This is a genomic window from Streptomyces sp. M41 (assembly GCF_043673425.1).
In the GTDB taxonomy this organism is placed as follows: Bacteria; Actinomycetota; Actinomycetes; order Streptomycetales; family Streptomycetaceae; genus Streptomyces.
The window spans coordinates 230687-285639 of the sequence record NZ_JBIMKE010000006.1 but is presented as its reverse complement, the minus strand read 5'-3'; the positions used below and the strand labels follow the sequence as shown (position 1 = coordinate 285639).

Annotated in this window: 53 protein-coding genes, 3 pseudogenes and 1 riboswitch (1 of these 57 cut by a window edge); of the genes and pseudogenes, 22 read left to right on the top strand and 34 right to left on the bottom strand. The window is 72.0% G+C overall.

All coding sequences use genetic code 11. The features are described from left to right. Positions 1-20 precede the first annotated feature (20 nt). The 3 genes and pseudogenes from ACHBTE_RS11420 to ACHBTE_RS11410 all read right to left on the bottom strand — a co-directional run bounded on the left by ACHBTE_RS11420 (position 21) and on the right by ACHBTE_RS11410 (position 4925). Complete coding sequence (locus ACHBTE_RS11420) at positions 21-1484, bottom strand: GNAT family N-acetyltransferase (RefSeq protein WP_394723552.1); 1464 nt, start codon at positions 1482-1484, stop codon at positions 21-23. Between the two features lie 174 nt (positions 1485-1658). After that, positions 1659-3233, bottom strand: a complete 1575-nt coding sequence (locus ACHBTE_RS11415; RefSeq protein ID WP_394723551.1) for an alkaline phosphatase D family protein — start codon at positions 3231-3233, stop codon at positions 1659-1661. A gap of 298 nt (positions 3234-3531) precedes the next feature. After that, a pseudogene (locus ACHBTE_RS11410) lies at positions 3532-4925 on the bottom strand (PLP-dependent aminotransferase family protein). 239 nt (positions 4926-5164) lie between these two features. Here ACHBTE_RS11410 and ACHBTE_RS11405 point away from each other — a divergent pair. Beyond that, a pseudogene (locus tag ACHBTE_RS11405) lies at positions 5165-6063 on the top strand (EamA family transporter); the annotation flags it as partial. Here the strand turns inward: ACHBTE_RS11405 and ACHBTE_RS11400 are convergent. Further along, positions 6046-6876 (bottom strand): alpha/beta fold hydrolase, encoded by an 831-nt coding sequence (locus tag ACHBTE_RS11400; protein WP_394723550.1) that lies wholly within the window; start codon positions 6874-6876, stop codon positions 6046-6048. The pseudogene ACHBTE_RS11405 and the gene ACHBTE_RS11400 sit on opposite strands and share 18 nt — an antisense overlap. Before the next feature lie 283 nt (positions 6877-7159). On the opposite strand from ACHBTE_RS11400, the gene ACHBTE_RS11395 reads away from it, so the two are divergent. Then, a complete protein-coding gene (locus ACHBTE_RS11395; RefSeq protein WP_394723549.1) occupies positions 7160-8044 on the top strand; it encodes an RNA polymerase sigma-70 factor in 885 nt (294 codons plus the stop codon). 169 nt (positions 8045-8213) lie between these two features. After that, entirely contained in the window at positions 8214-8975 is a 762-nt protein-coding gene (locus tag ACHBTE_RS11390; RefSeq protein WP_394723548.1) for a GntR family transcriptional regulator, read from the top strand. Positions 8976-9095: 120 nt separating this feature from the next. Here ACHBTE_RS11390 and ACHBTE_RS11385 read toward each other — a convergent pair whose 3' ends face one another. From ACHBTE_RS11385 to ACHBTE_RS11375, 3 genes are all read right to left on the bottom strand, one after another. Continuing rightward, complete coding sequence (locus tag ACHBTE_RS11385; protein ID WP_394723547.1) at positions 9096-10253, bottom strand: ROK family transcriptional regulator; 1158 nt, start codon at positions 10251-10253, stop codon at positions 9096-9098. 96 nt (positions 10254-10349) lie between these two features. After that, the gene (locus ACHBTE_RS11380) at positions 10350-11012 is read right to left on the bottom strand and encodes a response regulator (protein WP_394723546.1); all 663 of its coding nucleotides are present in this window, start codon (positions 11010-11012) and stop codon (positions 10350-10352) included. A 14-nt stretch (positions 11013-11026) separates the two neighbouring features. Then, on the bottom strand, positions 11027-12172 hold the full coding sequence (locus tag ACHBTE_RS11375; RefSeq protein WP_394723545.1) for a sensor histidine kinase: 1146 nt from the start codon (positions 12170-12172) through the stop codon (positions 11027-11029). A 108-nt stretch (positions 12173-12280) separates the two neighbouring features. On the opposite strand from ACHBTE_RS11375, the gene ACHBTE_RS11370 reads away from it, so the two are divergent. The 3 genes from ACHBTE_RS11370 to ACHBTE_RS11360 are packed head-to-tail and all read left to right on the top strand — an operon-like array spanning position 12281 to position 14384. Continuing rightward, complete coding sequence (locus ACHBTE_RS11370; protein ID WP_394723544.1) at positions 12281-13201, top strand: ATP-binding cassette domain-containing protein; 921 nt, start codon at positions 12281-12283, stop codon at positions 13199-13201. A gap of 2 nt (positions 13202-13203) precedes the next feature. Next, positions 13204-13929: an ABC transporter permease gene (locus ACHBTE_RS11365; RefSeq protein WP_394723543.1), complete on the top strand. Its 726-nt coding sequence runs from the start codon at positions 13204-13206 to the stop codon at positions 13927-13929. Between the two features lie 41 nt (positions 13930-13970). Next, positions 13971-14384 carry a hypothetical protein gene (locus ACHBTE_RS11360; RefSeq protein WP_394723542.1) on the top strand — a complete coding sequence of 138 codons (414 nt, stop codon included), beginning with the start codon at positions 13971-13973 and terminating at the stop codon, positions 14382-14384. 104 nt (positions 14385-14488) lie between these two features. On the opposite strand, the gene mug is transcribed toward ACHBTE_RS11360, so the two are convergent. Then, positions 14489-15034: a G/U mismatch-specific DNA glycosylase gene (gene mug / locus ACHBTE_RS11355; protein ID WP_394723541.1), complete on the bottom strand. Its 546-nt coding sequence runs from the start codon at positions 15032-15034 to the stop codon at positions 14489-14491. Positions 15035-15046: 12 nt separating this feature from the next. Further along, complete coding sequence (purB, locus tag ACHBTE_RS11350) at positions 15047-16489, bottom strand: adenylosuccinate lyase (protein WP_394723540.1); 1443 nt, start codon at positions 16487-16489, stop codon at positions 15047-15049. A gap of 328 nt (positions 16490-16817) precedes the next feature. Here purB and ACHBTE_RS11345 point away from each other — a divergent pair, with 328 nt between their 5' ends. Beyond that, entirely contained in the window at positions 16818-17603 is a 786-nt protein-coding gene (locus ACHBTE_RS11345; protein ID WP_394723539.1) for a hypothetical protein, read from the top strand. Positions 17604-17679: 76 nt separating this feature from the next. On the opposite strand, the gene ACHBTE_RS11340 is transcribed toward ACHBTE_RS11345, so the two are convergent. The 7 genes from ACHBTE_RS11340 to ACHBTE_RS11310 form a co-directional block, all read right to left on the bottom strand. Continuing rightward, positions 17680-18462: an SGNH/GDSL hydrolase family protein gene (locus ACHBTE_RS11340; RefSeq protein WP_394723538.1), complete on the bottom strand. Its 783-nt coding sequence runs from the start codon at positions 18460-18462 to the stop codon at positions 17680-17682. Positions 18463-18576: 114 nt separating this feature from the next. Then, complete coding sequence (locus ACHBTE_RS11335; protein ID WP_394723537.1) at positions 18577-19590, bottom strand: hemolysin family protein; 1014 nt, start codon at positions 19588-19590, stop codon at positions 18577-18579. Continuing rightward, on the bottom strand, positions 19587-20927 hold the full coding sequence (locus tag ACHBTE_RS11330; protein WP_394723536.1) for a hemolysin family protein: 1341 nt from the start codon (positions 20925-20927) through the stop codon (positions 19587-19589). Before ACHBTE_RS11330 ends, ACHBTE_RS11335 begins: the two co-directional genes overlap by 4 nt. Before the next feature lie 123 nt (positions 20928-21050). Beyond that, positions 21051-21476, bottom strand: coding sequence for a GNAT family N-acetyltransferase (locus tag ACHBTE_RS11325; protein ID WP_394723535.1), 426 nt, complete (start codon positions 21474-21476; stop codon positions 21051-21053). A gap of 137 nt (positions 21477-21613) precedes the next feature. Further along, on the bottom strand, positions 21614-22519 hold the full coding sequence (locus ACHBTE_RS11320) for an LLM class F420-dependent oxidoreductase (RefSeq protein ID WP_394723534.1): 906 nt from the start codon (positions 22517-22519) through the stop codon (positions 21614-21616). Between the two features lie 55 nt (positions 22520-22574). After that, complete coding sequence (locus tag ACHBTE_RS11315) at positions 22575-25160, bottom strand: ABC transporter permease (protein ID WP_394723533.1); 2586 nt, start codon at positions 25158-25160, stop codon at positions 22575-22577. Positions 25161-25164: 4 nt separating this feature from the next. Then, positions 25165-25983 carry an ABC transporter ATP-binding protein gene (locus ACHBTE_RS11310; protein WP_394723532.1) on the bottom strand — a complete coding sequence of 273 codons (819 nt, stop codon included), beginning with the start codon at positions 25981-25983 and terminating at the stop codon, positions 25165-25167. Positions 25984-26147: 164 nt separating this feature from the next. Here ACHBTE_RS11310 and ACHBTE_RS11305 point away from each other — a divergent pair. After that, positions 26148-26450: pseudogene (locus tag ACHBTE_RS11305) on the top strand (fic family toxin-antitoxin system, toxin component). A gap of 10 nt (positions 26451-26460) precedes the next feature. Here the strand turns inward: ACHBTE_RS11305 and ACHBTE_RS11300 are convergent. The 5 genes from ACHBTE_RS11300 to bioB all read right to left on the bottom strand — a co-directional run bounded on the left by ACHBTE_RS11300 (position 26461) and on the right by bioB (position 31170). Beyond that, the gene (locus ACHBTE_RS11300; protein WP_394723531.1) at positions 26461-27144 is read right to left on the bottom strand and encodes a class I SAM-dependent methyltransferase; all 684 of its coding nucleotides are present in this window, start codon (positions 27142-27144) and stop codon (positions 26461-26463) included. 136 nt (positions 27145-27280) lie between these two features. Continuing rightward, positions 27281-27877: a hypothetical protein gene (locus ACHBTE_RS11295; RefSeq protein ID WP_394723530.1), complete on the bottom strand. Its 597-nt coding sequence runs from the start codon at positions 27875-27877 to the stop codon at positions 27281-27283. A gap of 36 nt (positions 27878-27913) precedes the next feature. Continuing rightward, positions 27914-28630: a dethiobiotin synthase gene (bioD, locus tag ACHBTE_RS11290; RefSeq protein ID WP_394723529.1), complete on the bottom strand. Its 717-nt coding sequence runs from the start codon at positions 28628-28630 to the stop codon at positions 27914-27916. Between the two features lies 1 nt (position 28631). Next, positions 28632-29930 carry an adenosylmethionine--8-amino-7-oxononanoate transaminase gene (locus tag ACHBTE_RS11285; protein ID WP_394723528.1) on the bottom strand — a complete coding sequence of 433 codons (1299 nt, stop codon included), beginning with the start codon at positions 29928-29930 and terminating at the stop codon, positions 28632-28634. After that, positions 29923-31170 (bottom strand): biotin synthase BioB, encoded by a 1248-nt coding sequence (gene bioB, locus ACHBTE_RS11280; protein ID WP_394723527.1) that lies wholly within the window; start codon positions 31168-31170, stop codon positions 29923-29925. The genes ACHBTE_RS11285 and bioB overlap by 8 nt, the downstream gene beginning before the upstream one ends. Positions 31171-31317: 147 nt before the next feature. On the opposite strand from bioB, the gene ACHBTE_RS11275 reads away from it, so the two are divergent. Then, positions 31318-32445 (top strand): 8-amino-7-oxononanoate synthase, encoded by a 1128-nt coding sequence (locus ACHBTE_RS11275; RefSeq protein WP_394723526.1) that lies wholly within the window; start codon positions 31318-31320, stop codon positions 32443-32445. 51 nt (positions 32446-32496) lie between these two features. Here the strand turns inward: ACHBTE_RS11275 and ACHBTE_RS11270 are convergent, their stop codons facing one another. Then, entirely contained in the window at positions 32497-32724 is a 228-nt protein-coding gene (locus ACHBTE_RS11270) for a DUF397 domain-containing protein (protein WP_394723525.1), read from the bottom strand. Between the two features lie 9 nt (positions 32725-32733). Next, positions 32734-33612: a helix-turn-helix domain-containing protein gene (locus ACHBTE_RS11265; protein ID WP_394723524.1), complete on the bottom strand. Its 879-nt coding sequence runs from the start codon at positions 33610-33612 to the stop codon at positions 32734-32736. Positions 33613-33824: 212 nt separating this feature from the next. Between ACHBTE_RS11265 and ACHBTE_RS11260 the strand changes: the two genes are divergently transcribed. Further along, positions 33825-34283 carry an ATP-binding protein gene (locus ACHBTE_RS11260; RefSeq protein WP_394723523.1) on the top strand — a complete coding sequence of 153 codons (459 nt, stop codon included), beginning with the start codon at positions 33825-33827 and terminating at the stop codon, positions 34281-34283. A 4-nt stretch (positions 34284-34287) separates the two neighbouring features. On the opposite strand, the gene ACHBTE_RS11255 is transcribed toward ACHBTE_RS11260, so the two are convergent. Next, the gene (locus tag ACHBTE_RS11255) at positions 34288-35211 is read right to left on the bottom strand and encodes a LysR family transcriptional regulator (protein WP_394723522.1); all 924 of its coding nucleotides are present in this window, start codon (positions 35209-35211) and stop codon (positions 34288-34290) included. A 96-nt stretch (positions 35212-35307) separates the two neighbouring features. Between ACHBTE_RS11255 and ACHBTE_RS11250 the strand changes: the two genes are divergently transcribed. Beyond that, complete coding sequence (locus ACHBTE_RS11250; protein ID WP_394723521.1) at positions 35308-35922, top strand: LysE family translocator; 615 nt, start codon at positions 35308-35310, stop codon at positions 35920-35922. A 53-nt stretch (positions 35923-35975) separates the two neighbouring features. Here ACHBTE_RS11250 and ACHBTE_RS11245 read toward each other — a convergent pair whose 3' ends face one another. The 3 genes from ACHBTE_RS11245 to ACHBTE_RS11235 all read right to left on the bottom strand — a co-directional run bounded on the left by ACHBTE_RS11245 (position 35976) and on the right by ACHBTE_RS11235 (position 37954). Beyond that, the gene (locus ACHBTE_RS11245) at positions 35976-36449 is read right to left on the bottom strand and encodes a C40 family peptidase (protein ID WP_394723520.1); all 474 of its coding nucleotides are present in this window, start codon (positions 36447-36449) and stop codon (positions 35976-35978) included. Positions 36450-36452: 3 nt separating this feature from the next. Then, positions 36453-36663: riboswitch (cyclic di-AMP (ydaO/yuaA leader) on the bottom strand. Between the two features lie 338 nt (positions 36664-37001). Next, positions 37002-37310 carry a hypothetical protein gene (locus tag ACHBTE_RS11240; protein ID WP_394723519.1) on the bottom strand — a complete coding sequence of 103 codons (309 nt, stop codon included), beginning with the start codon at positions 37308-37310 and terminating at the stop codon, positions 37002-37004. A gap of 8 nt (positions 37311-37318) precedes the next feature. Then, positions 37319-37954, bottom strand: coding sequence for an ATP-dependent Clp protease proteolytic subunit (locus ACHBTE_RS11235; RefSeq protein WP_394723518.1), 636 nt, complete (start codon positions 37952-37954; stop codon positions 37319-37321). A gap of 68 nt (positions 37955-38022) precedes the next feature. Between ACHBTE_RS11235 and ACHBTE_RS11230 the strand changes: the two genes are divergently transcribed. Then, positions 38023-38310 carry a type II toxin-antitoxin system Phd/YefM family antitoxin gene (locus tag ACHBTE_RS11230; protein WP_394723517.1) on the top strand — a complete coding sequence of 96 codons (288 nt, stop codon included), beginning with the start codon at positions 38023-38025 and terminating at the stop codon, positions 38308-38310. Positions 38311-38401: 91 nt separating this feature from the next. Here ACHBTE_RS11230 and ACHBTE_RS11225 read toward each other — a convergent pair whose 3' ends face one another. Then, the gene (locus ACHBTE_RS11225; RefSeq protein WP_394723516.1) at positions 38402-39418 is read right to left on the bottom strand and encodes an ABC transporter permease; all 1017 of its coding nucleotides are present in this window, start codon (positions 39416-39418) and stop codon (positions 38402-38404) included. A gap of 126 nt (positions 39419-39544) precedes the next feature. On the opposite strand from ACHBTE_RS11225, the gene ACHBTE_RS11220 reads away from it, so the two are divergent. The 7 genes from ACHBTE_RS11220 (at position 39545) to ACHBTE_RS11190 (ending at position 44930) form a co-directional block, all read left to right on the top strand. Beyond that, a complete protein-coding gene (locus ACHBTE_RS11220; protein WP_394723515.1) occupies positions 39545-40192 on the top strand; it encodes a TetR/AcrR family transcriptional regulator in 648 nt (215 codons plus the stop codon). Positions 40193-40305: 113 nt separating this feature from the next. Then, entirely contained in the window at positions 40306-40608 is a 303-nt protein-coding gene (locus ACHBTE_RS11215; protein ID WP_394723514.1) for an urease subunit gamma, read from the top strand. A gap of 11 nt (positions 40609-40619) precedes the next feature. Continuing rightward, entirely contained in the window at positions 40620-40931 is a 312-nt protein-coding gene (locus tag ACHBTE_RS11210) for an urease subunit beta (RefSeq protein WP_394723513.1), read from the top strand. Next, complete coding sequence (locus tag ACHBTE_RS11205; protein WP_394723512.1) at positions 40924-42645, top strand: urease subunit alpha; 1722 nt, start codon at positions 40924-40926, stop codon at positions 42643-42645. Before ACHBTE_RS11210 ends, ACHBTE_RS11205 begins: the two co-directional genes overlap by 8 nt. A gap of 12 nt (positions 42646-42657) precedes the next feature. Beyond that, positions 42658-43332 (top strand): urease accessory protein UreF, encoded by a 675-nt coding sequence (locus tag ACHBTE_RS11200; protein WP_394723511.1) that lies wholly within the window; start codon positions 42658-42660, stop codon positions 43330-43332. 120 nt (positions 43333-43452) lie between these two features. Next, complete coding sequence (ureG, locus tag ACHBTE_RS11195) at positions 43453-44130, top strand: urease accessory protein UreG (RefSeq protein WP_394723510.1); 678 nt, start codon at positions 43453-43455, stop codon at positions 44128-44130. Continuing rightward, on the top strand, positions 44118-44930 hold the full coding sequence (locus ACHBTE_RS11190) for an urease accessory protein UreD (protein WP_394723509.1): 813 nt from the start codon (positions 44118-44120) through the stop codon (positions 44928-44930). The genes ureG and ACHBTE_RS11190 overlap by 13 nt, the downstream gene beginning before the upstream one ends. Here ACHBTE_RS11190 and ACHBTE_RS11185 read toward each other — a convergent pair. From ACHBTE_RS11185 to ACHBTE_RS11160, 6 genes are all read right to left on the bottom strand, one after another. Then, positions 44923-45657, bottom strand: coding sequence for a lysophospholipid acyltransferase family protein (locus ACHBTE_RS11185; protein WP_394723508.1), 735 nt, complete (start codon positions 45655-45657; stop codon positions 44923-44925). The genes ACHBTE_RS11190 and ACHBTE_RS11185 overlap by 8 nt on opposite strands. A 322-nt stretch (positions 45658-45979) precedes the next feature. Continuing rightward, the gene (locus ACHBTE_RS11180) at positions 45980-47215 is read right to left on the bottom strand and encodes a PP2C family protein-serine/threonine phosphatase (RefSeq protein WP_394723507.1); all 1236 of its coding nucleotides are present in this window, start codon (positions 47213-47215) and stop codon (positions 45980-45982) included. 87 nt (positions 47216-47302) lie between these two features. After that, positions 47303-49762 carry a SpoIIE family protein phosphatase gene (locus tag ACHBTE_RS11175; protein ID WP_394723506.1) on the bottom strand — a complete coding sequence of 820 codons (2460 nt, stop codon included), beginning with the start codon at positions 49760-49762 and terminating at the stop codon, positions 47303-47305. 531 nt (positions 49763-50293) lie between these two features. After that, positions 50294-51511: an ornithine--oxo-acid transaminase gene (gene rocD / locus ACHBTE_RS11170; protein WP_394723505.1), complete on the bottom strand. Its 1218-nt coding sequence runs from the start codon at positions 51509-51511 to the stop codon at positions 50294-50296. Then, entirely contained in the window at positions 51511-52320 is an 810-nt protein-coding gene (gene ddaH, locus ACHBTE_RS11165) for a dimethylargininase (RefSeq protein WP_394723504.1), read from the bottom strand. Before ddaH ends, rocD begins: the two co-directional genes overlap by 1 nt. A gap of 155 nt (positions 52321-52475) precedes the next feature. Further along, positions 52476-52961, bottom strand: a complete 486-nt coding sequence (locus tag ACHBTE_RS11160) for an Lrp/AsnC family transcriptional regulator (protein WP_394723503.1) — start codon at positions 52959-52961, stop codon at positions 52476-52478. Between the two features lie 78 nt (positions 52962-53039). On the opposite strand from ACHBTE_RS11160, the gene ACHBTE_RS11155 reads away from it, so the two are divergent. The 3 genes from ACHBTE_RS11155 to ACHBTE_RS11145 form a co-directional block, all read left to right on the top strand. After that, a complete protein-coding gene (locus tag ACHBTE_RS11155) occupies positions 53040-53789 on the top strand; it encodes a LytR/AlgR family response regulator transcription factor (protein WP_394723502.1) in 750 nt (249 codons plus the stop codon). A gap of 2 nt (positions 53790-53791) precedes the next feature. Then, a complete protein-coding gene (locus tag ACHBTE_RS11150) occupies positions 53792-54187 on the top strand; it encodes a hypothetical protein (RefSeq protein ID WP_394723501.1) in 396 nt (131 codons plus the stop codon). A gap of 66 nt (positions 54188-54253) precedes the next feature. Continuing rightward, positions 54254-54953 carry the start of a cation acetate symporter gene (locus ACHBTE_RS11145; protein WP_394723500.1) on the top strand. 1013 nt of this gene lie beyond the right edge of the window, so 700 of the gene's 1713 nt are visible here — the first part of the coding sequence; it begins with the start codon at positions 54254-54256; its stop codon lies off the right edge, out of view.

Below are 54953 nucleotides of genomic sequence, written 5' to 3'. Positions count from 1 at the left end.
CAACCCCCCCTCAGGGAACCCTACGGCGCTTCGGACCTCCCCGGCTCGCCCGCACCGGACAGCCGCTCGGCGGTACTCGCAGCCCTCGCCGCCGCCACAGCCCCCTCCGGCCCTCCCGTCGGAGCGCCGACGCGTGCCGTGATCACCAGCGTGCCCTCCTCGATCTGGTAGTCGAGAGCGAGGCCGAGACCCCGCATCGCGGCCACCATGCCGGTGTTGGACGACTGCGTCACGGCGTACACGCTCTCGCAGCCCGCCTGGACCGCCATCCCCACCAACCTGCGGAGCAACTCGCTGCCGATGCCGCGCCGCTGCCACGCGTCCTCGATGAGCAGCGCGACCTCCGTCTCGTCGCCGTCCCAGAGCAGGTGGCCGAGCCCGACGATCCGGCCGGACGCGGTCTGCACGGCGAGCGTGCGGCCGAAGCGAGGGCTGAGCAGATGCCTCAGATAGCGGTCCGCGTCGACGACCGGCCCGTGGTACCGCATGCGGAGCGTCCGCCTGGAGCACCGCTCGTGCATCTCCTTCGCGGCCTCGAGGTCACCGACGTCCGCCCGGCGCACGGTGATGTCGTTGCCCTCCGGCAGGGTCAGTACGTCCTGGCTGTGCGGCACCCGCGGGCCGAGCCGGGCGTCCAGCTCCACCAGGGCACGGGCCCGCGCGAACTCGGTAGGGGTGAACGGCAGATACGGCCGCTCCACAGTGATCACTCCGCCTTCCGGCGCCCTCAGCCGCATCACGGTGTCCTCCAGCGCCCCCTCCACCGGGACCGGCTCCGGCCGCCGCGTGCCCCCGGCCGGCCCGGCGGGCAGTGACCGGATGGTGCAACGGCCCAGCAACTGCCGCAGCGCCAGCGGCAGTTCCGCCGCGTCCAGGGCGGTACGCGTGGCGAGACCCAGCACCCGGGTCGGCGCGTCCACCAGGTCGTGCGCGTCGGCCCGCTCGATCCAGGTCCGCGTGCCGCCGGACACCGAGACCGCGCGGGCGATCTCGTCCGCCCCGAGCTCGCCGGGGGCGCGCAGCAGGAACTCGTCCACCGTGCCGTCGGCGAGCGGATGCGTCTGGAGGCTGAGGATGTCCACCCGCAGCCCGGCGAGCGCGGTGCACAGCGCGGCCAGCGACCCCGGCTCGTCCTGCACCGTCGTCCGCATCCGCCACAGCGCGGTCTTCCCGGACTCCGTCGCGGCCTCGTCCCGCGGCTGGTCCGACTGCCCGGCGCGCTCCTCGGAACGCGGCCGGGCACCGGTATGACTCGTCGGCGGTGCGTGACCGTGGCGCCGCGTCCACCAGGTGTGGAACCCGGCCGCGGCGGCCAGGACGGCCACCGTGACCGGCAGCAAGGCCGGTCCGTCGGGTCCGTGCCCCGTCAGGTTCGTCACCGTGGCGGCCACCGCCACCGCAGTGGAGAGCGCGGCGAGGGCGATGATGTCCCGTCGCCAGTGGTGCGCGGGACGGCCGTCTTTCGCGCGCGTCACATCAGACATGTCTCGACTCATGCAACCACTGTGAAGGAACGGTGTTGCGTGATCACGAACGCTTTGTGACAGGGCGGTAAAGAACCATTATGACGGTATGTCCATTCTTCAATTGTCCCGTTCGTGACCGCCCGGGACCGAGGTTCTCCGTCGTCGCGCGGGACGGTGTTCAGGCCGCGGGAGTCACTGACCCACCCGGCCCGGCTGGAGCGCCTGTGTGAACAGCACGGTGCCGTCCGCCTCGCGCAGGCGCACGGTCAACTCGCCGCTGTGGCCGTCGATGTCGACCTCGCCGAAGAACTGGTAACCGCCGGCGGGGGAGACGTTCGCGGTCGTCGGCGCCTTGAGGAACACCCGCTCCGGACCGAAGGTGCCGTCCAGCTTGTTCGCGGGGAACGCGCCCGCGTTGAGCGGCCCGGATACGAACTCCCAGAACGGCTCGAAGTCGGTGAACGCCGCCCGCGAGGGCTGGTAGTGCTGGGCGGAGGTGTGGTGCACGTCCGCGGTCAGCCACACCGTGCCGGCGATCCTGCGGTGCTTGACGAACCGCAGCAGCTCGGCGATCTGGAGCTCCCGCCCCAGCGGAGCCCCCGGGTCGCCCTGCGCGACGGCCTCGATGTTCGGCTTCCCGTCACCCGTGTCGGGCACGACCAGACCGAGCGGCATGTCCGAGGCGATCACCTTCCACACCGCGCGCGAGCGGGACAGTTCACGCTTGAGCCACCTCAACTGCTCGGCACCGAGGATGCCCTGCGGGTCGGTGGGCCCGCTGCCCGGCGAATTGGCGTTGCGGTAGGTGCGCATGTCCAGCACGAACACGTCGAGCAGCGGGCCGTGGTTGACGACCCGGTACACCCGGCCGTCCGGGCGGCGCAGAGTCGAGACCGGGAAGTACTCCGAGAACGCCTGCCGGGCGTGGGCGGCCAGGACGTCGACGTTCTTCTCGGTGTAGCGGGAGTCGGTGAGGATCTCGCCGGGGTACCAGTTGTTCGTCACCTCGTGGTCGTCCCACTGGACGATCGAAGGCACCTGGGCGTTGAACCGCTTGAGGTTCTGATCGAGCAGGTTGTAGCGGAAGTTGCCGCGGAACTCCGTGAGTGTCTCGGCGACCTTGGACTTCTCCTCGGTGGTGATGTTCCGCCAGATGCTGCCGTCGGGCAGGGTGACGGAGGCCGCGATCGGGCCGTCGGCGTAGATGTTGTCGCCGCTGCACAGGAAGAAGTCGGGTTTCAGCGCGGCCATCGCGTCATAGATCCGGTAGCCGCCGAAGTCCGGGTTGATGCCCCAGCCCTGCCCGGCCAGGTCGCCCGACCACACGAAGCGCACACCGTCGCGCCGCCGCGCGGAGGCCGTACGGAACGTGCCGGTGACCGGCTCGCCGACGCGGCGCGGGTCGTACGGATCGGCGAGCAACACGCGGTAGTGGATCTGCTCACCGGACGGCAGCCCGCGCAGCCGGGTGGTGCCGGTGAAGTCGGTGCCGGCGCCGAGCAGCGGGCCGTGCCATCTGCGGGCGTTGTGGAACGACTCCGTGGCCGACGTCTCCACGATCATCCGGGCCGGACGGTCGGAGCGCACCCACACCAGTCCCGAGTCACAGGTCACGTCTCCCGTCTGCACACCCCACTCCGCCCGGGGACGGCCCGACCGGGCGAAGGCCGGCGCCGCACCGATCGCCGTGGGCAGGGTCAGGGCCGCGGACGCGGCGAGCGAGCCACGCAGGACGCTGCGTCGGCCCGGGAACGGACGGAGTGACATGGAGGCCTCCAGGGGCGGGATCCGGCCAGTGTGCACTGCCACAACTACTGGTGCGCCGCAGCGCACACGCAAACCACAAGTGAACAACTGACCGCATCGGCAAGGGAACCGGCCCGGCCACGCCGACGGCGGGCGGAAGCACGGTTCCGGTCACCTTTCGGTCGAGGCTGCGAACGCGGCTCACCACCGGCCGACGCGGGTCCGCCGATCAGGGTGTGCCAGCCGGTGAGTGCCCGCGTGCCGGTCGGTGCCCGTGTGCCGGTCAGTGTGGGCGTGCCGGTCAGTTCCTGTGTGCCGGTCAGTGCGGTCGCGCGGCGATCGCCTCCGCCGTCAGCCGCACGCCCGCCCGGATCCGCGCCGGCGACAGATGCGCGTACCCCAGGACCAGCCGCACGCCCCGCTGCCCGTCGTCCCCGGCACGCGCGTGCGTGTAGTCCCGCAGCGCGCGCACCGCCACACCGGCCGCGCCCGCGCGCGCGAGGAACCGCTCTTCGGAACCGTACCGCTCCGGCAGCGCGGCGATGACGTGCAGCCCCGCGGCGATCCCCGTCACCTCCGAGCCCGGGAAGTGCTCCCGCAGCGCGGCGGCCAGGACGTCCCGGCGCTCCCGGTACGCGCGCTGACAGCGCCGCAGCTGCCTGTCGTAGTCGCCGCGCTCCAGGAACCGGGCGAACAGTGCCTGGTCCAGCGACGGATGACCGAGATCCATGGTCCGCTTGCGCTCGACGACGTCCTCGGCCAGCGCTTCCGGTACGAGCAGCCAGCCCAGCCGCAACCCCGGAGCGAGGGACTTGCTGACCGAGCCGGTATAGGCGACACGTTCCGGGTCGAGCCCCTGGAGCGCGCCCACGGGAGCGCGGTCGTAGCGGAAGTCGCCGTCGTAGTCGTCCTCCAGCACGTACCCGTCCACGGATCGCGCCCAGTCGAGCAGTTCGGCACGGCGTTCCGCGGAATAGGCGATGCCGGTGGGGAACTGGTGGGCGGGTGTCGTGACGACGGACCGTACACCCGACGCGTACAACGGACCGACGGCGAGGCCCTCGTCGTCCAGCGGCAGGGGCACGGTGGTGGCACCGGCGGCGGCGTAGAGGGCGTCGTGCTGCGGGCTTCCGGGGCTCTCCACGCCGACTTCGCCCATCCCGCGCGCGTGCAGCACGAAACCGAGCAGTGTCGTCGCCTGCGCCACCCCTGAGACCACCACGATGCGCTCCGGGTCGGCGACCACGCCCCGGCGGCGCGCCAGCAGTTCGGCCAGCGCCGTCCGCAGCCGGGGCAGCCCGCGCGGGTCGGGATAGCCGAGCTCCTCGTGCGGCAGCTCGGCCAGCACCCCGCGCTGCGCCGACGCCCACGCGGCACGCGGGAACAGCGACATGTCCGGCGTGCCGGGCACGAAGTCGACCTGGGCGCCGGTGGAGCGCGGAGCGAGGTCCCGCGTGCGTGGCCGTCCCGCCCGCACGGCACCGCCCACCCGGTCCCGGCGCCCCGGCCGCTGCGCAGGTATCCCTCCGCCGTCAGCTGCTCGTACGCCTCGGTCACCAGCCCCCGCGAGACCCCGAGGTCGGCGGCGAGATCCCGGCTCGAAGGCAAGCGTGTGCCCGGCGCGAGCCGCCCCGACCGAACCGCGTCACGCAACGCCGCCTGCAACGAACGCCCACGCGCGCGTGCGGGCGCCGAAGCGGCCGGAAGCAGCAGCTCCCAGGCGGCAGATCCCTCGGCGCGCGGCGCGTCCGTCGCGGCGGACGCCCGGCGCGGCTGCGCAGGTCCGAGGGGACCACCGGCGGGCGTCGTTCCGTCCGTGGACGCGGACCTCCCGGGCCCGGTCACCCCGTCGGCGGGACCGCCGCCCACCGACCCCCCGTCGCGATTGGTCTCCGATGGCCTCATGAAAGTGGACCTTAATCCGGGCCGCGACGCTTCCTAGCGTCGCGGTCATGAACGCCACCACCACGCGCGGCGCCCTCCTCGCCGCGTTCGCCTGTGTCCTCGTCGGAGGATCCTTCACCGCCAACAGCCTGCTCGGCGACTACCCGTACGCCGGCGGCCAGTTCCTGCGCTATGCCCTCGCCTGTCTCCTGCTGGCCCCCTGGCCGGGCGGGGTGCCATCGCCCGGCTGCGTGCCCTCGGGGCCCGGCAGTGGGCCCGCCTCGCGCTGCTCGCCGGCCTCGGCATGGTCGGCTTCAACCTGGCCGTGATCGCCGCCGAGCGCACCGCCGAACCCGCGGTACCCGGTGTCTTCGTCGGCTGCGCGCCCGTGGTCGTGGCCGTCGCCGTCCCCCTGCTGGACGGACGCCGCCCCCGACGCGCCGTCCTGTACGGGGCGTTGCTCGTGGCCGTCGGCGCGTTCACGGTCCAGGGCTGGGGCCGTACGGACGCCGCCGGCATCGCCTTCTCCGCGTGCGCCCTGGCCGGCGAGTTCGGTTTCGCCGTCCTCGCCGTGCCCGTACTGCGGCCGTTGGGACCGCGGCTGCTGTCCGCGACGGTGTGCGGGATCGCCGCCGTCGAGTCCGTGGCGGCCGGGCTGCTCCTGGACGGCGGCGCCTGGCTGAGGCTGCCCGACACCACGGAGACCCTCGCGCTGCTGTGGCAGGCGGTCGTCGTGACCGTCGTCGGCTTCGTGTGCTGGTACATGGGCATGCAGCGGATCGGCGCCGAGCGCGCCACGCTCTTCTCCGGCCTCATCCCGGTCGCCGCCGCCTGCACCGCCCCGCTCGTCGGAACAGGTTCCTACGGCGCCGTCCAGGCCCTCGGCAGCGCGCTGGTCGGCACCGGAGTGGCCCTGGGCTCCGGCGCCCTGACGCGCACCCCGCGTGGATCAGCGGCTGCCGTCGAGGATGACGCGCGCGACCAGGGCCGGGTCGTCGTTCATCGGGCAGTGACCGCAGCCGGGCAGCTTGATCAGCCGCGCCCGGGGGATGACCTGCTTGGCGCGCACCCCTTGGCGGCGCACGAGCAGCCGGTCCTTGGTGCCCCAGGCGACCGTGACCGGTATCCCGGGGATGTCGTCGGAGAACCGGACACTCCGGCCGGCCCGGAGGGTCTGGTCGAACCCGGTGGCACCCGCCAGCGCGAGCGTCTCGGCGACCACGGCCTCGGGTGAGCGCCGGCCCGGCCGGGCGTAGATCGAGCTGGTCAGCACCGTACGGCCGGCCGCCGACCTGGACAGCTGCTCCACCAGCGGCAGCGGCAGCCGGCGCGAGATGTGCCGCATCGCCAGTAGCACGCCGAAGGCGTAGCGCCGCTCGGCCGTGGACCAGAAGCCGGCGGGGGAGAGGGCGGTCACGGACCGCACGAGCTTCTCGCGGCCCAGCTCCAGCGCGATCAGTCCGCCCAGCGAGTTGCCCACCACATGCGGCCGGTCGAGCTCCATGGCCTCGCAGAAGGCGCCGAACACGGCGGTCGTCGTTGCCAGGTCGTAGGCGAGGTCGTCCGGCAGCCCCGGCGACGCCCCGAACCCGGGGAGATCCACGCAGATCACATCGCGCTCGGCAGCGAGGATCTCCACCACGGGGTCCCAGACCTGCCGGTGATGACCGATGCCGTGCAGCAGGAGCAGCGGTTGACCGCTGCCCACGCGCGCGTACTCGACGGTCACGCTCTGCGGGCCGCGGGGAGAGGGAACCTTGAAGGAGACGGTGGCGGACATGACGGTGCTCCTCGTCTGGAAACGCTGTCTGGTACGCGCTGCCTGGTGCAGACGCTGTCTGGTTCTCGCCGGCGGACGGCCGTAGACAGCTTGTCAGCAATTGCTACCGACGGGTAGACCCAATGCATGGCCGGTCTCGGCGAGTGTCCGGGCGCAGACCCGGACGAGGACGGAGGCGAGTACACGGGCGTCAACGCGCCCCGGCCGCCCCGAGGTTGCGCGACACGCCCCGGGCCGCCGATTTCGCCTGGACACGGCAGGGCACGTCGGCTGGGATGGTGTGGTGACCACCGATACCGTGACCGACGTCTTCGAAGAGCACCGCCCCGTCCTCCTGGGGGTCGCCTACCGCATGCTCGGCCGCGTCGCCGACGCGGAGGACGTGGTGCAGGAGGCCTGGCTGCGCTGGTCCGGTGCCGACCGGTCCGAGGTGCGCGAACCACGCGCCTACCTGGTACGTGTCACCACCCGCCTCGCCATCGACCGGCTGCGCCAGATCAAGGCGCGGGGCGAGACCTACATCGGGCCGTGGCTGCCGGAGCCGTACGTCACCGACTTCGGGGACACCGTCCCGGACACCGCGGAACAGGCCGTGCTCGCCGACTCCGTCTCACTCGCCGTCCTCGTCGTCCTGGAGTCGCTCTCGCCCCTGGAGCGCGCGGTGTTCGTGCTCAGGGAGGCCTTCGGCTACCCGTACGCGGACATCGCCGCCATGCTCGACCGCGGCGAGGCGGCGGTGCGCCAGCTCGCCGGGCGGGCCCGCAAGCACGTTGACGAGCGGCGGCCCCGCTACGAGGTCGATCCCGCCCAGCGCCGCGACCTGACCGAGCGGTTCCTCGCGGCGGCTGCGGAGGGGGACATCGAGGGGCTCATGGCGCTGCTGGCGCCCGACGTCCGCCTCGTCGGCGACAGCGGCGGCAAGGCCAAGGCGCCGGTGCGCGTCCTGGAGACGGCGGACAAGGTGGGCCGCTTCCTCATCGGCGCCGCCGGCAAGAGCGTCGCCGACGTCACCTTCCGGTTCCTGGAGGTCAACGGCGGCCCCGCGGTGCTGGTGCTCTCCGGCGACAAGCCCGATTCCGTCTTCCAACTGGACGTCCTGGACGGCCGCATCCAGGCCGTCTATATCGTCCGCAACCCTGACAAACTCGGCTCGCTGGCACCCTCCTAGAGCCCGCCGCCCGCGACGCCCATGGCGCCCGCGCGGCCCCGGTGGACGCTCCCGGCGATTGGTATTGACCAAGGGTGAGGGCCGCCCTATGGTCGCAGACAAGTGCAACAACCTTTAATAAACAAAGGCGCTAAATGGCCGCCGGGCCACGGCGATTGCGGAGGACAGGGTGGGGACCACGCAGCTGGAAACAGTGCCGGAACCGAAGTATTGGCACCTGAGGACCGTGCTCACCGAGGCACTGGACTCCGAATTCACCGTGGGCGAGATCCTGCCCAACGAGCGCGACCTGGCGGCCCGCTTCGGCGTCGCCCGGGCCACGCTCCGGCAGGCACTGGAACAGCTCGAGCTGGAAGGCCGCCTCCAGCGCCGCCGCGGCGTCGGTACGACTGTCGCGCCCCCGCGCGTGGGCGTCTCCGTCGGCACCGAACAGCACGCGTGGCCGGGCGCCGACGACGATGTGTGGCAGGCCATGGACTGCACGCAGGCCGCGGCGCCCACCCCCGTCGCCGACGCGCTGGAGTGCGGCCGGGACGAGCCCGTGCACACAGTGCGACGCTCCCGCGTGACCCATGGCCAGCCCGTCGCCGCCGAACTGCTCTACGTCCCCCGGTCGTCGGTGCCCGACCTCTCCGCCATCGACGCCCCGTCCGGACCGGCACGCGCGCGTGCAGTTCTACGCGAGTTGCAGCGGCTGGGACTGGAGGGACAGGAGAGCGCCGTCGAGCTGGGCTCGGCCCGCGCGGACGACGCCAAGGAACTGGACAGGTTGCCGGGTGCGCCCGTCCTCCTCGTCACCACCCGCTACCTCGCCGAGGGTCGCACAGCCGCGCTCTCCGTGGCCACCTACCGCGCCGACACCTGCCGGCTGACCTTCGGTGACTCCGGCCGCGTGGAGATCCATCAAGATCCGCAGCGCCGGGCGTCCTGACCCCTGCACCGACCTGACCACCGCACCGACCCGACCCCGCGCCCCGGACCGGCTCCGGGGCGCCGCGCGTTCACGGGCCGGCCCGAGTGACGCGGCGCGTGCCCTGGCTGCCCCTGGCGGTCAGCGGCGTGCCGTCGCCGTGCCCTCCACCGCGAACAGCTGCTCCTCCACATGGTCCAGCGCGAGTCGCAGCGCACCCATCGCCACCGCCGCCTCGCCGAGGAGGGACAGGGCGACCTTCGGCGGGCGCAGGCAGTAGCGGGCCAGTTCGCGCCGCAGCGGCTCCAGGACGCCGTCCAGACCGGACGCCCACCCCCCGACGACGACCAGCTCGGGGTCGAGGGCGAGGACGAGCGCGGCCACGTCGTGGACCAGGCGCTGAATGAACCGGTCGACGGCCGCGCGGGCCCCCTCGTCCCCCTCACGGGCCTGGGCGAAGACCTCGGCGACGGCGTGTTCGTCGAGGGGGCGCAGCGGCTCGTCCGTGGTGGACAGCAGCGTCTCCGGGGTCGCCTCGCGGCCCAGCAGATGCAGCGCACCGATCTCGCCGGCGGCACCGCCGAAGCCCCGGTGCAGCTGCCCGCCGATCAGAGAACCGGCGCCGGGACTCAGTCCGGCCAGCACGAACACCACGTCGTCGGTCTCGGTGGCCGCCCCCTTCCAGTGTTCGGCGACCGCCGCCGCGTTGGCGTCGTTCTCGACGAGCACCGGGCACTTGAAGGACCGGCCCAGCCGCTCACCCAGCCGCAGCCCCGTCCACTCGGGCAGCGCGGCGCCCAGCCGCACGGTGCCGTCCGCGTCGACGATGCCCGGCGTCGCCACCCCGACGGCCCGCAGCGACCCGCGGGCGACACCGGCCCGGCGCAGCAGTTCGGCGACGGCAGTACGCAGCCGTTCGAGCCGCTCGTCGGCCGAGGCCGACTCGTCCACGTCCTTGGCGACGGAGCCGAGCACCCGGCCGTCGAGGTCGGAGAGCAGCGCGGCGACCCGGTGCGCCCCGATGTCCAGGCCCAGCAGCTGACCGGCCTCGGCCCGGAACCGGAAGCGCCGCGCGGGGCGTCCCTGGCGCCGCACGAGGCTCTCGTCGGCCGCCTTCTCGACGACGTAACCCGCCTCGATGAGCCCCTCGACCACGCCTTCCACGGTGGGCCGGGACAGCCCGGTCACCCGGGTGATCTCCGTCAGCGTCGCGGCGTCCGTGGCACGCAGCGCGTGCAGCACCACCGCGGAGTTGATCCTTCGCAGCAGCGAGGGATCCCCGCCGGTCAGCCGCGCCAACGTCCGTCCTCCCAGCTCGTGCGCATGTTGGCCGGATGCTACTCGCCACGGCGGACCCCGGCGAGTGCGGGGCACCCCCGACAGGGCGCACACGGCTCACCCCGGGGCCACGAATCCCGATTCGTACGCCGTGATCACCGCCTGCGTACGGTCCCGCGCACCCAGCTTGGCCAGCACGGCACCCACATGCGACTTCACGGTCTCCGTGCCGACGACCAGCCGGGCCGCGATCTCCGCGTTCGACATACCGCGCGTCATCAGCCGCAGCACCTGCGCCTCCCGATCGGTCAGCCCGGCCCGTTCCAGCAGCGCACGCGCCGCCCGGTTCCCGCCCTCGTCGCCGTACTGCGCCGCCAACTGGCGGACGGAGGCCGGGAACAGCAGCGACTCGCCCTCGGCGATCAGCCGCACCGCGTGCACGATCTCGGCCGGCCGGGCGCGCTTCAGCAGAAAGCCGTCGGCACCGGCCCGCAGGGCCTCGTACACGTACTCGTCGTTCTCGAACGTGGTGATCACGAGGATCTTCGGTGGCTCGTCCACCGTGCGCAGCACCGCGCGCGTGGCCTCGATCCCGTCCAGCAGCGGCATGCGTACGTCCATGGCGACCACGTCCGGCCGCAACTGCCGCACCAGGGGAATCACCGCCGCCCCGTCCGCCGCCTCCCCGACGACCCCGATGTCGGGCTGAGCCTCCAGCACGGCCCGCAGACCCGCGCGTACGAGGGGTTCGTCGTCGACGAGGAGCACGGTCACCGGCATCCGGCCAGCGTAGATCAACTCAACGGCAGCTCAACATGCACCTGCCAGTCACCGGCGTCGGGACCGGTTCGCGCACGCCCGCCCAGCAGAGCCGCACGCTCCCGTATGCCGCGCAGACCACTGCCCCGGCCGGGGCGGGGTGCGTCGGCGTCGAGCGGATTGCGGACCTCGAGGTCGAGCATGCCGTCGGCGACCGCCATACGGACGCGGATGGCGACCGAACCGGCGTGTCGGAGCACGTTCGTCAGCGACTCCTGGAGGATGCGGTACCCCTCGCGGGAGACCGGGCCCGGGATCGTCTCCAGCGGCCCGGACACCTCGGCGTCCACCTTCGCCCCGGAGGCACGGGCGGACTCCAGCAGCCGGTCGGCGTCCGCGAGCGTCGGCCGGCCGCTCACCGGCCGCTCCGACTCCCGCAGGACGCCGAGCACATGCTCCAGGTCGTCCAGCGCGGCCCGTCCGGTCTCCTCGATCGCCGTCAACGCCCGCTCCGTGAAGGCGGGATCACCGGCCGCCCGGGCCGCGCCCGCCTGCACCACGGCGACGGTCAGCGCATGACCGATGGAGTCATGCAGTTCGCGAGCGATACGGGTGCGCTCCAGGAGCTGCTCGGTGCGCTCCTCCAGGGCGGCGAGACGCTCCGCCGGGGAGGGGCCCAGAAGGCGCAGGGCGACGGCCGTGACGAGCCGGCCCGACCCGACCACGATGCCCGCGAGCGCGGCCAGCGCCGGAGGCACGAGCAACACGTGCCACAGCGCACCGTCGTCGAAGCCCCGGCGCACGGCCGATGCCGTCGAGTCCACGACGAAGGCGGCCAGTTGGGCGACGGCGGTCACGGTCGTGCATCCGAGCAGGAACCGCGCCTGCAGCCACAGCACGAGACGCCACCGGTCGCCCCAGGTCCCGGACGGGACGACGACGATGCCGGCGCTCTCACTGTCGTGCCGGTGACCGGTCAGCAACAGCCTGGCCTGCAACCCCTCCACGGTGCGCATCGCGGGCACCAGCCCGGCGGGGACGAGTGTCGCGGCGGCCACCGCCCAGATCCACCACTCCTCCTGGACGAAGATCAGCATCGCCGGCCACACGACGGCGACGAACAGATGCAGCAGTCGTGTGTACGTCACCACCCTGCCGAACGGGCGCAGCAAACGGACCATTTCGTCATCGTGCCAGGCAGCACTGACAACGGACCTCCCCCGCACGGGGGAGACGATCTCCACGCGCGGGGGAGGACCCGCCCCGCCCCCGACGGCCAGGCTGATGCCATGACCAGCATCGAAGTCCAGGCCCTCACCAAGGAGTACGGCACCCGACGAGCCGTCGACGACCTCACCTTCACCGTCCTGCCCGGCCGTGTCACCGGCTTCCTCGGCCCAAACGGCGCCGGCAAGTCCACCACCCTGCGGCTCGTGCTCGGCCTCGACCGGCCGACGTCGGGCACCGCCACGATCGGCGGCTGCGGCTACGCGTCCCTGCGCGAACCGCTGCGCCAGGTGGGCGCGTTGCTCGACGCCCAGGCCGCCCACGGTTCCCGCACCGGCCGCGACCATCTACGCGCCCTGGCCGCGAGCAACCGCATCGCACCCGGCCGGGTCGACGAGGTGCTGGCGGAGACAGGGCTCACATCGGTGGCGCGGCACAGGGTGCGGACGTACTCCCTGGGGATGCGCCAGCGGCTCGGTATCGCCGCTGCCCTCCTCGGCGACCCCGGGATCGTGCTGCTCGACGAGCCGTCCAACGGACTCGACCCCGAGGGCATCATCTGGATCCGCGAACTCATGCGCCGTCTGGCGGCGGAGGGGCGCACGGTGCTCGTCTCCAGCCATCTGATGAACGAGACCGCGTCCTTCGCCGACCACCTCGTGGTCCTGGGCCGGGGACGGCTGCTGGCCGACACCCCGATGCGGGACTTCATCCACGCGCGCGTGGAGCCACGCGTCCGCGTCCGCACCACCGACGACACCTCCCTCACCGCAGTGCTCGCCCGGCACGGTCACGAGGCCGTCCAGCACACGGACGGGCACTGGACCGTGCGTCACGCGCGCGTGGACGACATCGGGCGGCTCACCTCGCAGGCAGGCGTCCCCATCCTCGAACTCACCGCGGAGGAAGGCACCTTGGAACAGGCGTACCTGGACCTCACCTCGGCCGCGACCGAGTTCACCGCACCGCCGCAGGAGGCCTGACCATGGCATTCGCACCCATACTTCACTCGGAGTGGCTCAAGATCCGCACCCTGCGCTCCCTTCCGGGCGCGCTGCTGGCGCTGTTCGCGGTGACCACGGCGTTCTCCGCCCTGTCAGCCGCCGACGGGCGCTCGGACCCGGACTTCGACCCGCTGTTCACGGCCTTCGCCGGGGTCCTGCCCGGTCAGATCGCCGCCGTCACCTTCGGGGCCATGGCCGTGTCGTCGGAGTACCACGGGGGTGCGCTCCGGCTCTCACTCGCCGCGGTTCCGCGGCGCGGGCAGTGGTTCGCCGCCAAGATGACGGCCATCGCCGTGCCCGCGCTCCTCGTCGGGCTGATCACCGCCTGCGCGGCTCTCGCCGCCGCACGCTCGGGCCTCGGTGACGCGGCGGACGGCATCGGCGGGGCCGAGCAGGTGCGCGCGGTCCTGGGCTGCGGCATCTACCTCATGCTGATGGCTCTGTTCGCGGCGGGCCTCACCGCCCTGTTCCGCAGCGGGGTGGCCACACTCTCCCTCCTGACCCCGTTCATCCTCGTGGTGCCGTTCGTGATCGGCGAAGCGGCAGGCACCGCCGCGGACTTCCTGCCGGACAAGGCAGGGCAGATCGCCCTTCACCAGACGTACGACGGCACGCTCGGACCGTGGTCCGGGCTCGCGGTGACCGCGCTGTGGACGGCCGCCGCGCTCTGCGCCGGGGCATGGTGCGTGCGGCGGCGGGACGCCTGACGCCACGCCAATTGTCAGTGGCGGCGGCAATACTGGATCACATGGACGTCGCGAAGGACCTTGCCCTGACCGACCTGCTGTGCACCCGGGATTTTCCCACCGAGCGCGGCAGGACGGACTTCGCCACGGGCGGCCCTGGCTACTTCATGGTCGAGTTGGGGGCGGGCTCGTGGCGGAGCCCGGACGATCTGTACGCCTACGAGGCCGCCCTGATACAGCGGTTCGACGAACGATGGGGGGAGGGTTCGCGGTGGGGGAGCGTGACCCTCCAGGAGCGGGGCGCACGGGGCGAGGAGATAGCCGAGCCCTGGGCCGTCCTCGGCATCCGCGCCGATGACCTGCGTACCTGGGACGCGCGGGGCACGGGCCGCTGGGTCAACCTGGGCGTCGCCGACCGGGACCCCGAGGCCGAGCCCGAACTCCTGCTCATGGTCACCGACATGGACCCACCCTGACCGCGGCTCATTGCCCTGTCCCCGGCCCACCGCCCTGACCCCGGGCCCACTGCCCTGACCCGGCGCGTGCCCTGACCGCGGCCCAATGCCTGCCCAACGCCCCGTCAGGCCTCCGCGGCCTCCCGCAACCGCGCGAACTCCTCCGCCATCGTCCGCGCCGTCCAGTGCGCGTTCAGCCCGCTCGGATTGGGCAGCACCCACACGCGCGTGCCCCCGATCACCCGCTCCTGCGGACCGACCTGGGCCTTGCGGTCGTCGAACGCCGCCCGATACGCGGTGACGCCCACGACCGCCAGCCAACGGGGCCGCAGCCGTGCCACCTTGGCGGCCAGCAGCCGCCCGCCCTCGCGGTACTCCTCGGCGCTCAGCTCGTCCGCCCGTGCCGTCGCCCGCGCGACCACGTTCGTGATGCCGAGCCCGTACGACAGCAAGTCCTGCTGCTCCGACGGTTTCATGAGCCGCGGAGTGAAGCCCGAGAGATGCAGGACCGGCCAGAACCGGTTGCCGGGGCGGGCGAAGTGATGACCGGTCGCGGCCGTCATCAGACCGGGGTTGATGCCGCAGAACAGCACGCGGAGGCCGTCCGCGACCACGTCCGGGACGAGGCGGTCGCGGGCGGCCTCCAGCTGATCAGCGGTGAAGCGCTCCATGCCGTGCGTGTGTCAGAGGATCGCGCCGGGCGTGTAGCCCGCGGCCTCCGGGTGCTGCTTCACGATCTCCTCGATACGGCTGACGACCACGCCGACCTGCGCCGCCGCGGCGCCGGTGAAGGACAGCTTGTCGGCCATCAGCGCGTCCAGCGCGGCGCGGTCGAGCGGGATGCGCGCGTCGCCGGCCAGCTTGTCGAGCAGTTCGTTGCGCTCGGCGCCCTGCTCGCGCATCGCCAGCGCGGAGGCGACGGCGTTCTCCTTGATCGCCTCGTGCGCGACCTCACGGCCGACGCCGGCGCGCACCGCGCCCATCAGGACCTTGGTGGTGGCGAGGAAGGGGAGGTAGCGGTCCAGTTCACGGGCCACGACCGCCGGGAAGGCGCCGAACTCGTCCAGCACGGTCAGGAACGTCTCCAGCAGCCCGTCCAGCGCGAAGAACGCGTCCGGCAGCGCGACCCGGCGCACCACCGAGCAGGACACATCGCCCTCGTTCCACTGGTCGCCGGCCAGCTCGCCGGTCATCGAGGCATAGCCGCGCAGGATCACCATCAGGCCGTTGACGCGCTCGCAGGACCGGGTGTTCATCTTGTGCGGCATCGCGGACGAGCCGACCTGGCCCGGCTTGAAGCCCTCGGTCACCAGCTCGTGCCCGGCCATCAGCCGGATCGTCTTGGCCAGCGAGGACGGCGCCCCCGCCAGCTGCACCAGCGCGGTGACGACCTCGTAGTCGAGGGAGCGCGGGTAGACCTGGCCGACCGAGGTGAAGGCCTGCGAGAAGCCGAGGTGCGCGGCGATCCGGTCCTCCAGCTCCGCCAGCTTCAGCGCGTCCCCGCCGAGCAGGTCGAGCATGTCCTGCGCCGTGCCGACCGGGCCCTTGATGCCGCGCAGCGGGTAGCGGCCCAGCAGCTCCTCGACGCGGCCGTGAGCGACGAGCAGCTCGTCGGCCGCGGTCGCGAAGCGCTTGCCCAGGGTGGTGGCCTGTGCGGCGACGTTGTGGGAGCGGCCGGCCATGACCAGCTCGCCGTACTCGCCGGCGAGCTTGCCCAGCCGGGCCAGCACGGCCACCGTACGGTCGCGCATCAGCTCCAGGGAGAGCCGGATCTGGAGCTGCTCGACGTTCTCCGTGAGGTCACGGGACGTCATGCCCTTGTGCACGTGCTCGTGCCCGGCGAGATAGTTGAACTCCTCGATCCGCGCCTTCACATCGTGCCGCGTGACCTTCTCGCGCTCGGCGATGGAGGCCAGGTCGACGGTGTCGAGGACACGCTCGTAGTCGGCGAGCGCCTCGTCCGGCACCTCGATGCCGAGGTCCTTCTGGGCCCGCAGCACGGCGAGCCAGAGCTGACGCTCGAGCTTCACCTTCTGCTCGGGGGACCAGAGCGTGGCGAGCTCGGTGGAGGCGTAGCGTCCGGCGAGGACGTTCGGGATGCGGGGCTTGGCGGGCGCAGAAGTCACGTGTACGGAGTTTACCCGGCGCCCACCGGGCCCCCGGATCGTCCATGCGGTTCAGAGCACCCCAGGTCAGGGGCGCTCTCGTCCGTCTCGCGGGCCGGGGAACCCCGCTCCCCGGCCCGCGAGACGGACGAACGAGTGAATTCACCGGTGGCCCACGCGTCCTGGCCCCCTGCGGCCTTCCTCTCTCCTTCATAGTCGGCAGGTCATGCCGAATGTGAACGTGCGGCACCTCATCTCCCGCGGTGACCTTGCGCATCCCGGTGATCGACAAGAACGCGTCAACGACTGAGGTCGGCTTCCCGCTCCGCTCGAGAGAAGGACAACGAGAATGCGACAGACCCTGGCCAAGGGATTGATCGTGGCCGCGGCGACGAGTGCCCTGTCCCTGCACGGAACATGGGCGTCCGCGGCCCCCGGCATGCAGGGGACCGCGGTGAGATCCGGCGCCGCCGCACACTCGAGCCACACGGAACCGTGGGACACGGGCGACCTGGAGGAACGGGTGGACCGCAAGGTCGGCAAGGTGCACGACACGGTCCAGCAGTTGGACGACAAGGTCCACGAGCTGGACCACCGCCTGCCCGCCCCCGAGATCGACGCCCCCGGCTACGGTCCGGAGGAGTCGAGCGGCGACGGCTATGGCCCGGAGGACACCAGCGACCAGGGTTACGGCGCGGACGAGCCGAGCGGCGCCGGCTACGGATCCGACGAGCCGAGTGGCGGGGGCTACGGGTCCGAGGAGTCGAGCGGCAACGGCTATGGCCCGGAGGAGCCGAGCGAGGGCGGGTACGGCCCGGAGGAGCCGAGTGGGTACGGCTACGGCACGGACGAGCCGGCCGACCACGGCTACGGCAGCGGCAATGGCCATGGGTACGGCTACGGCTACGGCGACTCGGAATCGCCCGAACCCACGCCCAGCCGGACCACCACTCCGTCGCCCTCGTACGAGCCCACGCCCGCCCCGTCGAGGACGACCCCGACGAACCCGGACCGCCCGCAGATCCCCGAGACCGGCGCCGAGAAGGTGCTCGGTGGCGTCGCCGCCAGTGGGGCGCTGCTGATCGCCGGAACTCTTCTGTACCGGCGAGGCCGCCGGGCCGCGTCCCGCCGCTAGCGCACCGGGGGGTGCCGTGCGAACGCGGCACCCCGCCCGTGCGTCACCTGTGCACGACCGGCGGGCCGTACTGCGGCTACGCCGACGGCTCGTCGTACGGCAGCAGCTCGGGCCGCTTCGCCGGGAGCCCGTCCCCGGACGACCGTCCCGTCAGGCGACGGCCTATCCAGGGCAGCAGATGCCGGCGGGCGAACCGCATGTCCGCGGCCCGGCGGGCGGCCCACCCCGGCGGCAGCGTCGCCGGCATCGGGGTGCGCCACTCGGTGTCCTCGGGGTCGTAGCCGAGCGTCTGCCACACGGCTTCCGCGACGCGGCGATGCCCCTCGGCGGTCAGATGCAGCCGGTCCACGTCCCACAGACGCGGGTCGCCGAGCGACGGAGCGCCGTACAGGTCGACGACGATCGCGCCGTGTCGCTCGGCCAGGGCGTCGACGCAGGCGAACAGCTCCTCCATCCGCGGCCGGAACCGCTCCAGGACCGGGCCCTGTCGCCCCGGGCTGCGCATCAGCACCAGTTGCTTGCACGCCGGGGCGAGCGTCTCGACGGCCTCCTCCAGGAGTGCGCGTACCCGGCCCATGTCGCACTTGGGCCGCAGCGTGTCGTTCAGGCCGCCGACCAGGGTGATCACATCGGCGCCCATCGCGGCGGCCACGCCGACCTGCTCCTCGACGATCTGCGCGATCAGCTTGCCGCGCACCGCGAGGTTGGCGTACCGGAAACCGGGGGTCTGCGCGGCCATCCGGCCGGCGAGGAGGTCGGCCCAGCCCCGGTAGGAGCCGTCCGGGAGGAGGTCCGACATGCCCTCGGTGAAGGAGTCGCCGACCGCGACCAGGCTGGTGTGAGTGGGGTTCGTCTGCATGGCGTCAGCGATGGTATCCCGGGTTACATACTCATCGGTCGGTCGGCCGGGGAATCAAGCCGTACCCCCGCTCCCGTCCAGACCGACCGGTCCCGCGTCTCCGGCTCCCGCTACTCAGGTCCGCTGCCCGAACAGCTCCCGCAGTACGTCCTCCATGGTCACCAGTCCCGCCAGGCGGCCGTCGCGGCCCAGTACGGCGGCGAGGTGGGTGCTGCTGCCGCGCATCGCCGTGAGCACGTCGTCCAGCGGTGTGCTCTCCCGTACGCGTGCGATGGGGCGCATGTCCTCGACCGGGAACGGCACGTCCCGCGGGGAGGCGTCCAGCGCGTCCTTCACATGCAGGTAGCCGACGATGCGCCGCCCCGCGTCGACGACCGGGAAGCGGGAGAAGCCCGAGTCGGCCGACAGCCCCTCCAGCTCCGCAGGAGTGACACCCACGCGCGCGTGGACGACGCTCTCCAGCGGGAGCACCACGTCCCGCACCGGCCGGCGGCCCAGCTCCAGGGCGTCGTGCAGCCGCTCCCGGGCCCGCTCGTCGATCAGGCCGGCCTCGCCGGAGTCGCGCACCAGGCGGGCCAGCTCGGCGTCCGAGAACGTCGCGGTGACCTCGTCCTTGGTCTCGACGCGCAGCAGCTTCAGCAGCGCGTTGGCGAAGGCGTTGATCGTGAAGATCACCGGCCGCAGCGCCCGCGACAGCGTGACCAGCGGTGGACCGAGCGCCAGGGCGCTGCGCACCGGCTCGGCCAGCGCGATGTTCTTCGGCACCATCTCACCGAGCAGCATGTGCAGATAGGTGGCCAGCGTCAGCGCGATCACGAAGGACACGGCGTGCCCGGCGCCCTCGGGCACGCCGGCCGCATGGAACACCGGCTCCAGCAGATGCGCGATCGCCGGTTCCGCCACCACACCGAGGACCAGTGTGCACAGGGTGATGCCGAGCTGCGCCGCCGCCATCAGCGCGGACACATGCCGAAGACCCCACAGCACGCTCTTGGCGCGCCGGTCGCCCCGCTCGGCGTACGGCTCGATCTGCGAGCGCCGCACCGAGATCAGCGCGAACTCGGCGCCCACGAAGAAAGCGTTGACGACCAGCGTCAGCAAACCGATGAACAGCTGTACGGCGGTCATCGCCCCTCCTCCGTCACATCATGGGACGGGTCGTCGAGCGGCGCGTGCAGCAGCACCCGCGCCGCTCTGCGGCCCGTCGCGTCCACCACGTCGAGCTGCCAGCCGGCGACCTCGACCCGGTCCCCGACGGCGGGGATACGGCCGAGCTCGGCCGCGACGAGCCCGGCCAGGGTCTCGTACGGCCCCTCCGGTGCCCGCAGCCCGACGCGGGCGAGCTGGTCCACCCGCGCCGAGCCGTCGGCGGAGTAGAGCGCGCGGCCCTGGTCGTCGTCGCCCGCCGGGGCTAGGTCGGGTGTCTCGTGCGGGTCGTGCTCGTCGCGCACCTCGCCGACGACCTCCTCGACGATGTCCTCCAGCGTGGCGACGCCCGCCGTACCGCCGTACTCGTCGATGACCACGGCCATGGTGCGCTTGCCGGACAGCCGGTCCAGGAGCCGGTCGACGGTGAGGGTGGTGGGGACCAGGAGCGGCTCGCGCATCAGCTCGGCCACGGACACGCGGGTACGGCGCTCCGCGGGCACCGCGAGGACGTCCTTGATGTGCGCGGTACCCACGACCGAGTCGAGCGTCCCTCGGAAGACGGGGAACCGGGACAGTCCGGTCGCCCGGGTCGCGTTCGCCACGTCCTCGCAGGTCGCCTGAGCCTCCAGGGCGATGACCTGGACCCGCGGGGTCATGACGTTCTCGGCGGTGAGATCGGCCAGGTTCAAGGTCCGGACGAAGAGCTCGGCGGTGTCCGCCTCCAGAGCGCCCTCCCGGGCCGAGTGCCGGGCGAGGGCCGCCAGCTCCTGGGGTCCTCGGGCTGCGGCCAGCTCCTCGGTGGGTTCCACACCCATGCGGCGCACCACGCGGTTCGCCGTGTTGTTCAGATGGGTGATGAAGGGACGGAAGACCGCGCTGAACCAGCGCTGCGGGTTTCCCACCCGCTTGGCCACCGCCAGCGGCGAGGAGATCGCCCAGTTCTTGGGCACCAGCTCGCCGACCACCATCAGCACGACGGTCGACAGAGCGGTACCGATCACCAGCGCGATCGAGCTCGCCGTCGAGGGTGAGGCGCCGAGCGACCTCAGCGGGCCCGCGAGCAGCCGGGCGATCGACGGCTCGGCGAGCATGCCGACGACCAGATTGGTGACCGTGATGCCGAGCTGCGCGCCGGAGAGCTGGAAGGTCAGACTCCGTACGGCCTTGAGCGCGCCGGAAGCACCCCTCTCGCCGCGTTCCGCGGCCCGCTCCAGCTCGCTGCGCTCGACCGTGGTCAGCGAGAACTCGGCCGCGACGAAGGCACCGCAGGCGAGCGACAGCAAGATCGCCACCAGGAGGAGGAGCACTTCGGTCATCGGGACACCTCCGTCCCATCGTCGGACAGGGCGGGGAGGATCGCGCGACGTCTGGTACGGCAAGGCTCGCCCATGGGCGGACGCTCACACCTTTCTCCGGCGGCCTACGAGGTTTCTCAGTCGTCAGTGGGTGAGGTGCTTGACCCACCGACGCCACTGCTCCTCAGGCGTGTACCCGGCCGCGCCCCAGGCATGATGTGCGCTCTCGTTGCGCTGGAGCACCATCGCGTCCCCCCGGCGACCGCCGAGCCGTACGAAGCGCTCCTCCGCGGCGGCCAGCAGCGCCGAGCCGATGCCCCGGCGGCGGCGCTCCGGGTGCACCGCCAGCCGGTACAGATGGCAGCGCCAGCCGTCGAAGCCCGCGATCACCGTGCCGACCAGCTCGCCCGCCAGCTCCGCCAGGATCAGCGCCTCGGGATCGCGGGCGACCAGCCGCTCCACACCGTCCCGGTCGTCACTGATGCTCGTGCCCTCGGCGGCCGTCTTCCAGAAGGCCAGCACGGTGTCGAGGTCGCCGGCCGTCGCGGCCCGTATGCGCAGATCAGTCATGCCCCGATCCCATCACGGGGGGCGCGGGGGGAGGCGCAATTCCGTTATACGGACACCCACTTCTATACGGACAGCCGCTTCTATACGGACAGCCGCTTCTTGGCGGACACCCACTTCCGTACGGACGCCGACTTCACCTACTTGCCGCGCAGCCCCGCCATCACCGGAGCGAACGCCTCCATGCCCGGTTCGAGGACGGTCAGATAGGTGAACCCGTACCGCTCGCGCTGGGCCAGCAGCTGGGCGGCCATCTCCTCGACGGTGCCGATCAGACCGATGGGCAGCTCCAGGACCTGCTCCGGCGTGAGATACGGGACCCGTTCCATCAAGGGCTGGACGGCGGCCTCCCGGTCGTCGGTCTCGATCACGAACTGGATGAGCAGATTCAGCTCCGCCGGCTCGGCGCGGCCCGCAGCCTGCTCCTGGTACAGCGCGACCCGTTCCTCCAGCTCCTCGGCGAGCATCACCTCCAGCTGTCCCGTCGAACTCCCCCGCACCGAGCGCGCTCCGGTGAACGCCGCGATGTCGGCGTGCTCGGCGGTCAGGCGCAGCACCCGGTCTCCGTTTCCGCCCACGAGGAGCGGCACGCGGGGCTTCTGGACCGGCTGTGGCTGCTCGTCCTCGGAGCCCAGCAGGCGATACAGCTCCTCGATCGTGCGCCGCAGATGGTCCACCCGCTCACCGGGGGAGAGCCACGGCAGCCCGGCCGAGTCGTGCTCCGCCTTCACATAGCCCGTGCCGAGGCCGAGTTCGAGCCGCCCTTCGGTGAGCGCGTCGGTCGTCGCCACCTCACGGGCGAGCAGCGCCGGGTTCCAGAAGCCCGCGTTGAGCACGAACGTGCCCAGCCGGGGCCGCTCGGTCGCCTCGGCCGCCGCGACCAGGGCCGGGAACGGAGCGGGCATGCCCAGATGGTCGGGGACCAGGATCACGTCGTAGCCGAGCTCCTCGGCCCGGCGGCATTTGGCGCGCCATTCGTCGGCGGGGGCCGGGGTCATGAGGTTGACGCCGAAGCGGAACGGACGCGGGCTGACCGGTCGCGACATGAACTCTCCTCACCTGCACGGGACTTGAGTGCCTGCCGCGATTCCATCACTTCCCTCACTCGTGCGCGATGGCCGCCAGCACATTCATGCGCGACGCACGCAACGCCGGCAGCAGCGCCGCCACCACGCCCACGACCGCCGAGCCGATCACCACCGCCACGATCGTCCCCCAGGGGATCGCCAGCGCCGTCATGCCCTGCAACGCCAGCACCTGCTGGGTGCACACACCCCACACCAGCCCCAGCGCGAGGCCCAGCACCGCACCGAACACGGCGATCACCACCGACTCCAGGCGGATCATCCGGCGCAGCTGGCGCCGGGCGAGCCCGATGGCCCTGAGCAGCCCGATCTCCCGGGTGCGCTCGACGACCGACAGGGCGAGGGTGTTGACCACGCCGAGCACCGCGATGATGATCGCGAGCCCGAGCAGGGCGTACACGAGATACAGCAGCACGGCGATCTGGTCATGGACCAGCTGCTTGTAGTCGGCGATGTCCCTGACCTGCACCTGGGGGTACGGCTCGAGCGTCTCCTCCAGGGCGGTCCGCAGGTCCGCCGCGCTCGTGCCGTCGGCGGCGTTGACGTACACGGCGGCGTCCTGCCCGCCCGGCGCGTACTTCGCCAGCGTGTCCAGGCCGAAGTAGATCCCGCCCTGGGTGCCGAAGCCTTCCGCCGACTCCTGGTCGGTCAGGGCGCCCACGGTCAGCTCGGCCCGCCGCCCGCCCTGGAACTCGACCGGGACCGTGTCGCCGATCCGTGCGCCGTGGTCCTCGGCGAAGTCCTTGTCCATCGCGAGGTGCCCCTCCGCGAGCGCGGCCCCGGTGTCCCCTTGCGCGTACGTGATGTTGGCGACCTCGTCGAGCCGGGGCTCGTAGCCCGCGGCGGTCGTCTTCACTCGGTCGCCGTCCGGGAGGTGCACCGCGATCGTCGTGAACTGCGAGCGCACCACGAGGCCCGCACCCTCGGTGTCGCGGACCTTCTCGGTGACCTCCCGAGGGAACGGTACGAAGTTGCCGTTCTGCACGACGAAGTCGGCGCCCAGCGTCTTGTCGATCTGCTGGTCGAAGGACTTCGTCATCGAGGCACTCGCCACCGACATCCCGCCGACCAGCGCGAGCCCCACCATCAGCGCGGCGGCCGTGGCCCCGGTCCGGCGCGGATTGCGCAGGGCGTTGCGCTGGCTCATCCGGCCGACCGGGCCGAACAGCGCGGGGAACGCACCGCCGAGCACCCGGATCACCGGCCGGACGAGCAGCGGTCCCGCGATCACGGTCGCGACGAGGGTCAGCAGGACCCCCAGCCCCAGCAGGGACGCCGCCGTCGACGTCTCCGACGCCACCGCGCACCCCGCGAGCGCCGCCGCACCGGCCGCCCCCACGACCGCGCCCACCACCGCACGCGTCCGCAGCGGGCGCCCCACGTCGGCGATCTCGGCATCCGCGAGGGCCGCCATCGGTGCGACGCCCGCCGCCCGCCGGGCCGGGAGGTACGCCGCGACGAAGGTGACCCCGAGACCCACGACGTACGCGGTCACCGGCGTCCCCCAGCCGACGACCATCTCGTCCGCCCTGATGTTCATGCCCAGCAGACCCATCAGCTCGATGAGTCCGACGGCCAGCCCGATGCCCGCCGCGAGGCCCGCCGTCGAGCCGATCAGCCCGAGCAGCAGCGCCTCGGTCAGCACCGAGCGCCGCACCTGGCGCCGGTCCGCGCCGAGGGCCCGCAGCAGGCCCAGCTCACGGGTGCGCTGCGCGATGAGCATCGAGAACGTGTTGACGATCAGGAAGACGCCGACGAGGACGGCGACCCCGGCGAAGCCGAGCATGACGTACTTGATGATGTCGAGGAATCCGCCCAGTTGCTCCACGTCCGACTCGGCCTGTTCGCCGGCGGTGCGCAGCTCGTAGGTGCCGCTCCCCGCCGCGGCGTCGGAGCCGAGAGCCGCGGCCACGCGCCGTTTGAGGTCGGTGTCCTCGACGCCCTCGGCCGCGTCGACCGCGATGGCGGTGGCCGCATTCGGGTTCCCCAGCAGCCTGGCCCGCGCCGCCGCGGGGTCGAAGAAGACCAGCGCGCTGCCCGGGTTGGTGGTGGTGAAGGTGGCGATCCCGACCACCTCGACCGGGAAGGAGCCCTCCCGTCCGATGACCGTGAGACGGTCGCCGATCCGGACGTCCTTGGCGTCGGCGGTGTCCGCGTCGACGAGTACCTGCGAGCCACCCTTGGGGGCATGGCCCGAGGTGAGCTCGACAGGGCTGCGCTCGGTCGGGTTCCAGGCGGTGCCGATCGTGGGCGCGCCCGTGGTCGGACTCACCGACTCACGGTCCTCGTCGACGACGGTGATGCCGTCCACGTCCACTTCCGCGCGGGCCGTGGCGACGCCGTCCACCCGGGCGATTCGGTCGGCGAGCGAGGCCGGCAGGGTAAGGGTCTGCCCGGAAGGGACCGCCTCGGCGAGGGTCTCCTTCGGCGTGACGGTGACGTCGGCGGCAGTCGAGGCGAACAGCCGGTCGAAGGTGCGGCTCACGGTGTCCGAGAAGATCAGGCTCCCCGCGACGAACGCCACGGACAGGATCACCGCCAGGGCGGAGAGCAGCAGCCGCCCTTTGTGGGCGACGAAGCTGCGGAGCGTCGCCTTGAGCACCGGGTCAGCTCTCCCCGGACGAGGCGGGCATGCCGTCCTCGAACTGGCCCCGGATCACATCGAAGCGCTTCATCCGCTCCAGTACGGCCTCCGCCGTCGGCCGCTCCATCGCGTCGACGATCCGCCCGTCCCCGAGGAAGAGCACCAGGTCGGAGTGGGCGGCGGCGCCCGGGTCATGGGTGACCATCACGACCGTCTGACCGAGCTGGTCGACTGCCTCCCGAAGGAACCCGAGCACCTCCAGGCCCGCCCGCGAGTCCAGGTTGCCGGTCGGCTCGTCCGCGAAGATCAGCTCCGGCCGGGAGGCGAGCGCCCGGGCACAGGCGACGCGCTGCTGCTGGCCGCCGGAGAGCTGGGAGGGCCGGTGCCCGAGCCGGTCCCGCAGTCCCAGCGTGTCGATGACCTGCTCCAGCCACTTCTCGTCGGGCTTCTTGCCGGCGATGTCCATGGGCAGGGTGATGTTCTCGGCCGCGTTCAGGGTCGGGATGAGGTTGAACGACTGGAACATGAACCCGATCCGGTCCCGCCGCAGCCGGGTCAACTCCCGGTCCTTCAACCCGGTGATCTCGGTGTCGCCGAGCCAGACCTGCCCAGCGGAGACGTTGTCGAGGCCGGCCAGGCAGTGCATCAGCGTGGACTTCCCGGAGCCCGACGGCCCCATGACCGCCGTGAACCGGCCGCGCGCGATGTCCACGTCCACCGAGTCGAGGGCGAGCACCGTCGTCTCACCCGAGCCGTACGCCTTGGTCAGGCCGCGGGCCCGGGCGGCGATGCCGTCGGCCGACGCGGGGCTCGGGGTGTGCTCCGCTGCTGCTGTGGACAAGAGCGCCTCCTCTGGCGGACGTCACGTTCGCGTCGTCCCCGTCGAGCCTAATGTGACCCAGCGCACAACTGGAATCCTTCCGAGGTCCCGGCCCGTGTCCGCCCCAGGTCGGGCCCCCGGCTTCGATGTAAGGGGCACCCTCCGCCCGTACGGCATCCGGCGAGATCCGGGCAGCCCACTGGGGAGCCCTCGCCGCCGCCGTCGCCCGCCGTCAGGCCGAGATGTTCGACGTCCCCGTCCACGACAGCCCGGGCCACCGCCCTGCTCCAACTGCTGATCCACGTCCCCGTGTTGGAGCGCTCCAACGCCCTGTTCGCGTCTCAGCCGTGGCCTACGCGTACCGCGTAGCCGCCGGCCTGAAGGTCGTCACCTCGCCCGAGCAGGTGCGCGAGCCGGCCGGGCTGGTCATGAGCGGCGAGACCTCGGTGCGCGACATCGCGCGAGAACTGCGCCGGTGGAGCCTGTGACGGGCGGTGCCTACTCGCTCGACGGCCGCCACGCCGTGCCCAGGACGCAGTACGACGCGGGGAGCACCGGCCCCTTCTCCGGCATCATCACCTGCCGGTAGGGGCCGAGCTCGAAACCGGCGGCCCGCAACGCGGGGACCGCGTCGCGCGAGAGATGACAGCCGCCGTTGATCAGCGGCCACACCGTCCGGTCCAGCGCGCGCTGGGTGAACGTCATCGCGCGCCCGCCGCCCCGGCCATGCTCGAAGAACCGCACGACACCGCCGGGCCGCAGCACCCGCCGTACCTCGGCGAGGGTCCGCGGCACGTCCCGCACGCTGCACAGCACCAGCGAGAGCACGACCGCGTCGAAAGCCTCGCTCTTGACCGGCAGCGCCTCCGCGGAACCCGGCACCACGTCCACGGGCACCTCGGCGCGCAGCGCGGACTCCACCGCCAACTTCCGCAGCAGGCGCTCCGGTTCGATGGCGACGACCTCCGAGACGGCGCTCGGATAGTGCGCGAAGTTCAGGCCGTTGCCCGCGCCGATCTCGATCACCCGGCCGGACAGCCCGGCCAGCAGCCGGTCGCGTACGCCGCCCATGCCCATCCGGGTCTCGGCGTTGACGCTGATCCGGGCGTAGTAGCGGGCGAACAACGGGTGGTGCACGGCTCCCCGCGCCACCTTGCCTGAGCCGACGGACCGTAGGGCCATGGGGACCTCCCGGGCGGGACGGGACTCACGTCCCGATTCTCCCCCGTACGAGCCCGGCGCACCCCTGCTGCCGGTGTCTGGGGTCCGTCCGGCCCGGCGCGGCTGTCCCGGATCTGGCTGTACGCCCCGTGACCGCCTAGGCGTCCGCGAACGCGCGCGCGAACCCCGCGAGGTTCTGCGGGCAGGCCCAGATCTCCCTCGTCATCCGGCCTTCGAACCAGTCGCCGGTTTCGTCGTCGGCCTCGTCGCCGGAACCGTCCTCGGACCCGTCGTTCGACCCGAGGGCTGTCCTCGTCCCGTCCGCTGCCCCCGCGGAGTCCCGCTCCGGGCGGGCCAGCATCTGAAGGACGTGGCGAAGGTCGTCCAGCTCGTCGTCGGGCGCTACGTCGTCACAGGGATGCTCGCCATGAGCACAGGTCCTTGGCGCGAGGGCCCGCTCGACGCCGGACAACGCCGCGAGCACGCGGGCCTCGGCCGCCGCGTCCGGGCGGGCATAAATGACGTAAGGGCCTATGAGTACCAGGCCGAGGGTCCACAGCGCCGTGTCCGGTCCGTCGGCGGCCGTACTGGCCTCGAGACGACTCGCGCACTCCAGGACCGCGCGTCGCGCGTCTCCGAGGTGGTAGCCCTGCCGGATCTCGTCCCAGTCCGTGATCAGGGCGTCCCACTCCGCAGGGGTGGAGGGTACGGGAGGGGGAGCCGACTCGTCGTCGTGCTGCTCTTCGACCGCCATGATCAGAGGATGGCACGAGGGTCCGACACACCCGCGTCAGGGTGTCTGTCGCCCCCGGAACCCGTCCGCGTCCCACGTCCCGAACAACCGTGGGGCCAGCCAACGCGGCGCCGCCGCACGGAAGTCGGCAGGCGTCAGCGAACCCGCACCGGCCGGCAACGCGCCCAGCAGCGGCGCGCCCGCCACCTCCGGCAGATCGGAGACATTGCACCGCGACGCCAGATCCGGCGCGCCGGGCCAGCTGCCGATCACGATGCCCAGCAGGTCCAGCCGCCGGCGCCGCAGTTCACGCGCGCTCAGTTCCGTGGTGTTCAGCGTGCCCAGGCCCGCCGATGCCACCAGCAGGACCGGAGCCCCCATCGACTCGGCCGCGTCCGCCAGCGTGCCGCCCGTCTCGTCGAAGCGGACCAGGAGCCCGCCCGCCCCTTCCACCAGGACGAGGTCGTGCTCGGCGGCCAGCTTTGCGGCGGCCTCGGCGATCTCGTGCGGCCGGACCGGAGCACGGCCGGCCCGACGTGCGGCCGTCGCCGGTGCCAGCGGCTCCGGATAGCGGGCGAGTTCGGCGGTCGCGACGTCGCCGGCGAGGCGCGCGACCTCCTGCGCGTCCCCGCGCTCGTCCGGCCGCACGCCCGTCTGCGCCGCCTTGAGGACCGCCACCGACCGGCCGGCGCCCACGGCCGCCGCGGCGATCGCTGCGGTCGTGACCGTCTTGCCGACCTCGGTGCCCGTGCCGGTGATCACCAGTACCGTCACGTCAGCCCTCCCGCGCCGCCGCGCACACCGCGCGGGCGATCCGTGCCACATCCGCGTCGCTCGTGACGTACGGCGGCATCGTGTAGACGAGGTCGCGGAACGGCCGCAGCCACACGCCCTCGCGCACCGCGGCCGTCGTCGCCGCCCGCATGTCCACCTCGTGGTCCAGCTGGACGACCCCGATGGCGCCGAGGACCCGAACGTCCTTCACGCCCGGCAGGTCCGCCGCGGGCGCCAGCCCCTCGCGCAGCCCCGCCTCGATCCGCTCGACCTCGGCCCGCCAGTCCTGGCCGAGCAGCAGCTCGATCGAGGCGCAGGCGACGGCCGCGGCCAGCGGGTTGCCCATGAAGGTCGGGCCGTGCGCCAGCACCGGCACCTCGCCCTGAGAGATCCCGTCGGCCACGCGCGCGGTGCACAGCGTCGCGGCCATCGTCAGATAGCCGCCGGTCAGCGCCTTGCCCACGCACATCACATCCGGCGTCACCGCCGCGTGCTCCGCCGCGAACATCGCCCCCGTACGCCCGAAACCGGTGGCGATCTCGTCGAACACCAGCAGCACGTCGTGCGCGTCGCACGCCTCCCGCAGCACCCGCAGATAAGCCGGGGAGTGGAACCGCATCCCGCCCGCGCCCTGCACCACCGGCTCGACGATCACCGCGGCCAGTTCGTCCGCATGCCGCTCGATGAGCGCCCGCAGCCGGTCGGCGTACGACTCCTCGTACTCGGCCGGCGGCGGGTCCGCGAACACCTGGCGCTGGAGCACCCCGGTCCACAGCTCGTGCATCCCGCCCTCGGGGTCGCACACCGACATCGGCTGCCAGGTGTCGCCGTGGTAGCCGCCGCGCCAGGTCATCAGCCGCTGCTTGCCGGGGCGGCCCAGCGAACGCCAGTACTGGAGGCACATCTTGACCGCGACCTCGACCGACACCGACCCGGAGTCGGCGAGGAAGACATGCTCCACGCCCTCGGGCGACAAGTCGACAAGGTGCTTCGCCAGTCGGACGGCGGGCTCGTGCGTGAGCCCGCCGAACATGACGTGACTCATACGCGACAGCTGCTCGCGCACGGCCTCGTTGAGCACCGGGTGGTTGTAGCCGTGGATCGCCGACCACCAGGACGACATGCCGTCGACCAGCTCGCCCGAGCCGTCGGCCGGCTTCAGCCGCACCCCGCTCGCCGACTCCACCACGAGCGGCTCGCTGCGGCCGGGCATGGGGCCGTACGGATGCCAGACGTGCCGCCGGTCGAGGTCGAGCAGTTCGGGCACGCTCAGGCCCGGTCCGGTGCGCGGGTCAGGCATTGGGCGCGAGGTCCGTTCCGGCGCCCCGGCGCCGTACGGCGACCAGGTCGGTGCGCGGCTCGCCGGCCGGCGCGGCAGCGGCCGTACCGCACACTCCGCCACTCTCGTGGGACCCGCAACCGCCACCCTCGTGCGACCTGCACCCGGCGTCTGCGTGCGATCCGCATCCGGCGCTCTCGTGGGACCCGCAGCCCGAGCTCTCCTGCGAACCGCACCCGCCACCCCCGGCAGCCGCCGCCCGGTGCTCCGGCAGCGTCACCTGCTCGGTGCCCTCCACCTCGAACCCGGCGTCCGCGATCATCTCCAGGTCGGCCTTGCCCGCCTGGCCCTCACTGGTGAGGTAGTCGCCGAGGAAGATCGAGTTGGCCAGGTGCAGGGCGAGCGGCTGCATCGAGCGCAGATGCACCTCGCGTCCGCCCGCGATGCGCACCTCGACGTCCGGGCACACGAACCGGACCATCGCCAGGATGCGCAGACAGCGCTGCGGGGTGAGGTTCCACTCCTTGGCCAGCGGGGTGCCCTCGAACGGGATCAGGAAGTTGACCGGCACCGAGTCCGGGTCCAGCTCGCGCAGCGCGTAGACGACGTCGACCAGGTCCTCGTCGCTCTCGCCCATGCCCGCGATCAGGCCGGAGCAGGCGGACAGGCCCGCGGCGTGCGCCTTCTGCACGGTGTCCACGCGGTCGGCGTAGGTGTGCGTGGTCGTGATGTCCCCGTAGGTGGACTCCGAGGTGTTCAGGTTGTGGTTGTAGGCGTCCGCGCCGGCCTCGCGCAGCCGCTCCGCCTGGCCGTCGGAGAGCAGGCCGAGACAGGCGCACACCTCGACGCCCTCGTTCTGGTCCTTGATCGCCTTGATCGTGTCGGAGACCCGGTTCACGTCCCGGTCCGTCGGGCCTCGCCCGGACGCCACCAGACACACCCGCTTGGCACCGCCCGCGAGTCCGGCGGCGGCGGCCTTCGAAGCCTCCTCGGGCTTGAGCCAGGTGTACTTCAGGATCCCGGCCTTCGCCCCGAGGGCCTGCGAGCAGTAGGAGCAGTCCTCCGGGCACAGGCCGGACTTGAGGTTGACGAGGTAGTTCAGTTTGACGCGTCGGCCGAACCAGTGCCGGCGTACCTTTCCGGCCGCGGCCACCACATCGAGCAGGTCGTCGTCGGAAGTGGCGAGGACGGCGAGCGCTTCCTCGCGGGTCGGCAGCTCGCGCCGAAATCCCTTGTCCACCAGCGTGTTCAGCAGGTCCATGAAAGCCGATCCTGTCTTACGGAGCCGTCCCGGGCCAAGGAAGATTCCCACAACAGAAGCGCTCGCAGGTGTGGGTATTGCCACACCCTGAGCCGCTGGTCGTCCCATTAGTGTCTGTGCACTGCCTACAAAACCTCCGGAGGACCCATGGCGTTCGGCTGGATCGACCGGCAGGAGCGGGTGCGCAGCCGCAGGGGACTGGTACGCACCCTGCGCCCCCGCCCCGCCGACTCGCCGCTCCTCGATCTCGCGAGCAACGACTACCTGGGGCTGACCCGCCACCCGGAGGTGGTCGAGGGCGCGGCGCGGGCGGCCCGGACCTGGGGCGCTGGGGCGACGGGCTCCCGGCTCGTCACCGGTACGACCGAACTGCACGGCGAGCTGGAACGGGAGCTGGCCGATTTCTGTGGATTCGAGGCGGCCCTCGTCTTCTCCTCCGGGTACGCCGCCAACCTCGCGGCGGTCACCGCGCTGGCCCCGCTCCGCTCCCTCGTGGTCTCCGACGCCGGCAACCATGCCTCACTGATCGACGGCTGCCGGCTGGCCCGGGGCACGTCGCAGGTGGTGGAGCACGCCGATCCGGACGCCGTGCGCAAGGCGCTCCTGACGCATGACGGACCGGCCGTCTATGTGTCCGACACGGTCTTCTCGGTCGACGGCGACGCCGCCCCGCTCGCACCGCTCGCCGAGGCGTGCCGGGAGCACGGCGCAGGTCTGGTGCTCGACGACGCCCATGGCCTGGGCGTGCTCGGCGACGGCGGCCGCGGGGCCCCGCACGCGGCGGGGCTCGCGGGCGACGACGACGTCGTCGTGACGGTCACCTTGTCCAAGTCGCTCGGCAGTCAGGGCGGTGCCGTCCTCGGTCCCGCCCGGGTGATCGACCATCTGGTCAACGTGGCCCGTACGTTCATCTTCGACACGGGTCTCGCCCCCGCGGCGGCGGGCGCCGCCCTCGCGGCACTGAGACTGCTGCGCCGTGAGCCGGAGCGTGCCGCGCGGGCCCGCAGGGTCGCGGGCGAGCTGCACACACGGCTGACGGCCGCGGGTCTGGAAGCCGTACGTCCGGACGCCGCGGTCGTCTCCGTGCGGGCGCCGTCCCCGGAGCAGGCCGTCGCGTGGGCGGCCGACTGCCGTGCGGCAGGGCTCGCCGTGGGCTGTTTCCGTCCTCCTTCCGTTCCCGACGGCATCTCACGGCTGAGGCTCACCGCCCGCGCGGACCTCTCCGAGGGGCAGATCGAACGCGCTGTACAGGTGATCGGCGAGACACGACCATGAGTCGGCGTGACACGGCCGTGCGCCGGGGCGGTCAGATTCGGTCAGAAGGTGTCAGGACTGGAACGCGGCTGTGAAACCCGCCCAGCTCTCGGGGGAGAAGAGCAGCGCGGGTCCGGCCGGGTCCTTGGAGTCGCGCACGGCGAGCAGCCCGCTCCAGGGACCGGAGGGGGTGCGAGCCGTCTCGACGCAGTTGTTCGCGCCTGTGCTGTAGCTGCTGCGCAGCCATCGAACACCAGGCAGATCAGTGCTGGCAGTTACGTTCCGAGGCAGTGCGGTCATGGTGCCTCCTTACGCGCCGCCACCCAGCGCGGCGATGTAATCCAACGTTTCCTCGGGCGAAAGGGCGTGGATCCGAAGGGCGTTGAAGGCCTCCGTGTAGGCCCGGAGGTCTTCTTTCCGTTCGAGATAGAGGCTACTCGTCAAGTGGTCGAGAACAACCACATCCAGATCAGAAGTGCGCGAAAATGAGAAGATAACGAAAGGGCCGGTGATGCCGATATGCTCCCCGGCCGCGAACGGCAGCACCTGCAGCCGCACATGAGGCAGCCGCGCCGCCTCCATCAGCCGCCCCAGCTGTCGCGCCATCACCTCGGGACCGCCGATCTCGCGGCGCAGCACCGCCTCGTCGAGCACCGCGCTCAGCCGCAGCGGCGGGTTGGCGTACAGTACGTCCTGCCTGGCCAGCCGGACCGTCACCAGCGCGTCGAGCCGCTCGTCGGCGGTGCCGGCCTCGTCGGCGAGTCCGCTCACCGCGGCCCGCGTCACCGCCCGGGCGTACTCGGGCGTCTGGAGCAGCCCGGGCACCACGGACGTCTCCAGCGTGCGCATCGCGCTCGCCTGCGACTCCAGACTGATGAAATCCCGGTACGTCGGCGGCAGTACACCGCGGTACGCATGCCACCAGTGATGCCGGCCGCCCCCTTCGTCGGAGCCCGCCAACACCAGCAGCAACTCCCGGAGTTGCCCCTCCCGAACGCCGTACGCATCCAGCAGTAACCGCACATCGGCCGGTTTCACCCCGCTGGAACCGGTCTCGATCCGGCTCACTTTGGACTGGTGCCAGCCCACCAGCCGGGCCGCCTCACCACTGGTGAGCCCCGCCCCGGTACGCAACGCACGCAGTTCTGCGCCCAGTTTCCGGCGGCGCACCGCGGGCCCGTGCTGCATGGGAACTCCTTACTCCAACCGGGCCGCCCAAATACGCTCTGCCGTCGCAGAGTTCACCGCATCGAGCGACAGATATATGCATATCTTGGTGGATCGCCACCTCTGACGGGCGCGGTAATGGCAGTCTGGCGACGAAGCACCAGTCCGGGACCGTACTCGAACCATCCGCTCCGTGTCGGACTGCGGTCCCGTGGGAAAGGGACGACGTCGCCATGGCAGATCACCTGGAAGCATCCGTCACTCTGCCGAGCGATCCCGCCTCGGTCTCCGCGGCCCGGAGCTACGTGGTCACCACCCTCGCCGAGTGGGGACTGCCACCGGACACCGAAGCCGCCGACACCATCCGGCTGATCGTCTCCGAACTCGCCACCAACGCCGTACAGCACACGCTCGGTCAGTCACCCACCTTCAGGGTGGACATCGAGCTCGACCGTGACGAACACCTGCGCATCGGCGTGACCGACAGCCATCCGCGCTTCCCCAAGCGACTGCCGGCCGCCGTCCAGCAGGACAACGGCCGGGGTCTGGTCATCATCCGCTGGCTCACCGCGGAGTGCGGCGGCAAGCTGCGGGTGCGGCCCACCCGTGAGGGCGGCAAGACCGTCTCCATCGAACTGCCGTGGACCGTCCCCACGGCGCCGGTGCCGGCGGCGGGACAGCAGGAGCCCTGACCCCTCACGGCGGCGACGGCTGTCCGGCGCGCCCGAACGTGCCGCGCAGCAGGGCCCGGAAGGCGTCCGCGGCCGGCGCCGCCTCGTCGCTGCGAAAAGCGACCGAGATCGTACGGCGCAGCCCTCCGCCCTCCAGCGCCCGCACCCCGACCGGAGTGACCGACGTGCGCGCCACCATCTCCGGCACGACCGCCACCCCGAGCCCCGCACTGGCCAGCGCGCACACCAGCAGGTACCCCGGCGTCGGAACCAGTACCGAAGGGGTGGCCCCGGCCCGCGCCAGCACCGCTTCCACCTCCCGCCGGGCCGGAGCGTCCGGCGCCATGCTGATCAGCGGCTGCCCGGCGAGCTCGGTCAGCGGCAGCCGAGCGGTCCCGCTGGTGAGGGCATGGCCCGGAGCGGACACCAGGACCAGCTCCTCCACGAGGATCGGTTCGAGGCCGACGGACGAGGGCAGCGGGACCGGCGAGCCCGGCTCGTAGGCGTGGGTGAGCGCCAGATCGACCTCACCGGCCGCCACGGCGGTGACACCGGCCGACGGTTCGTAGTCGGCGACGGTCAGCTCCACGTCCGGATGCGCCCGGCGGAAGGCGCTGAGAGCCGGGGGCAGCAGATGGATACCGGCGGTCTGGAAGGTGCCCAGACGCAGGGTCCCGCCCGACAGGCCGGTCAGCCGGGCCAGTTCGTGCCGCGCCCGCTCCAGCTCGTCGAGCACCCGGCGGGCCCGGGCCACCAGCAGCTCGCCCGCACCGGTGAGGCGGGCCCCGCGATGGTGTCGTACCAGCAGGGCGGTGCCCGCCTCGCGCTCCAGTTTGGCCAGCTGCTGGGAGAGCGCGGGCGTGGTGTAGCCGAGCCGTTCGGCCGCCCGGGTGATCGAACCCGCCTCCGCTACCGCCACCAGGGCGGCCAGACGGGTCGGGTCGTACATGGAGGCTCCCGTCTGCCACTGCCTTAACCAATGCTTTAGGCGAGCGCAGCATATTGGAAATACCTGCTGAAGGCTGCCGTCAGGCACCCTGACGGCATGGACGCACAGCTCATCGCCTTCACCGGCGTCTCCGCCGGCCTGGTCGCCATGCCGGGAGCCGACTTCACCGTCGTCGTACGCAACGCTCTCGTCTCCCGCCGGGCCGGTGTCGCCTGTGCGCTGGGGATCGGGGCCGGGCTGCTCATCCACGTGACGCTCGCGGTGGTCGGGGTCGCCGCGGTCCTGGCCGCCGTGCCGGCACTGTTCCGGGCGCTCCAGGTGGTCGGGGGCCTCTATGTGCTGTACCTGGGCGTCCAGACGCTGCGTGGGGGGCCCGGCGAGCCGGCCGAGGGGCGCGAGGAGTCCACCGCCCGGCCGCTGCGGCAGGGCTTCGTGACCAACGCCCTCAACCCGAAGGCGTCCCTCACCTTCCTCAGTGTGCTGCCGCAGTTCGTGCCCGCGGGCTCGCCGGCGCTGCCCCGGACGCTGCTGCTGGCCCTGATCGTGCTCGCGATCGCGCTGGTGTGGTTCCAGGTCGTCGCTCTGCTGGTGGACCGGCTGGGCAGATGGCTGCGCAGGCCGCGGGCAGCCCGGGCGGTCACGGTCGGCACGGGCGCCGCGCTGACGGTATTCGGTCTGGCGCTTCTCGCGGGGCCGCTGTCGGCCCTGTGAAGCCCCGGGGGCGGTGACGGCGTGTCAGGCCGCCCTCACCGCCCCCGGGAAGGTCACCTCACCCGGCCGTACCAGACGCTCCTGGTCCAGATCTTCTGCAGCCTCACCACGTCCCCGCTCTTCGGGGAGTGCCAGATCTTTCCCTTCCCGGCGTAGATGCCGACGTGGTAGACGTACGACCCCGAGTGGAAGAACACCAGGTCTCCGGCCTTGCGGTTCTGGGCGGAGATGTGGCGGGTCTTGTTGTACTGCTGAGCCGCCGTCCGGGGCAGCTTCTTGCCCGCCTTCTTGTACGAGTACAGCGTGAGCCCGGAGCAGTCGAACCTGCTCGGCCCGGTGGCGCCCCACTTGTACGGGGCCCCCTTCTTGGAGGCCGCGACCTTCAGTGCCTTCGTCGCCGGCGTCGCGGCTTCGGCCTCGGTGGCGAAGCCGGGGGCGACCACGGTGCCGCCCACTGCGACGAGCGTGAGGGCCGAGGCCGTACCGGCCCGGGCCATGAGCGACGGGACACGATTGAGCGCAGTCATGCGCAACCCTTCGTCAGCCGCCTGTGAAGGATGACCTGTCGGATTCGGGCTGGCGAAGTTGCCCGGCCGCGTTGCCGCGGCTTCACCCCAAGGGCTGCTCGGTTCGAACGAACGTCCGCTCCGGCGGCCCGTCTTGCTCGGGTCCTCCACTCCTGCCGATCCACTCCTGTCGACCGGTCATCCGGGCGGCGGCAGGACTCGGCGTCCGCCCGGACCGCCCCGCCGCTGTGGCGGGGGCTTGTCGTCAGACAGGGATCTTGACGCACGGATGAACGAAAAACCCAACGGAACCGGGGATTTGTGGTGTTACTCACCACTCACCCGTTCGGGTGGACACCCTTGTGTTCGAGCAGATGTCCAGATACCCGAGGAGCCTCGGACCAGGCACGAAGCACCCAATTCCGCCTTGCGTCGATGGCTGTTGCGCAACATCGAGGGGCGCGCAAAAGGAGACACGGCTACGCCGAACGGGGGTACGCCGTTTGGTGCGTTTCGACGCCGATCCGGACGGCTCGGCATGCCGAGCCGTCCGGATCCGGTCTGTACGCGTCGTCAAGTGTCGGAGCGCGGCGGCACCGTGACACGAGCCGTGCGGCGTTCTCCGTCCAGCACGCGCAGCGCGCGCGCCAGCGTGGGGGCGTGCAGCTCCGTCTCGCCTCGCTGGTGCATCAGCGCCAGCGCGTCCCGCAGCGCGGCGGCCTTGGCCACCAGCGCCTGGGCGGCGCGCAGTCCGCGGTAGGTGTCGCCGTGCTGCGCCGGGTTGATCCGGCCGAGCAGGTCCACCACCTCGAGATAACGGTCGATCAACTCGCCCTCGGCCCGCGTCAGTGCGGGAAGGGGCGGCAACTCGGGTGGGAGCACCGGCCGGATCACCTCCCCGTGGGCGGGGCGAGGGTCGCCTTGCGGCTGGGGATGATCCGGTCCACCAGCCCGTACTCCAGCGCCTCCTGGGCGTCAAGGATCTTGTCCCGCTCGATGTCCGCGGCCACCTGCGCACGGCTGCGCCCGGTGTGCTGGGCGAGCATCTCCTCCAGCCGGGTCCGAATGCGCGTCAGTTCGTCGGCCTGGATGGCCAGATCGCTCGCCTGCCCCTGCACCGGCTCGGGCAACGCCGGCTGATGGATCACCACACGCGCTCCCGGCAGGGCGAACCGCTTGCCCGGGGTGCCCGCCGCCAGCAGCACGGCGCTCGCCGAGCCGGCCTGGCCCAGGCAGATCGTCTCCACGTCACAGGCGACGAACTGCATCGTGTCGTAGATCGCCGACATGGCGCTGAACGAGCCGCCCGGCGAATTGATGTACAGCGAGATGTCCTGGTCGGGATTGCTGTGCTCCAGGTACATGAACTGGGCCATCACGTCGTTCGCCGAGATGTCGTCGATCCGCGTGCCGAGGAAGACGATCCGCTCCTCCAGCAGCTTCGAGTACGGGTCCTGGGTCTTGGTACCCGAACTGGTGCGCTCGGTGAACTCGGGCAGTACATAGCGGGCGGACGGGCGGGTCATGGCTCACGCTCCCTTGCCGGGGTGCCTATGAAAAATGTACAGGACGTACATGACGTAATGTAGGGAGCATGGCCTACGAGATTCCGGTGACGCAAGCAAGGGCTGAGCTCGCCGATCTGATCAATCGCGTGGTGTACGGCGGTGAGCGCGTCGTCGTGACGCGCCACGGAAAGCCCCTCGTCGCCCTTGTCTCCGCCTCTGACCTGGAACGACTGGAAAAGCTGGGGGAGTCGGCCGACCTCGCCGAGGAGCAGGTCGTCAGCGCGGTCTCCCGCGTTCGCGAGGTGGCGTCCGCTCCCCGCGAACGGCAGCGGTTCGGAATCGCGGCCGAGCATCGGAGCCCGGGTCCGTCGTAGGCGGGCACGACAAAAAAGACCGTGCCCCCCGTCCGCTACAGCGGGGGTGCGCGGTCGCTCGATGGCCGGTCGCTTCGGTGTGGCCGGTGGGTCAGCCGACGGCGGCGAGCTCCTTCTCGGCCGTGGGCGCGCCGCTCTCCTTGCGCGCCTTGAGCGCGTTGCCCAGCAGCACTGCGCCCAGGCCCAGCGCGGCCCACCAGGTCAGGGTCAGGGCGGGAGCGGTCGCCGCCGCGCCGTCGAAGAAGGACACCGAGCGCAGCAGCGTCGTGCCCGCGCCCGGCGGCAGCCACTGGCCGACGGCGCCCGCCGGTTCGGGCAGCATCTGCGGCGCCGACGCCGCCCCGGAGAAGGGGTTGCCGAGCAGCATCATGACGGCGGCGGTGATGCCCACCCCGGCAGGGCCGACGAGGGCGGCGAGCCCGGCGACGGCGCTGCTCACGGCCAGCGTCATCAGCGCGAACACCCCGGCCTCCGCCCACCAGTCGCCGGCCAGCACCTGAAGCCAGCTGTGCGCGAGGGCTGCCGTGACCGCGCCGATCAGCGCGGCGGCCCCGACCAGAGCGCCCGCGGCGCGCAGGCCGCGCAGCCCGAGCAGCGTCACGGCCGCACCCGCCGCGATACCGGCCAGGGCGAGGGGCAGCACGCTGGAGCCCAGCGCCGCGCCACGCGGATCGTTCGCCGGTGCCGGCACGACATCGACCGTGCGGACCCGCGCCCCCTCGGCCGAGGCGTGCTCGGCCACCGCATGCTGGAGCAGCTGGGCGACGGCCGGGCTCGCCGCTGATGCGGTCAGCAGGCCGGGGCCCTCGGGTGTCACGACGATTGCGCCGTACACGGTCCGGTCCTCGACGGCCTGGCGGGCGGCGGCCTCGTCGGCGTAGCGATGGATCTCGAACGCGCCGTCACGCTGGGTGAGTTGCCGCTCGACCTGGGCCGTGGCGGCGGCCGGGCCCGCCACGCCGAGCGGCAGGTCCCTGGGGGCGGTGCGGGCCGCGGGCCAGGCGAACGCCCACAGGGCGAGTGCGGCGAGGACGGGGACGAGGACGACGACCGCGAGCAGGTGCCGGCGCCCGGCGTTCGGGTGCGGTGTAGCGGAGTGGGTGGACATGGTCTCGACTCCAGGGAGAGGGATCTACGGAAGATTAAAAAGAAGGATCGTTCGTTTTTCCTGTCACCACCGTGCTCGCCCATGGCGGCGCTTGTCAAGAAGGAATGTTCGTTTTACTTTGGGACCATGGCCCGCGTATCCCAGGAGCACCTCGACGCCCGCCGCCGGCAGATCCTCGACGGCGCCGCGCGTCTCTTCGCCCGCAACGGCTTCCACGCCACGTCCATGCAGGACGTGCTGAAGGAGGTCGATCTCTCGGCCGGGGCGGTCTACCGCTACTTCAGCGGCAAGGACGAGCTGATCGCAGCGATCGTCAAGGAAGTGCTCGGCGAGATCCGCGCCTCCTTCGAGGACGCCGCCCGGCAGAGCCCGCCCCCGCCACCGGACCTGCTGGTGGGAGCGGTCCTCGGCCGCACGCTGCGCGTCTACTCGGCCCTGGACGACGACGGGGGATCGGTCTTCCCGCCGCTGGTCATCCAGGTCTGGGCGGAGACCGTCCGCAACAAGGAGCTGGCGTCCGTGCTCGAGGACGTGTACACGACGCTGCGGGAGTCCTGGGTGCGCGCCGTCGAGGCATACCAGGACGCCGGGATGATGCCGGCGGACATCCCCGCGGACCATGTGGCCCGCACGATGATCGCGACCGTGCAGGGATTCATCGCCCAGCAGGCCCTGTTCGGGCCGGCGCCCCTGGAGGTCCTGCAGGACGGCCTGCGGGCGCTGACGAGCATGCCCTCCGCGCGCCCGGCCACTGAGGGATCACAGCTGGGTTAACGTGCCCGAAACGCTGCCCAACTAGCCTGCCGATCCACGCCACCAGGCACTTTGCCCGATGGCCGCGGCAGCCGGGCCCCGCACGGTCCGGAGCGAGGACTGTGAGGTGGGACGTGCAACTGACCCCGCACGAGCAAGAGAGGCTGCTCATCCATGTGGCGGCCGACGTCGCCGAGAAGCGCAGGGCCCGCGGACTCAGGCTCAACCACCCCGAGGCGGTCGCCCTCATCACCTCGCACATCCTCGAGGGCGCCCGCGACGGCCGCACCGTCGCGGAACTCATGTCCTCCGGACGCAAGCTGCTCACGCGGGACGACGTCATGGAGGGCATCCCCGAGCTGATCCACGACGTCCAGGTCGAGGCCACCTTCCCGGACGGCACCAAGCTGGTCACCGTCCACGACCCCATCGTCTGAGGGCGGCCCCGATGATTCCCGGAGAGATCCTTTTCGGCGAGGGCCCGATCGTCTGCAACGAAGGCCGTGAGGTCACCCGGCTGACCGTCCTGAACGCTGCCGACCGGCCCGTCCAGGTCGGCTCCCACTACCACTTCGCCGAGGCCAACCCCGGCCTGCGCTTCGACCGCGCCGCCGCCCACGGCAAGCGGCTCGACGTCGCCGCCGGCACCGCGGTGCGCTTCGAGCCCGGGATCCCCGTCGACGTCGCACTCGTCCCGCTCGCCGGCGCCCGCGTGGTGCCGGGACTGCGCGGCGAGACGGGAGGCGCCCTCGATGCCTGAGATCTCCCGTGCCGCGTACACCGACCTGTTCGGCCCGACCACCGGTGACCGCATCCGGCTCGCCGACACCGATCTGCTGGTCGAGATCGAGGAGGACCGCTGCGGCGGACCTGGACTGGCCGGTGACGAGGCCGTGTTCGGCGGCGGCAAGGTCATCCGCGAGTCCATGGGCCAGTCCCGGGCCACCCGTGCGGACGGCACCCCGGACACCGTCATCACCGGCGTCGTGATCATCGACCACTGGGGCGTCGTCAAGGCCGACGTCGGCATCCGTGACGGCCGTATCACCGGCATCGGCAAGGCGGGCAACCCCGACACGATGGACCGGGTGCACCCCGACCTCGTCATCGGCCCCGAGACCGAGATCATCGCCGGGAGCGGCCGGATCCTCACGGCCGGCGCCATCGACGCGCACGTCCACTTCATCTGCCCGCAGATCGCCGACGAGGCCCTGGCCGCGGGCATCACGACACTCGTGGGCGGCGGCACCGGACCGGCCGAGGGATCGAAGGCGACGACCGTGACACCCGGTCCGTGGCATCTGGCACGGATGCTGGAGGCGATGGAGCAGTACCCGCTCAACATCGGTCTGCTGGGCAAGGGCAACACCGTCTCCCACGAGGCGATGCTGTCCCAGATCCGCGGTGGTGCGCTCGGCCTGAAGCTGCATGAGGACTGGGGCTCGACCCCGGCGGTGATCGACGCCTCGCTCACCGTCGCCGAACAGACCGGCATCCAGGTCGCGATCCACACCGACACCCTCAACGAGGCCGGGTTCGTCGGTGACACCCTGGCCGCCATCGCGGGGCGCGGGATCCACGCGTACCACACCGAGGGCGCGGGCGGCGGACACGCGCCGGACATCATGACCGTCGTCTCCGAGCCGCATGTGCTGCCGAGTTCGACGAATCCGACCCGGCCGTTCACCGTCAACACCGCCGAGGAACACCTCGACATGCTGATGGTGTGCCACCACCTCAACCCGGCGGTGCCGGAGGACCTGGCCTTCGCCGAGTCACGGATCCGGCCGTCGACGATCGGGGCTGAGGACGTCCTGCACGACCTGGGCGCCATCTCGATCATCTCCTCGGACTCCCAGGCCATGGGACGCGTCGGCGAGGTCGTCCTGCGGACCTGGCAGACGGCCCACGTCATGAAGCGGCGCCGGGGCGCGCTGCCCGGCGACGGACGGGCCGACAACCACCGGGTACGCCGCTATGTCGCCAAGTACACGATCAACCCGGCGCTCGCCCAGGGCCTGGCCCGCGAGATCGGGTCGGTGCAGAGCGGGAAACTGGCCGATCTGGTGCTGTGGGAACCGGCGTTCTTCGGGGTCAAGCCGCACCTCGTCATCAAGGGCGGGCAGATCGCCTACGCACAGATGGGCGACGCGAACGCCTCGATCCCGACGCCCCAGCCAATCCTGCCCCGCCCGATGTACGGGGCGATCGGGCGGGCACCCGCCGCCAACTCCTTCAACTTCGTCGCCCCAGCGGCTCTGGAGGACGGGCTGCCGGAGCGGCTCCAGCTCGGCAAGCGGTTCGTGGCCATCGAGTCGACGCGCGGTGTCACCAAGGCCGACATGCGGCAGAACGACGCGCGACCCGAGGTGCGGGTCGACCCCGACAGCTTCGCCGTGCACATCGACGGCGAGCTCGTCGAGGCGGCGCCCGCCGAGGAACTTCCCATGGCCCAGCGATACTTCCTCTTCTGACGGCGGGGTTCGATGTCACGGGCAGCACTTCTCGTCCTGGCCGACGGCCGCTTTCCCGCCGGGGGGCACGCGCACTCCGGCGGGGCCGAGGCGGCCGTCAAGGCGGGACGCATCACCGGGGCCGCGAGCCTGGAGGACTTCTGCCGGGGGCGGCTGCACACGGCGGGGCTGGTCGCGGCCTCGCTCGCCGCTGCGGCGGCCCTCGGCGCGGACCCGGTCACACTGGACGAGGCGGCCGACGCGCGTACCCCGTCCCCCGCCCTGCGGCTGGCCGCGCGCAAGCTCGGCCGGCAGCTGATGCGGGCCGCTCGGGCGACCTGGCCCGCGGCGGAACTCGACGCGCTGGCGGGCCGGTTTCCCAAGGGCGCCCATCAGCCGGTCGTGCTGGGAGCCGTGGCCCGGGCCGCCGGGCTGGGCGCGGTCGAGGCGGCGTACTGCGCCGCGTACGAGAGCGTGAGCGGGCCGGCGAGCGCGACGGTACGGCTGCTGAGCCTCGACCCCTTCGACGCCACGGCCGTACTGGCCCGACTGGCGCCGGAGCTGGACCGGGTCGTGGACCGGGCGGTGGAGGCGGGGCGGCTGGTGGTCGAGAGCGGGGTCGACGAGCTGCCCGCGGCTTCGGGACCGTTGCTGGAGATCGGGGCGGAGGTGCATGCGGCCTGGGCCGTACGGCTGTTCGCGTCCTAGCGGTACTCACCCCCGGGCCCCTCTCAGGACCACTCACCCCCGCGCCCCTCTCGGGACCACGCACCCCCGCGCCCCACCTCAGGACCACGCACCCCCCATCCCGTACCGAAGGAGCCGCCCATGCATCTCGACCACTCCCACGACGGACCCGCCGCCGTCAGCGCCGACGCGCACCGGCCGGACGGGTCGCGGCGGGCTCTGCGCATCGGCCTCGGCGGGCCGGTCGGGTCCGGCAAGACCGCCACCGTCGCCGCGCTCTGCCGGGTGCTGCGCGAGGAACTGTCCCTGGCCGTCGTCACCAACGACATCTACACGCGGGAGGACGCCGAGTTCCTGCTGCGGGAGGCCGTTCTGCCGCCGGAGCGGATCACCGCCGTGGAGACCGGGGCCTGCCCGCACACCGCCATCCGGGACGACATCTCCGCGAACCTCGAAGCCGTCGAGGATCTGGAGGACGAGGTCGGTCCCCTCGATCTGATCCTGGTCGAGTCCGGCGGGGACAACCTCACCGCCACCTTCTCCAAGGGGCTCGTCGACGCGCAGATCTTCGTGATCGACGTCGCCGGCGGGGACGACATTCCCCGCAAGGGCGGCCCCGGGGTGACCACCGCCGATCTGCTCGTGGTCAACAAGACCGACCTCGCGCCGTACGTCGGCTCCGACCTGGCGCGGATGGCGGCCGACGCCAAGGCGCAACGGGCCGAACTGCCCGTCGTCTTCCAGTCGCTGCGCGGCGGGCCCGGAGTCACGGACGTCGCCGACTGGGTGCGGGCGCGGCTCGCCGCGTGGACGGCGTGACCGCGACCGTGGCCGGTGGCGTGCGGGCCGTCGCGCGGATCGTCGCCCGCGACGACCGGCGGGGCGGCACGGCGCTGCCGGTGCTCGACAGCGACGGGCCGCTGGCGCTCCGACGGACCCGGGGGAGTGGCGCCGAGGCGCGGGTCGCTCTCGTCGGCGCGATGAGCGGTCCCCTCGGCGGCGACCACTTCACCGTCGAGGCCGACGTGGAGGCGGGCGCTCGGCTGCGCGTCACCTCGGCCGCGGCCACCATCGCGCTCCCGGGGCAGGGCAAGGGCGAGGCGCGCTACGACGTACGGCTGTCCGTGGCCGACGAGGCCGAACTGCACTGGCTGCCGGAGCAGTTGATCTCGGCGAAGGGCAGCGATCTGCACGTCGACACCCGCGTCGACGTCGGCGCGACGGGGCGGCTGGTGCTGCGCGAGGAGCAGGTCCTCGGTCGGGCGGGGGAGGAGCCGGGGCGGCTCGGCAGCCGGATCCGGGTACGGGTCGCGGGGCGGCCGGTGCTCGATCAGGAGCTCGCCTGCGGCCCCGGCGCGCCGGACGGCTGGGACGGGCCGGCGGCCCTGGGCGGACATCGGGCCGTCGGTCAACTTCTCGTCGTACGGCCCGAGTTCACGGCGCATCCGGTGCCGGCCCGGGTGCTCGGCGACAACGCCGCCGTCATGCCGCTCGCCGGGCCCGCCGCCCTGGTCAGTGCCGTGGCGGCGGACGCGCTGCGGCTGCGAAGGCTGCTGGACGAGGCTCTGGTCTCTCTCGACCGAGCCGGTCCGGGGGGCCGGCCGAACCCCGTCAGCTGATCGGCAGTCGCCGGAACTTGCGCTCCTTCTCCTTGGCCGCCTTCGCAGCCGCCTCCTCCTCGGCCTTGGCGACGGCCGCGTACTGGTCGACGTACTCCTGCTCGGACAGCGACAGGATGGCGTACATGATCTCGTCGGTCACGGCGCGCAGGATCGCCTTCTCGTTCTCCATGCCGGCGTAGCGGGAGAAGTCGAGGGGCTCGCCGAAGCGGATCTTGACCGGGTGGATGTTCGGGATGACCTTCCCCGGCGGCTGTGCCTCGAACGTGCCGATCATCGCGCACGGGACGACCGGGACGCCGGCCTTGAGCGCCATCACCGCGACTCCGACCTTGCCCTTGTAGAGCCGTCCGTCGTGCGAGCGGGTGCCCTCCGGGTAGATGCCGAGGAGTTCGTCCTTGCCCAGGACCCCCAGTCCCTCGCGGATCGCGGCCTGGCCAGCCTCCTTGCCGGTGCGGTCGACCGGGATCTGCCCGGCGCTGCGGAAGAAGGCAGCCGTCAGGCGTCCTTTGATGCCGGGGCCGGTGAAGTACTCCTTCTTCGCCAGGAAGGTGATCCGCCGCTTGAGTATCGCCGGCATCAGGAAGTGGTCCGAGAACGACAGGTGGTTGCCGGCGACGATGGCGGCGCCCGTGTCCGGCACGTGCTCCAGGCCCTCGATGCGCGGGCGGAAGACAAGTCTCAGCAGAGGTCCCAACAACACGTATTTCAGTACGTAGTAGAACAAGGGGTCGCTCCTCACTCCGGCGGATGCACTAGGAACGCCGTGTTCTGGCAGGTCGACCAGTGTGCCGTGGGGCTGCCAGTGTAGGCGCAGGGGTGACAGGCCGGAACCGGGTCGGGGACGGACGGATGCCGGCCGCGGCAATCCCTCTGACTGGATGTCAGAAGGTCGGCGGACGGCGTCGATTGCGGGTGGGGAGGACCGCCTGACCAGCCTGGTGTCCTGGATCGGCGGGCGGCAACCGGAAGGCTTGGTTTGGCGTGATCACGATCAACGGGTGGCAGGCGGCCCGCCCTTGCGGGGAGCCCTCGCGTCTGCTCGTCCATCACAGCCGCACGATGATCAGCGCCGTGTCGTCGGTCGCGCCGCCCGGCGGCAGCAGCTCCAGCAGGACGGCGTCGGCGAGGGACTCGGGGTCGGCGGTGCGATGGCGCACGAGTGCGTCGGACAGGCGGGCCAGACCGGTGTCGATGTCCTCACGGCGCCGCTCGATCAGACCGTCGGTGTACAGCACGAGCGTGGCGCCCTCGGCGTACGTGGTGGCGGCCTGCGGTCTGGGCCTCGGATCGGGCCGGGCGTCCAGTGGCGGATCGGTGGCCCGGTCGAGCAACTCCACCTCGCCGTCGGCGTGGACCAGCACCGGCGGCGGATGGCCGGCGCTGCTGTAGGTGATGGTGCGCGCGTCGCAGTCGATGAATGTCGTGACCGCGGTGGCCGACTCCGCGCCGTCCACCACATGGGCGTAGCGACCCAGGATGTCCAGCGCCTGGGCCGGCCCGTCGGCGACCCGTGAGGTGGCGCTGAGCGCGCTGCGCAGCTGCCCCATCACACCGGCGGCCGGGAGGCCGTGCCCGACCACGTCGCCCACGGACACGCCGATGCGGTTGCCACCGACCAGGTCGATCAGGTCGTACCAGTCGCCGCACACGTTCAGCGCGCCGACCGCGGGCCGGTACCGCACCGCAGCCCGATGGTTGCCCACCTGCCGCCGGGCGGGCAGCATCGCCTCCTGGAGGGCGAGCGCCACCTCGCGCTCCCGGGCATGCGCCAGCCGCAGCCGTTCGTTGAGCTCCTGCAACTCACGGGCGCGGGTGTACAGCTCCGCCTCCAGGACCCGCGCCCGGGTGTCGCTGCCCCCGCCGCCGCCCCGCAGCCGGATGAGCTCGGTGACCTCCTCGACCCGGTGCAGCACGTAGGCCACCTGTCCCCCGGGGCCGTGGACGGGTGCGTTGATGGGACTCCAGTACCGCTCCTCCCAGTGGCCGGGACGGACGGCGTCCTCGACGTCGTAGCGCTGCAACGCCATGGCGTCGCGCTCGCCGGTGGCCACCACGCGCAGCATCGACGCCCGCACGTCGCGCATGCCGGTCGCGGCGGGATCGTTGGGGTTGTCCGGGAAGACGTCGAAGATGTACCGGCCGACCAGCTGGTCGCGGGTGCGGCCGGACAGGCGCTGGAAGTCCTCGTTGGCGTCGGCGTACACCAGCTCCGGCGTCAGCAGGGCGACCATTCCGGGCAGGGCCTGGAACACCGCCTCGTAGTCGATCGCCTTGTCTTCCATGGCTTCGCCTCACCACCGGGACTTGACCAGTTTCCCATGCCATGCGCCGTATCTACCGATCTACTACAGATGGGGCCGTACGGCAGGTCAGGGCGGCGGATCCGTCAGGGACTGCTCGGCCCAGATGATCTTCCCCTCGGGGACGAAGCGGGTGCCCCACCGCTGGGTGAACTGGGAGACCAGCAGCAGCCCCCGCCCGCCCTCGTCGGTGGTGCGCGGATGGCGCAGGTGCGGCGCGGTCGCACCGCCGTCGAAGACCTCGCAGATCAGCGCCCGCTCCCTGATCAGGCGCAGCCGGATGGGTCCGGCGGCGTAGCGGATCGCATTGGTGACCAGCTCGCTGACGACCAGTTCCGTCGTGAACGCCAGCTCCTCCAGCCCCCACTCCGACAGCTGCCGGGTGGCCGTCTTGCGGGCGTCGGCGACGGCCGCCGGGTCGGAGGGCAGATCCCAGTCGGCGACCTGCTCGGTGCCCAGAAGCCGGGTGCGGGCCATCAGCAGGGCCACGTCGTCGTGCGGGCGGTCCGGCACCAAGGCGTCGATCACGGTCCGGCAGTGCAGGTCGATGGTGGTCGCGGGCTGTTCCAGGGCCTCCCGCAGCCGGTCCCGGTCGGCGTCGACGGCCCACTCGTCCCCGCGCGCCAGCAGACCGTCGGTGTGCAGGACGAGCGTGCTGCCGCTCACCAGGGCCAGCTCGACCGACTCGAAGGGCGGACCGCCCGCGCCCAGCGGCGGGCCCTGGGGGAGGTCGACGAAGGTGGCGGTGCCGTCGGGCAGCACGACGGCCGGCGCGGGGTGGCCGGCGGCGGCCATGGTGCACTGCCCGTCGACCGGGTCGTAGAGGACGTACACGCACCCGGACCCCACCGACCGGGCCATGGCGGCCTCCGCGTCGGCCGGCTCGCCCCCCTCCTCGCGGGCCAGCTGGGCGACCAGGTCGTCCAGGTGGGCCAGCACCTCCTCGGGCGGCAGATCCAGCGCCGCCAGGGTCCTTACGGCGGTGCGCAGCCGGCCCATGGCCGCGGCGGCGTCGATGCCGTGCCCGGGCACCTCGCCCACCACCAGGGCCACGCGGGCCCCCGACAGCGGGATGATGTCGTACCAGTCACCGCCGAGGCCGGTCAGCTCGTCGGCCGGCCGGTAGCAGGCGGACACCTCGAGCGCGGTCTGCTCCGGCAGCCGGTGCGGCAGCAGGCTGCGCTGGAGGACCAGGGCGGCGTCGCGTTCGCGGGTGTAGCGGCGGGCGTTGTCGACACAGACGGCGGCCCGCGAGACGAGGTCCTCGGCCAGGTTCAGGTCGGCCTGCTCGAAGGGCTCCTGGCGGTGGCGCCGGAAGAAGGTCGTCAGGCCCAGGGTGACACCCCGGGCGCAGATCGGCACGATCATCACACTGTGCAGGCCCAGCTCCAGGAAGATGGCGGCCTGTCCGCCGTGCGCGTGCTCCGACCATGCCTCGCCGAGTGGATCGAGCTTCTCCTCGCGCCAGGACTCGGCCGTCCGCAGACAGCGGATCGGCGGTGACCCCGCCGGATAGACGACCACCTCCCCGATGTCGACGACCGCCTCCGGCACCCGCTCGGTGACCGATCGCTGCCCCGCGCGGCGCAGCGGCACCGGATCGGCGTCGCCCAGCGGCCCGGCGGCGGGCTCCCCGCCCCGCAGCACCGACTCCAGCAGATCCACGGTGACGAGGTCCGCGAGCCCCGGTACGGCCACCTCCGCCAGCTCCTGGGCGGTGCGTGTGATGTCCAGGGTGCGGCCGATGTGCTGGCCGGCCACGTCGAGCAGGGCCAGGCGCTGCCGGGCGCGGTGCCGGTCGGTGATGTCCTCCACCGTGTAGTACACGCCCATGGGATGGCCCTGGCCGTCGTCGAGCCGGGTGAACGACATCATGTGGGCGGTCTCGCGCAGCGGCGCGGAGCGTACGTGGCCGATGTGCTCGTAGCCGACGATCGGCTCGCCGGTCGACAGCACCCGCCGCATCTGGGCTTCGATGTTCTCGGCGTCGATGCCGGGCTGGATGTCCGCGAGCCGCAGCCCGAGCCGGCGGGTCGGCGGGCCGCCGCCGAACTGGGTGAGCGCTGCGTTCGACCACACGAAGCGCAGCTCCGTGTCGACGATCGCTATGCCGACGGGGGAGCGGGCGACCATCTGCTCCAGCACGGCGCGGCTCATGTCCCAGCCGGTGGCGTCCTCGAGCTCGGACAGCAGCACGAGCCAGCGCGAGGAGCCGTGGGTGTCGAGGGCCGACGTGATCCGCACCATGAGCCGGATCAGGGAGCCGTCCTTGTGCCGGGCCGTCAGCAGCCCCGCCCAGCCCCCCTGCCTACGGCACCGCTCCAGCAGCTCCGGCACCCGCCCCGCGTCCTCGTCGCCGAACAGCTCGGCGACATCGCGTCCGACCGTCTCGGAGGCCGGGTACGCCAGCACCCGTTGCGCATCCCAGGTCCACCCCGTCACCAGACCCTGCGCATCGAGCAGCAGAGGCGCGGCGTCCGCCACGTCGAACCCCTGCCTGGCAACGCCCTGCTCCTCGTATGTGCCCACGGCCGACCTCTCTGTCGCTGAGAGCGGTCTACCACCTCTTGTCCCCATCTTCACCCTTCCGGACAACCCCGCCTCTTTGCGGGGGCCGGGCGGGGACCACCGCGGCGGAGGGACAGCTCGGTTCGCTTTCCGGCCGGCGGCCGGGTGCCCTTCTGAGGGAGAGGGGGGCGAGGTGCGGGATGGCCGGTCGCTCGGGGCGCGGGGGAGGGCACGCGGGGCTGCGGGTGCCTGAGCACGGGGGGCGGCGAAGCGGATCGGGAGGGGCTGATGGTCGGGTGAGCGAAAGGGTCTGACGGTCGGGGTGTGGGAGCGCCTGCACATCGGCGGGCTGGTTCGGGCGGTGGCGGTCCGGGGGCTCGGGCGGGTGGTGGCTCGCCGTGTCTGGGTGGGTGGTGGCTCGTCCGTGTCGGGGCGGGTGGCGGGCCGGCCGGTTGAGGTGACGGCCATGCCGGGGCCGTGGGGGTCCGGGCCTCGGAAGACGGCGGCCCGGCCCCGTCGAGCGGGTGCCGGGCCGGTCAGGAGGGGCGGGGGTTAAGTCAGGACTTTCTCCAGGGCACCCAGCGCCCCCTCCAACTCCTCCGTCGTGATCGTCAGGGGCGGGGCAAGGCGGATCGTGGAGCCGTGGGTGTCCTTGACCAGGATTCCCTCGCGCATGAGGCGCTCGCCGATCTCGCGGCCCGTGCCGAACTCCGGGTCGATGTCGACACCGGCCCACAGGCCGCGCGCGCGGAAGCCGACGACGCCCCTGCCGACCAGGGACGACAGCCCACCCCGCAGGACCACGCCCAGTTCGGTGGCCCGGCGCTGGAACTCGCCGGTCTCCAGCAGCTCGACCACCGCCGTGCCGACCGCGGCGGCCAGCGGATTGCCGCCGAACGTCGAGCCGTGCTCGCCCGGCCGCAGCACCCCGAGCACGTCCCGGCGGGCCACCACCGCCGACACCGGCACGATGCCGCCGCCCAGCGCCTTGCCCAGCAGCAGTACGTCCGGGACGACACCCTCGTGCTCGACGGCGAGCGTACGGCCCGTACGGCCGAGGCCCGACTGGATCTCGTCCGCGATGAACAGACAGCCCTTGCGGCGCGTCAGTTCACGCACCCCGGCGAGGTAGCCCTCGTCGGGGATGAGGACGCCCGCCTCACCCTGGATCGGCTCCAGCAGCACCGCCGCGGTCGTCTCGTCGACCGCCGCCTCCAGCGCCGCCAGGTCGTTGTACGGCACGATCCGGAAACCCGGGGTGAAGGGGCCGAAGCCCTGCCGGGCCGTCTCGTCCGTGGAGAACGACACGATCGTCGTCGTACGGCCGTGGAAGTTCTCCGCGGCGACCACGATCGTCGCCTGATCGGCCGGCACGCCCTTCACCTCGTACGCCCACTTGCGGGCCACCTTGATGCCGGACTCGACCGCCTCGGCGCCCGTGTTCATCGGCAGCACCATGTCCAGGCCGGTCAGGGCGGCCAGACGCTCGGCGAACTCGGCGAGGCGGTCGTTGTGGAAGGCACGGGACGTGAGCGTCAGGCGGTCCAGCTGCCGGTGCGCCGCCTCGGTCAGCGCCGGGTGGCGATGGCCGAAGTTGAGCGCCGAGTAACCGGCCAGCATGTCCAGGTAGCGGCGGCCCTCCACGTCTTCCACCCACGTCCCCTCGGCCCGGGCGACGACCACGGGCAGCGGGTGGTAGTTGTGCGCGAGCACCGGCTCCTCGGCGCTGATCAGGTCGGCGGACGAACGGGCGGTGACGGGAGCGGTCATCAGCGGATCTCCTGGGTACAGCACTTGATGCCGCCGCCGGCCTTGCGGAACTCCGACAGGTCGACGGGGACGGGGACATAGCCGCGCTCGGCGAGTGCGCCGCAGAGCGCCTCCGCCTGGGGCGCGATGAAGACGTTGCGTCCGTCGGACACGGAGTTCAGGCCGAACGCCATCGCGTCCTCGCAGGTCGCGTGCACCGCGTCCGGGTACAGCCGCGCGAGCACCTCACGGCTGCCCGGCGAGAACGCCTCCGGGTAGTACGCGATGTTGTCGTCGTCCAGGACGAACAGAGCCGTGTCCAGGTGGTAGAAGCGCGGGTCCACCAGCGTCAGGCTGATCACCGGGTGCCCGAAGAACTCCTGCACCTCGCGGTGCGCCTCACGGGTCGTACGGAACCCCGTGCCGGCCAGCACGTACCGGCCCGTCCAGACCAGATCGCCCTCGCCCTCGCACACGGCCTCGGGACGGTACACGTCGTAGCCCGCGGTCTTGAACCAGGTGTCGTAGTGGGTGGACTCGGGGCGCCGCTCCGGCGCGTGGAAGAGCGAGCCGAAGACCCGGCCGTCCACGACGACCGCGGAGTTCGCCGCGAAGACCATGTCCGGCAGGCCGGGGGCGGGCTCCACGGTGTCCACGGTGTGACCGTGGGTCCGGTAGGCGCTGATCAGCGCCTGCCACTGGGCCCGGGCGAGGTCGACGTCCACGGGGGCGTCGGGATGCATCCACGGGTTGATCGCGTACTGCACGGCGAAGTGTCTGGGTTCGCAGACGAGGTACCGCCGCCGGCGCGGCACACGGGTGTCGGACACAGAGGGGTTCCTCCGCTTCCTCGCAATGTCGACTGGGGGTTGACACCAAGGTAAGAACTGCCGCCGAGGACCGACAAGGAAAAAATATTGCGTGTTCGCGCAGGAATGCTGCGTAGTTTCTTCCGCAAACGCAGCCCTGCTGCGCCTTGGCAGGTTTACTCCGGTGCCGGCTGGCTCGCGCCCGCCTCCGGACTCTCCGGCAGCAGATGGGACAGCACCATGACGCTGATCGTCTTGCGGATGAACGGCTCGACACGGATCCGCTCCAGCACCTCCTCGAAGTGCTCCACGTCCCGCGCCCGCACATGCAGCAGCGCGTCCGCGCCGCCGGTCACCGTCATGGCCGCGGTGATCTCCGGATGGTTGCGGACCACCTCCGCGAGCCGCCGCGGCGGGGCCGCGCCCTCGCAGTACACCTCGACGTACGCCTCCGTACGCCAGCCCAGCGCCGACGGTTTGACGGTGGCCGTGAACCCGGTGATCACACCCGTCTCGCGCAGCCGGTCCACCCGCCGCTTCACCGCCGTGGAGGACAGCCCGACGGCCGCGCCGATCTCCGCGAAACTCGTTCTGGCATTGGCCATCAAGGCCGTGATGATCTTCCGGTCGAGGTCGTCGAAGGGCGTCGGCCTGCTGTTCATGTCGGCACTGTATCCAGCGGGAACATCCCCACGTCGGCACGTGTGCAGGCGTGCGAATTGCTCCTACACTCCGACCTCATGCTGCGTGCCCTGGCTGTCGACGACGAACGCCCCTCGCTGGAGGAGCTCCTCTACCTGCTGAACGCGGACCCCCGTATCGGCAGCGCCGAGGGCGCCGGCGACGCGACCGAGGCGCTGCGCCGGATCAACCGCGCCCTGGAATCCGGCCCGGGCGGCACCGAGGCGATCGATGTCGTCTTCCTCGACATCAACATGCCCGGCCTCGACGGCCTCGACCTGGCCCGGCTGCTCACCGGCTTCGCCAGCCCGCCCCTCGTCGTCTTCGTCACCGCCCACGAGGACTTCGCCGTCCAGGCCTTCGACCTCAAGGCCGTCGACTACGTCCTCAAACCGGTCCGCAAGGAACGCCTCGCCGAAGCCGTCCGACGTGCCGGTGCACTCCGGGACAGCGCGCCCCGCATCCCCGTCAGCGAGCCCGACCCCGACCACATACCCGTCGAACTCGGCGGAGTGACCCGCTTCGTCGCCGTCGACGACATCACCCACGTCGAGGCCCAGGGCGACTACGCCCGTCTGCACACCGACCGGGGCAGCCACCTCGTCCGCGTCCCGCTTTCCACTCTGGAGGAACGCTGGCGCTCCCGAGGCTTCGTCCGCATCCACCGCCGCCACCTCGTCGCCCTGCGCCACATAGGCGAGCTGCGCCTGGACACGGGCACCGTCAGTGTCATGGTCGGCGCCGAGGAACTCCAGGTCAGCCGCCGGCACGCGCGCGAGCTGCGCGACCTGCTGATGCGGAGGCCCTGACGATGCCCAACGGCCCCACCGAACGCCGCGTCGTCGTCACCGGCCCGCCCCGCCGCGCACTTCCCCACGCTCGGCTTCGCTCGCGCGGGCGGTACCCCCAGGTCTCCGGCTACTACCGGCCCCGCACCGAGATCGACGAGCAGACCACCCTCGGTCACACCTACGTCCGCTCCCTGATGCGCACCCAACTGCGCACCGCCCTCGCCGTCTTGGCCGTCCTCGGCCTCCTCGTCGGCCCCCTGCCCCTGCTCTTCGCCGCGATGCCGCACGCCCGCCACCTTCAATGGGCGGTCCTCGGCTTCGGCCTCTACGCACCGCTCGTCCTGCTCGCCCGCTGGTTCGTGCGCCGCGCCGAGCGCAACGAACGGGACTTCGTACGCCTCGTCGAAGACCGCTGAACCGCAACCGACCGAGCCCGAACCGACCGAGCCCGAACCGACCGAACCCGAGAGACCGATGCGGCCGTGAACTCCAGCTACGCCGTCCCCGCCGTCGCCCTCGTCGTCCTGGCGACCGTCCTCGTCGGCGCCTTCGGTCTGCGCATCTCCCGCACCACCTCCGACTTCTACGTCGCCTCCCGCACCGTCGGCCCCCGCCTCAACGCCGCCGCGATCAGCGGCGAATACCTCTCCGCCGCCTCCTTCCTCGGCATCGCCGGCCTCGTCCTCGTCCAGGGCCCCGACATGCTCTGGTACCCGGTCGGCTACACCGCCGGCTATCTGGTCCTGCTGCTGTTCGTCGCCGCCCCGCTGCGCCGCTCGGGCGCCTACACCCTCCCCGACTTCGCCGAGGCCCGCCTGTCCTCCCCGGCCGTACGGCGGCTCGCCGGCGCCTTCGTCGTCGGCACGGGCTGGCTGTATCTGCTGCCCCAGCTCCAGGGCGCCGGGCTGACCCTGACCGTCCTGACGGGGGCGCCCGACGGGCTCGGCGGAGTGATCGTCGCCGTCGTGGTGGTCGCCATCGTCGCCGCCGGCGGCATGCGCAGCATCACCTTCGTGCAGGCCTTCCAGTACTGGCTCAAACTCACCGCCCTGCTGGTCCCCGCCCTCTTCCTGATCCTCGCCTGGCAGGGCGACGGCGCCCCCGGCCGCGCCTTCGACGAACCGGCCACCTTCCGCGAACGCGGCGTCGTCCGCGTCGACGACACCCTCGACCTCAGACTCG

What these genes read in the sequence shown, in the direction of transcription:
- ACHBTE_RS11210 (WP_394723513.1), top strand. Translation starts at nt 40,620, where the DNA reads ATGATTCCCGGAGAGATCCTTTTCGGCGAGGGCCCGATCGTCTGCAAC.
- ACHBTE_RS11365 (WP_394723543.1), top strand. Translation starts at nt 13,204, where the DNA reads ATGGCATTCGCACCCATACTTCACTCGGAGTGGCTCAAGATCCGCACC.
- ACHBTE_RS11340 (WP_394723538.1), bottom strand. Translation starts at nt 18,462, where the DNA reads ATGCAGACGAACCCCACTCACACCAGCCTGGTCGCGGTCGGCGACTCC.
- ACHBTE_RS11255 (WP_394723522.1), bottom strand. Translation starts at nt 35,211, where the DNA reads ATGTACGACCCGACCCGTCTGGCCGCCCTGGTGGCGGTAGCGGAGGCG.
- ACHBTE_RS11260 (WP_394723523.1), top strand. Translation starts at nt 33,825, where the DNA reads ATGGCAGATCACCTGGAAGCATCCGTCACTCTGCCGAGCGATCCCGCC.
- ACHBTE_RS11220 (WP_394723515.1), top strand. Translation starts at nt 39,545, where the DNA reads ATGGCCCGCGTATCCCAGGAGCACCTCGACGCCCGCCGCCGGCAGATC.
- ACHBTE_RS11245 (WP_394723520.1), bottom strand. Translation starts at nt 36,449, where the DNA reads ATGACTGCGCTCAATCGTGTCCCGTCGCTCATGGCCCGGGCCGGTACG.
- ACHBTE_RS11420 (WP_394723552.1), bottom strand. Translation starts at nt 1,484, where the DNA reads ATGTCTGATGTGACGCGCGCGAAAGACGGCCGTCCCGCGCACCACTGG.
- ACHBTE_RS11235 (WP_394723518.1), bottom strand. Translation starts at nt 37,954, where the DNA reads ATGACCCGCCCGTCCGCCCGCTATGTACTGCCCGAGTTCACCGAGCGC.
- ACHBTE_RS11160 (WP_394723503.1), bottom strand. Translation starts at nt 52,961, where the DNA reads ATGAACAGCAGGCCGACGCCCTTCGACGACCTCGACCGGAAGATCATC.
- ACHBTE_RS11230 (WP_394723517.1), top strand. Translation starts at nt 38,023, where the DNA reads ATGGCCTACGAGATTCCGGTGACGCAAGCAAGGGCTGAGCTCGCCGAT.
- ACHBTE_RS11155 (WP_394723502.1), top strand. Translation starts at nt 53,040, where the DNA reads ATGCTGCGTGCCCTGGCTGTCGACGACGAACGCCCCTCGCTGGAGGAG.
- ACHBTE_RS11400 (WP_394723550.1), bottom strand. Translation starts at nt 6,876, where the DNA reads ATGTCCGCCACCGTCTCCTTCAAGGTTCCCTCTCCCCGCGGCCCGCAG.
- ACHBTE_RS11265 (WP_394723524.1), bottom strand. Translation starts at nt 33,612, where the DNA reads ATGCAGCACGGGCCCGCGGTGCGCCGCCGGAAACTGGGCGCAGAACTG.
- ACHBTE_RS11285 (WP_394723528.1), bottom strand. Translation starts at nt 29,930, where the DNA reads ATGCCTGACCCGCGCACCGGACCGGGCCTGAGCGTGCCCGAACTGCTC.
- ACHBTE_RS11270 (WP_394723525.1), bottom strand. Translation starts at nt 32,724, where the DNA reads ATGACCGCACTGCCTCGGAACGTAACTGCCAGCACTGATCTGCCTGGT.
- ACHBTE_RS11300 (WP_394723531.1), bottom strand. Translation starts at nt 27,144, where the DNA reads ATGGCCCTACGGTCCGTCGGCTCAGGCAAGGTGGCGCGGGGAGCCGTG.
- ACHBTE_RS11345 (WP_394723539.1), top strand. Translation starts at nt 16,818, where the DNA reads ATGCGACAGACCCTGGCCAAGGGATTGATCGTGGCCGCGGCGACGAGT.
- ACHBTE_RS11295 (WP_394723530.1), bottom strand. Translation starts at nt 27,877, where the DNA reads ATGGCGGTCGAAGAGCAGCACGACGACGAGTCGGCTCCCCCTCCCGTA.
- ACHBTE_RS11360 (WP_394723542.1), top strand. Translation starts at nt 13,971, where the DNA reads ATGGACGTCGCGAAGGACCTTGCCCTGACCGACCTGCTGTGCACCCGG.
- mug (WP_394723541.1), bottom strand. Translation starts at nt 15,034, where the DNA reads ATGGAGCGCTTCACCGCTGATCAGCTGGAGGCCGCCCGCGACCGCCTC.
- ACHBTE_RS11415 (WP_394723551.1), bottom strand. Translation starts at nt 3,233, where the DNA reads ATGTCACTCCGTCCGTTCCCGGGCCGACGCAGCGTCCTGCGTGGCTCG.
- ACHBTE_RS11200 (WP_394723511.1), top strand. Translation starts at nt 42,658, where the DNA reads ATGTCACGGGCAGCACTTCTCGTCCTGGCCGACGGCCGCTTTCCCGCC.
- ACHBTE_RS11325 (WP_394723535.1), bottom strand. Translation starts at nt 21,476, where the DNA reads ATGACTGATCTGCGCATACGGGCCGCGACGGCCGGCGACCTCGACACC.
- rocD (WP_394723505.1), bottom strand. Translation starts at nt 51,511, where the DNA reads ATGACCGCTCCCGTCACCGCCCGTTCGTCCGCCGACCTGATCAGCGCC.
- ureG (WP_394723510.1), top strand. Translation starts at nt 43,453, where the DNA reads ATGCATCTCGACCACTCCCACGACGGACCCGCCGCCGTCAGCGCCGAC.
- ACHBTE_RS11380 (WP_394723546.1), bottom strand. Translation starts at nt 11,012, where the DNA reads ATGCCGGTGACCGTGCTCCTCGTCGACGACGAACCCCTCGTACGCGCG.
- ACHBTE_RS11250 (WP_394723521.1), top strand. Translation starts at nt 35,308, where the DNA reads ATGGACGCACAGCTCATCGCCTTCACCGGCGTCTCCGCCGGCCTGGTC.
- ACHBTE_RS11225 (WP_394723516.1), bottom strand. Translation starts at nt 39,418, where the DNA reads ATGTCCACCCACTCCGCTACACCGCACCCGAACGCCGGGCGCCGGCAC.
- bioB (WP_394723527.1), bottom strand. Translation starts at nt 31,170, where the DNA reads ATGGACCTGCTGAACACGCTGGTGGACAAGGGATTTCGGCGCGAGCTG.
- ACHBTE_RS11375 (WP_394723545.1), bottom strand. Translation starts at nt 12,172, where the DNA reads ATGGTCCGTTTGCTGCGCCCGTTCGGCAGGGTGGTGACGTACACACGA.
- ACHBTE_RS11335 (WP_394723537.1), bottom strand. Translation starts at nt 19,590, where the DNA reads ATGACCGCCGTACAGCTGTTCATCGGTTTGCTGACGCTGGTCGTCAAC.
- ACHBTE_RS11330 (WP_394723536.1), bottom strand. Translation starts at nt 20,927, where the DNA reads ATGACCGAAGTGCTCCTCCTCCTGGTGGCGATCTTGCTGTCGCTCGCC.
- ACHBTE_RS11275 (WP_394723526.1), top strand. Translation starts at nt 31,318, where the DNA reads ATGGCGTTCGGCTGGATCGACCGGCAGGAGCGGGTGCGCAGCCGCAGG.
- ACHBTE_RS11150 (WP_394723501.1), top strand. Translation starts at nt 53,792, where the DNA reads ATGCCCAACGGCCCCACCGAACGCCGCGTCGTCGTCACCGGCCCGCCC.
- ACHBTE_RS11180 (WP_394723507.1), bottom strand. Translation starts at nt 47,215, where the DNA reads ATGGAAGACAAGGCGATCGACTACGAGGCGGTGTTCCAGGCCCTGCCC.
- ACHBTE_RS11370 (WP_394723544.1), top strand. Translation starts at nt 12,281, where the DNA reads ATGACCAGCATCGAAGTCCAGGCCCTCACCAAGGAGTACGGCACCCGA.
- ACHBTE_RS11320 (WP_394723534.1), bottom strand. Translation starts at nt 22,519, where the DNA reads ATGTCGCGACCGGTCAGCCCGCGTCCGTTCCGCTTCGGCGTCAACCTC.
- ACHBTE_RS11205 (WP_394723512.1), top strand. Translation starts at nt 40,924, where the DNA reads ATGCCTGAGATCTCCCGTGCCGCGTACACCGACCTGTTCGGCCCGACC.